The 57,671-nt window shown below is 68.0% G+C and carries 35 protein-coding genes and 2 pseudogenes (1 of these 37 running past the window's edge); 18 read left to right on the top strand and 19 right to left on the bottom strand.

The features are described from left to right. From ACFVW8_RS08505 to ACFVW8_RS08490, 4 genes are all read right to left on the bottom strand, one after another. Positions 1-192: the start of a glycoside hydrolase family 71/99-like protein gene (locus tag ACFVW8_RS08505; RefSeq protein WP_389687441.1), read on the bottom strand. It extends 1,140 nt beyond the left edge of the window; 192 of the gene's 1,332 nt are visible here — the first part of the coding sequence; it begins with the start codon at positions 190-192; its stop codon lies beyond the left edge, outside the window. 82 nt (positions 193-274) lie between these two features. Then, on the bottom strand, positions 275-1,015 hold the full coding sequence (locus tag ACFVW8_RS08500) for an SGNH/GDSL hydrolase family protein (RefSeq protein ID WP_389687439.1): 741 nt from the start codon (positions 1,013-1,015) through the stop codon (positions 275-277). A 432-nt stretch (positions 1,016-1,447) separates the two neighbouring features. Then, a complete protein-coding gene (locus ACFVW8_RS08495) occupies positions 1,448-3,166 on the bottom strand; it encodes a heparinase II/III family protein (protein ID WP_389687437.1) in 1,719 nt (572 codons plus the stop codon). 331 nt (positions 3,167-3,497) lie between these two features. Beyond that, positions 3,498-5,705 carry an ROK family protein gene (locus ACFVW8_RS08490; protein ID WP_389687435.1) on the bottom strand — a complete coding sequence of 736 codons (2,208 nt, stop codon included), beginning with the start codon at positions 5,703-5,705 and terminating at the stop codon, positions 3,498-3,500. 303 nt (positions 5,706-6,008) lie between these two features. On the opposite strand from ACFVW8_RS08490, the gene ACFVW8_RS08485 reads away from it, so the two are divergent. From ACFVW8_RS08485 to ACFVW8_RS08455, 7 genes are all read left to right on the top strand, one after another. Further along, complete coding sequence (locus ACFVW8_RS08485; RefSeq protein ID WP_389687433.1) at positions 6,009-6,977, top strand: ABC transporter permease; 969 nt, start codon at positions 6,009-6,011, stop codon at positions 6,975-6,977. Beyond that, a complete protein-coding gene (locus ACFVW8_RS08480; protein WP_389687432.1) occupies positions 6,974-7,903 on the top strand; it encodes a carbohydrate ABC transporter permease in 930 nt (309 codons plus the stop codon). The genes ACFVW8_RS08485 and ACFVW8_RS08480 overlap by 4 nt, the downstream gene beginning before the upstream one ends. An 88-nt stretch (positions 7,904-7,991) precedes the next feature. Beyond that, positions 7,992-9,617, top strand: coding sequence for an ABC transporter substrate-binding protein (locus ACFVW8_RS08475; RefSeq protein WP_389687429.1), 1,626 nt, complete (start codon positions 7,992-7,994; stop codon positions 9,615-9,617). Between the two features lie 69 nt (positions 9,618-9,686). Next, entirely contained in the window at positions 9,687-12,794 is a 3,108-nt protein-coding gene (locus ACFVW8_RS08470) for an alpha-mannosidase (RefSeq protein WP_389687427.1), read from the top strand. Between the two features lie 68 nt (positions 12,795-12,862). Then, a complete protein-coding gene (locus ACFVW8_RS08465; RefSeq protein ID WP_389687425.1) occupies positions 12,863-15,892 on the top strand; it encodes an alpha-mannosidase in 3,030 nt (1,009 codons plus the stop codon). A gap of 104 nt (positions 15,893-15,996) precedes the next feature. Further along, positions 15,997-16,965, top strand: coding sequence for a hydroxyacid dehydrogenase (locus ACFVW8_RS08460; protein WP_389687423.1), 969 nt, complete (start codon positions 15,997-15,999; stop codon positions 16,963-16,965). A 119-nt stretch (positions 16,966-17,084) separates the two neighbouring features. Further along, positions 17,085-19,043, top strand: a complete 1,959-nt coding sequence (locus tag ACFVW8_RS08455; RefSeq protein ID WP_389687421.1) for a DUF2264 domain-containing protein — start codon at positions 17,085-17,087, stop codon at positions 19,041-19,043. A 50-nt stretch (positions 19,044-19,093) separates the two neighbouring features. On the opposite strand, the gene ACFVW8_RS08450 is transcribed toward ACFVW8_RS08455, so the two are convergent. Next, on the bottom strand, positions 19,094-19,507 hold the full coding sequence (locus ACFVW8_RS08450; RefSeq protein ID WP_389687419.1) for a TetR family transcriptional regulator: 414 nt from the start codon (positions 19,505-19,507) through the stop codon (positions 19,094-19,096). A gap of 44 nt (positions 19,508-19,551) precedes the next feature. Here ACFVW8_RS08450 and ACFVW8_RS08445 point away from each other — a divergent pair. Next, positions 19,552-20,430, top strand: a pseudogene (locus ACFVW8_RS08445) (NADP-dependent oxidoreductase); the annotation flags it as partial. Between the two features lie 173 nt (positions 20,431-20,603). On the opposite strand, the gene ACFVW8_RS08440 reads toward ACFVW8_RS08445, so the two are convergent. Both ACFVW8_RS08440 and ACFVW8_RS08435 read right to left on the bottom strand, forming a co-directional pair. Next, positions 20,604-21,125, bottom strand: a complete 522-nt coding sequence (locus ACFVW8_RS08440) for a cupin domain-containing protein (RefSeq protein WP_389687491.1) — start codon at positions 21,123-21,125, stop codon at positions 20,604-20,606. 447 nt (positions 21,126-21,572) lie between these two features. Beyond that, positions 21,573-22,436, bottom strand: a complete 864-nt coding sequence (locus tag ACFVW8_RS08435; RefSeq protein ID WP_389687417.1) for a helix-turn-helix transcriptional regulator — start codon at positions 22,434-22,436, stop codon at positions 21,573-21,575. A gap of 149 nt (positions 22,437-22,585) precedes the next feature. On the opposite strand from ACFVW8_RS08435, the gene ACFVW8_RS08430 reads away from it, so the two are divergent. Both ACFVW8_RS08430 and ACFVW8_RS08425 read left to right on the top strand, forming a co-directional pair. Next, positions 22,586-23,632, top strand: coding sequence for an NAD(P)-dependent alcohol dehydrogenase (locus tag ACFVW8_RS08430; protein WP_389687415.1), 1,047 nt, complete (start codon positions 22,586-22,588; stop codon positions 23,630-23,632). Between the two features lie 101 nt (positions 23,633-23,733). Next, a complete protein-coding gene (locus ACFVW8_RS08425) occupies positions 23,734-23,877 on the top strand; it encodes a hypothetical protein (protein WP_389687413.1) in 144 nt (47 codons plus the stop codon). Between the two features lie 150 nt (positions 23,878-24,027). Here ACFVW8_RS08425 and ACFVW8_RS08420 read toward each other — a convergent pair whose 3' ends face one another. Together ACFVW8_RS08420 and ACFVW8_RS08415 are read right to left on the bottom strand one after the other, a co-directional pair. Further along, positions 24,028-24,423, bottom strand: coding sequence for a molybdopterin-binding protein (locus ACFVW8_RS08420; RefSeq protein ID WP_389687490.1), 396 nt, complete (start codon positions 24,421-24,423; stop codon positions 24,028-24,030). A 354-nt stretch (positions 24,424-24,777) separates the two neighbouring features. Further along, complete coding sequence (locus tag ACFVW8_RS08415; protein WP_389687411.1) at positions 24,778-25,407, bottom strand: TetR/AcrR family transcriptional regulator; 630 nt, start codon at positions 25,405-25,407, stop codon at positions 24,778-24,780. 70 nt (positions 25,408-25,477) lie between these two features. Between ACFVW8_RS08415 and ACFVW8_RS08410 the strand changes: the two genes are divergently transcribed. After that, positions 25,478-26,350, top strand: a complete 873-nt coding sequence (locus tag ACFVW8_RS08410) for a ketopantoate reductase family protein (protein ID WP_389687409.1) — start codon at positions 25,478-25,480, stop codon at positions 26,348-26,350. A 187-nt stretch (positions 26,351-26,537) separates the two neighbouring features. Beyond that, positions 26,538-27,932 (top strand): Mucin-2, encoded by a 1,395-nt coding sequence (locus ACFVW8_RS08405; RefSeq protein WP_389687407.1) that lies wholly within the window; start codon positions 26,538-26,540, stop codon positions 27,930-27,932. A gap of 623 nt (positions 27,933-28,555) precedes the next feature. Here the strand turns inward: ACFVW8_RS08405 and ACFVW8_RS08400 are convergent. Continuing rightward, positions 28,556-28,861, bottom strand: a complete 306-nt coding sequence (locus ACFVW8_RS08400; protein ID WP_389687495.1) for a hypothetical protein — start codon at positions 28,859-28,861, stop codon at positions 28,556-28,558. Here ACFVW8_RS08400 and ACFVW8_RS08395 point away from each other — a divergent pair. Next, positions 28,805-29,062: pseudogene (locus ACFVW8_RS08395) on the top strand (IS5/IS1182 family transposase); the annotation flags it as partial. The gene ACFVW8_RS08400 and the pseudogene ACFVW8_RS08395 sit on opposite strands and share 57 nt — an antisense overlap. Then, on the top strand, positions 28,996-29,346 hold the full coding sequence (locus tag ACFVW8_RS08390; RefSeq protein WP_389687405.1) for a hypothetical protein: 351 nt from the start codon (positions 28,996-28,998) through the stop codon (positions 29,344-29,346). The pseudogene ACFVW8_RS08395 and the gene ACFVW8_RS08390, both read left to right, overlap by 67 nt. A gap of 196 nt (positions 29,347-29,542) precedes the next feature. Here ACFVW8_RS08390 and ACFVW8_RS08385 read toward each other — a convergent pair whose 3' ends face one another. Next, on the bottom strand, positions 29,543-30,787 hold the full coding sequence (locus ACFVW8_RS08385) for an MFS transporter (RefSeq protein ID WP_389687403.1): 1,245 nt from the start codon (positions 30,785-30,787) through the stop codon (positions 29,543-29,545). A gap of 2,780 nt (positions 30,788-33,567) precedes the next feature. Between ACFVW8_RS08385 and ACFVW8_RS08380 the strand changes: the two genes are divergently transcribed. The 3 genes from ACFVW8_RS08380 (at position 33,568) to ACFVW8_RS08370 (ending at position 37,904) form a co-directional block, all read left to right on the top strand. Next, positions 33,568-35,685, top strand: a complete 2,118-nt coding sequence (locus ACFVW8_RS08380; RefSeq protein ID WP_389687488.1) for a SpoIIE family protein phosphatase — start codon at positions 33,568-33,570, stop codon at positions 35,683-35,685. 225 nt (positions 35,686-35,910) lie between these two features. Continuing rightward, entirely contained in the window at positions 35,911-36,273 is a 363-nt protein-coding gene (locus ACFVW8_RS08375) for a hypothetical protein (protein ID WP_389687401.1), read from the top strand. Further along, positions 36,270-37,904, top strand: a complete 1,635-nt coding sequence (locus ACFVW8_RS08370; RefSeq protein WP_389687399.1) for a cation acetate symporter — start codon at positions 36,270-36,272, stop codon at positions 37,902-37,904. The genes ACFVW8_RS08375 and ACFVW8_RS08370 overlap by 4 nt, the downstream gene beginning before the upstream one ends. 34 nt (positions 37,905-37,938) lie before the next feature. Here ACFVW8_RS08370 and ACFVW8_RS08365 read toward each other — a convergent pair whose 3' ends face one another. The 8 genes from ACFVW8_RS08365 to ACFVW8_RS08330 form a co-directional block, all read right to left on the bottom strand. Continuing rightward, positions 37,939-39,390: a glycoside hydrolase family 76 protein gene (locus ACFVW8_RS08365; protein WP_389687397.1), complete on the bottom strand. Its 1,452-nt coding sequence runs from the start codon at positions 39,388-39,390 to the stop codon at positions 37,939-37,941. A gap of 206 nt (positions 39,391-39,596) precedes the next feature. Further along, positions 39,597-41,069: an RICIN domain-containing protein gene (locus tag ACFVW8_RS08360; protein ID WP_389687395.1), complete on the bottom strand. Its 1,473-nt coding sequence runs from the start codon at positions 41,067-41,069 to the stop codon at positions 39,597-39,599. 126 nt (positions 41,070-41,195) lie between these two features. Then, entirely contained in the window at positions 41,196-44,237 is a 3,042-nt protein-coding gene (locus ACFVW8_RS08355; protein ID WP_389687393.1) for a TIM-barrel domain-containing protein, read from the bottom strand. Between the two features lie 58 nt (positions 44,238-44,295). After that, positions 44,296-45,966: a glycoside hydrolase family 27 protein gene (locus ACFVW8_RS08350; RefSeq protein ID WP_389687391.1), complete on the bottom strand. Its 1,671-nt coding sequence runs from the start codon at positions 45,964-45,966 to the stop codon at positions 44,296-44,298. A 19-nt stretch (positions 45,967-45,985) separates the two neighbouring features. Beyond that, positions 45,986-47,569 carry a glycosyl hydrolase family 28 protein gene (locus ACFVW8_RS08345; protein ID WP_389687388.1) on the bottom strand — a complete coding sequence of 528 codons (1,584 nt, stop codon included), beginning with the start codon at positions 47,567-47,569 and terminating at the stop codon, positions 45,986-45,988. A 179-nt stretch (positions 47,570-47,748) separates the two neighbouring features. Further along, entirely contained in the window at positions 47,749-50,388 is a 2,640-nt protein-coding gene (locus tag ACFVW8_RS08340) for a glycoside hydrolase family 97 catalytic domain-containing protein (protein WP_389687386.1), read from the bottom strand. Between the two features lie 172 nt (positions 50,389-50,560). Then, on the bottom strand, positions 50,561-51,508 hold the full coding sequence (locus ACFVW8_RS08335; protein WP_389687384.1) for a PmoA family protein: 948 nt from the start codon (positions 51,506-51,508) through the stop codon (positions 50,561-50,563). Between the two features lie 47 nt (positions 51,509-51,555). Next, positions 51,556-53,673 carry a glycoside hydrolase family 2 TIM barrel-domain containing protein gene (locus tag ACFVW8_RS08330; RefSeq protein ID WP_389687382.1) on the bottom strand — a complete coding sequence of 706 codons (2,118 nt, stop codon included), beginning with the start codon at positions 53,671-53,673 and terminating at the stop codon, positions 51,556-51,558. A 589-nt stretch (positions 53,674-54,262) separates the two neighbouring features. On the opposite strand from ACFVW8_RS08330, the gene ACFVW8_RS08325 reads away from it, so the two are divergent. Then, complete coding sequence (locus ACFVW8_RS08325; RefSeq protein WP_389687380.1) at positions 54,263-57,454, top strand: glycoside hydrolase family 3 C-terminal domain-containing protein; 3,192 nt, start codon at positions 54,263-54,265, stop codon at positions 57,452-57,454. Positions 57,455-57,671: the final 217 nt, after the last annotated feature.

Below are 57,671 nucleotides of genomic sequence, written 5' to 3'. Positions count from 1 at the left end.
CACCTTGCCCTTGACCCCGGGGGCCGCGGCGGCCTTCGGCCGGGCAGGTTCCGTCCGGGAGCCCGAACCGGTGCCCGTGGTCTCCCCGCTGGCCGAGGCCAGGTTGGCGGCCCCGATCAGTCCCGCCGCGCCTATGCCGACGGCGCCGGCGCCACGCAGGAATTTCCGTCGGGAATGCTTGTGCTCGGCCATGCTGATCCTCCGCTTGAATTTGAGTGGTTCCGGAAAAGGGCATGCCAGAAGTCGCCTGAACATTTCTGGGTGTGCCGGTCGTTCAGCGTGCTGCCGCTTGTCCCGCTCCGAGCGGGACGAGCGAGGAAGGCACAGAGCGCAGGGCGTTGAACCAAACGGCGGCCATCTTCTCGTAGCCAGCCCTGGTGGGGTGAATTCCGTCCGCGAGATCCGAAGTGGTCAGCGCTTCGTACATCTTCACCAGGTGGACACGTGACCCCTTGGACGCGACGACTGCGGGAATCGCGGAGTTGTATGCCTTGACGCGGCCTTCGAGGGTGGCGTTGGACTGCGGCGGGACGGTCGCTACGAACAATTCGCTCTGCGGTTCCCCTGCGCGAATACGGTCGATCAGTCCGGAGAGGCGCGCGGGGGCGTTCGCGATGTCGTAGTTCTGGTTGAGGTCGTTCGTCCCGATGAGCAGCATGATGGTGCGCGGGTCGCTCTGGCCGAGCCAGGTGTCGATGTTCGCGTAGAGCTGGTCGATGCGCCAGCCGGGGTGGCCCTCATGGTCGCGGTCGCCCAGTTCGGCGGGGCCGTTGGTCTGGGTTCCGACGAAGTCGACGGTGTAGCCGCCGACGGCCAGCAGGTGCCACAGTTTGACGCGATACCCGCCCGGATAGGGCGTGTATCCGTCGGTGATGGAATCCCCGAGCGGCATGATGCGCACGCCGCCGTTGGATTGGCCGGGAACGGCCGCCGAGGCCGGAGCGCGGCCCAGTGCCACGCCGGCGACGGCGAGCACGCCGCTGACAATGGCCGTGCGTCTGGACAGCTGTTGCATGGGAACTCCTCTGGGGAATGGAGTTGGCGAACCGGGCTGGGGAGAGCCGGGCAGCCCACAGGACCGGCGCGCTGTGGGGGGCGGCGCGGGGTTCTTGTGTGCCCGGGGATGCCGCGCCGTTCCGGGGCGGCCGAGAGCAAGGAAATTCAATGGATTGCGTTACGTCAATACTTCCGGCCGGCAAGGCCTGGGAGAACTCAGGCGTGGAAACCTTGTTGCCTTCCGGCAGGGTTTCACGTCTGCCGGGTGTGAACTGGCGATGTTGGGCGCATAACGCGCTCCGGACGCTTGCCCCCGGGGTTCTCTCCGGGGCCCGAGGAGGATCGAAACTACTTTTACATTCGGGGAGGTTCCGCCGTCCGGACACCCGCCGGCAGGCGAGGTGCCGGGCCGCCGGGTGCCGCACAGGGTGAACCGACGCACAGGGAAATATCAGGGATTCAGCGGGCGTGCCACCAGCGTGTGGCTGCCCTCGGCCCCGGGCCGTCGGGCTGTGAGGACGAGCCGGTGGACCGACGCACCCCACACTCCGGTGAACGCCGCGTCGCTGAGGGGGATATCCTCCACATCCGCTTCGAACTCATCGCCATTCCAGGTGAGTTGGAGACCACGACCATCCGGCCGGCTGACGCGTCCTGCGCCGTCCGACTCGATCGTCAGCACGCCGCTGACAAGCAGATGCAGGGCCAGGGAACCGGGCGGGGTCCCGCACGTCCAGGCGTCATCGACCTCGACGCGCTCGTCGGATCCGCGAACGAGGCGGACGGTCCTGAACCAGCTCTCCACATCTGCCTGGGACGGATAGGCGGGTGCCAGATCACAGGTCAGCTCGTCCGTGTCCGTGCTGCGGTGAGCGGCCACGGCCCCTGCCCGGAACCGCGCCCCAGGTGGCTGGCCGAAGCCGTTGACGTGGGGCACGTTGTGGTACTCGCTCGTCATCGACCAGATCCCGTAGCGCTCTTCGTTGAACGTCTCCTTGCGGTAAGTGCCCACACCGGCATCGATGACCAGCGGGTGGGCGTCGAGGGCGATGATGAACGTACCGACGTCGTTGTGGTTGTGACTCTCGTCGTTGTGCCCGCCCTTGGCCGCCACGAGCAGCCCCCGCACGGTGCCGGGTTCCGCGCGGGCCACCAGGACCTGAGTGTCGGGCAGCCATGTGTGCTCGGGCAGCGGAAGGGCCGCGGGCGGCGCCGTGCGCCACTCCGTGTCGAGCAGGACGTCCACGGCGCGGCGGAGGTCGAACGCACCGTCGGCCGCCGGGAGTGCCGCATCTGCGTTCCCGCGCAGGGCCCGGGCATGGGCACTCACCTCCGGCTGGCCGGTGCGACGGCCGAATCTGTGGAGGAGCGCAGGCTCGGCCTCGCGCGGCCGGGCCGGGCCGTCGGCGAAGTTGACGGCCCACCCGTCGCCGATCCAGGTGGAGACGGGGTAGCGGGCCATGGCACGGATCAGCGGATGGCTGAAGACGCCCGCGTCGGTGCCCAGCAGCGAGGAGACGGTCTCCAGACATTCGAAGAGGCTGGCCCCGGCCCGCCACCAGTAGTGCGGCCCTTCGTCGCAGCCGCCGTCGCGCGGATGGGCGCGGAGGTAGTTCTCCAGCCCCTGGAGGATGCGGCACACCAGCGCGGCGCGACGGTCGTCGGATTCCTCGGTCAGAGCCGTGGCCAGCAGCAACTCCGAGTGGATCCACGGATTCCAGTTATTGAGCTTGGCTGTCGTGCCGTCGTACCACCCCCACTCGTTCCGCTCCAGATAGGGCCGCAGGACACGGGCGGACACCTCGGCGCGCAGCCGTCGGCGTACCAGCGGATCGCACCGGTCCAGTTCGTCGCCCACGATCGCGTCGGTGAGGGCCAGCAGAACGGCCGTCCCCGAGGCGCCGAGGTCCAGAGTGGGGTGATGCGGATCGGGCAGGAGGCCGTGCCGGGGGCCGAGGACCCTGAAGTCGTGGGCCGGCCATGCCCAGGTCGTCTCCTCGCACAGGTTCCACACGCCGTCCATGACCTCGTCGACGAACGCGGCTCTGCGGCTCGTCTTCTCCGGGGTCATCGCCGTCGCCAGGACGGCGCGGGCGAGCCGGGCCCGCCGTGCGAAGACGGGTGTCTGGTAGCCGGCGCGGTCGCCGTCGCGTGCGAAGCGGGCAAACAACGAGGCAGGCAGGCCGGGCCATGGCAGACCGAGCGAGGCCGACGCCGCCTCCAGGACATGCTTGCGTGTGCCGTCTCCGATCGTCTGCCACCTGGGGTCCGTCAGAGACGGTGCGCCTTCCCAACTGCCTATCCCGGGCATGCGCGCGGCTACCAACGAGGGTGGGAACAACTGCGTCAGCCGCGGATGGCCGTGCCGGTCCCCGGAGTCCGCCGGGTGGGTGCCTGGTGTTGCGGATTCCGGCTTCGCCGAAGTCATCGTCTCGTTCCCCTCACAGAGTCGGTCAGGTGATACCGGCGGACGGTGCGGCCGGCATGTCCGGTTTCCGGATTCAGACGCTCGCGCCGCTGTGGGTGCGCAGGCGTGGCGCGAAGGCCATGTGGAACACGCCGGCCGCGGCCCCCACCGCGGCCGCGGAGGCGCTCAGCGTCGAATACGTGACGCGTACCGTGCGGACCCGGCGGGCCATCGGGAAGCGGTTCACCGCCGCGGAGATCTCCGCCAGGTACAGTTCGGCGACCTCGGGCGGGACCGCGGGCCCACCGACGATCATCAAGTCGGTGTCGTAGAGGTCGGTCATGGCGACGGCGCCCTGTGCCAGGACCCGTGCCACGTCGCGGATCGCGTCGACCGCGCGGGGGTCGCCGTTCGCCGCGGCGACGCACACCGCGTCGTACTTGACCTCACCGTCCGCCGCATTCAGTCCCGCGCTCGCGGCCCGGGCGACCACGGCGGACATCGGGGCGCATTCGGGCACCATCTCGGGCCCGCCCTCGGGCGTCATCCGGTCGAGGGCGTACGCGGTCAGCTCACCGAACTCGCCGGCGTTGCCCGACGCACCGCGGTAGACGTCCCCGTTGAGGAACGCTCCGCTGCCGGCCCCCGCTCCGAGATACAGGTAGACGAAGTCGGTGCTGCTCTCACCCGCGCCGAGCCACTGCTCGCCGATGGCGGCAGCCGTCGCGTCCTTCTCCAGGAGCACCGGGAGGTTCAGTATGCGGCTCAGCTCGGCACGCAACGGAACCTCGCCCCAGCCGGCCCAGAGCGGAGGGTTGAGGAGAACCCCCTCGTGCACGTCCAGCGGGCCCGGCGCGGCCACGCCGACACCGAGAAGTTTCGCTCCGAGCGGGCCCGCCGCTTCGATGGCCTGTGCCGTCGTCGCGGCCATCCACTCCATGCACGACTGCGGGTCGCTCTGCGCGGTCACGGCAAGGGATTCCCTGAAGCGCACGTTGCCGCACAGGTCGACCAGGACGTGGGTGATCTTCTCGGGATCGACATGGATGCCGATGGCGCAGGCCGCGTCCGGACGGAGTTTGAGCGGCACCCGTGGCTTGCCCTTGCCCGTCGAGCGGCGCTCCTCCTCCACGAGGAACCCGGTGGTGAGCAGGTTGCGGGTGATCCTTGAGACCGCTTGCGGGGTCAGCCCGGTGCGCTCGGCGATCTCGACCCGGCTGAGGGAGCCCCTGACCCTGATGGACTCGATCACCAGCTTCTCGTTGTAGGAGCCCAGAGCCAGCTGGTCGAACGCCCGGTGCACGGTACGCCGGCGTACCGCTGCCTCCTGGCGGGCCTCGCGGAGCCACCAGAACGGACTGCCCTGTGACGACTTGGACAGGCCGCGTGCCGCGTCGGCCAGTGAGTCCAGGGCCACGCGTGCCGACTGCGGCTGGTGCTGCAGTTCGAGTTGGGCCAGCAGGCAGACGGTCGCCGCCCAGCTCATGGCGGCAGGCGCGGTGTGCTGCCTCGTGGTGCCCGGCAGTCCGGCGGGGACGGCGGTGTCTCCCCAGGTGATGACGTGGAGCCGGCGCGCGGACCATCGGACGGCGAACGAGGGCGGCAGAGCCGGGACGGACATCCCCGGCACCGACCCCCGCCCATCAGGGCCCCAAGTCGGCTGGTTCAGCGAGCGCTTGGCCCCGGGCACCGGTACCTGGTCCGCGTCACCCGGCTGTGTCCGGCGCATCACGGCGGTCAGTGCCGCGTAGCGCATCCGCCGTTCCTCGGCCGTCGCCGCGCCGATCCGCGGATGGCTGGAGGGGCCGGCCTCGCAGATCACCATGAAGGCCGTGCCCTCCGCCGAGGATCCCGCGGCAAGCAGTTGCGGGCGGTGGCAGGCCAGCGGCGGATCGACCGGCAGCACGAGGGGCGCGTCCGTGGCGGTGGGCCGCACCTGCCACCGCTGCCACACCTTGCCGAGCGCGGTGTGGGACAGCCCCAGATGGTCGGCGAGCGCCCGGGCCGACCACAGTTGCTGGGGCGGCGGGGGGCCGGCCAGCGTGGCAGCGACGACGTCGGCTTCGTCGATGCGGGCCGGGCGCCCGCTGCGCGGCCGGTGTTCGAGTCCGGCCAGGCCATGTGCCGCGTATCGCTGCCGCCACGCCGTCACCGTGGGGCGTGAGACACCCAGGACGCGTGCGCTCTCGGAAACGGACAGGCCCACTGCCGCGTCCTGCAGGATTCTGAGCCGGACGGTCCGGTCGTCCCTGTCCTGGGCCCAGGCGCTGAGTTCGGCCAGATCCCGGTCCGAAAATGACAATTCACCTGGCTTGTGCATGATTTCTCGGGACCCCAACTGTAAAAGTACTTAGTGGCCATTCGGCCTGTATCAGCCATGCTCAGGAAGTCGCCTCTGCGGTGCCGATCAAGAGGCCTGCCACCTGGAAGAACGAGTTCGGTGCCGCTCTATCTCTACACCTCTCGAAATCGCCCTGCAACACTCAGGCAACGAGTCTTCCCAGCCCAGAGCATTGACGTCGAGCAATCCATGGGATTTATATGGCCCTCGCCAGTCCGGATGCGGACGGGGCCGCCCGCATCTCGGGGAAAGGGAGCACACGACATGACCACAGTCGACCGGCCGCTTCACAGGCCGGACACAGGGGAGGGGCCGCCCGGTGATGGCGCTTCCACGCCGCCACGCCGACGCAACACGGGGCTCTTCTGGTTCACGGTTCCCGGCACCGTCGTGCTGCTGCTCTTCCACTACGTGCCGCTGCTCGGCAACGTCATCGCGTTCCAGGACTACCAGCCCTTCACCGGCATCGCGCACAGCAGGTGGATCGGCTTCGACAACTTCAAGATCCTCTTCAACGGTGACCCCGCCTTCCTGCACGCACTGGTCAATACGCTCGAACTGACAGTCATCCAGGTGGTGTTCGTCTTCCCGCTGCCTATTCTGCTGGCGCTGTTGCTGAACAGCCTGGTCAGTGAACGGGTCAAGCGGGCGGTACAGAACGTGCTCTACCTGCCGCACTTCCTGTCATGGGTGGTCGTGGTGGCCGTCTTCCAGCAGATGCTGGGCAACGGCGGGCTGCTGAACGTCTTCCTCCAGGCGCACAGCATGGGGACCTGGAACATCATCGGCAATCCCGACCTGTTCAAGGAACTGCTGACCTCGCAGGTGATCTGGAAGGACACCGGGTGGGCCACCATCCTGTTCCTCGCGGCACTCTCCCGAGTCGACACCGATCTGTACGAGGCCGCCGCCGTCGACGGGGCCAGCCGGCTGCGGCAGACCTGGCACGTGACCCTGCCGGCCCTGCGCGGACTCGTGATCCTGCTGCTGATCCTTCGCCTCGGCGACGCCCTGAGTGTGGGATTCGAACAGATCGTTCTGCAGCAGACGGGTCTGGACAAGAACACCACCGAGGTGCTGGACACCTACGTCTACAACAACGGTCTCGTCGCCGGGCAGTGGGGCATCAGCGCGGCCGTCGGCCTGGTGAAGGGCATGGTCGGGGTGGCGCTGGTACTGGGGGCGAACAAGATCGCCCATCTTCTCGGCGAGGAAGGCATCTACCGCAAATGAGCACTCTTTCCGCAGCGGGCCGCCGGCCCGCTCGCTCCTACAGCGCGATCCCTGGACAGTCGGGCGGTTCCCCGTGGTGGCGGTCGGTCAAGTTCCTCATCGTGCTCGTCTGTCTGGCCCTGGTGGCCATCCCCTTCCTGGCGGTGCTCTCGACATCGCTCGCCGACACGGTCCAGATCAACAAGACCGGCGGGTTCGTCCTGTGGCCCAACCACCCCACCCTGGACTCCTACCGCGCCCTGCTGGGCGGCGGCCTCGTCTCCCGGGCCATGCTGGTCAGCATCGGGATCACCCTCGTCGGCACGCTGGTCAGCCTGGCCGCGTCCATCTCGCTCGCCTACGGCCTGAGCCGGCCCGGTTCCTACGGCCAGAAGCCGATCCTGCTGCTCCTGGTGTTCTCGCTGCTGTTCGTGCCCGGACTGATCCCGAGCTACCTGCTCGTCAAACAGCTCGGCCTGATCAACAGCTACTGGTCACTCATCCTGCCCACCGCTGTGAACGCCTTCAACGTCATCGTCCTGCGCTCCTTCTTCACCGGCCTGCCCAGTGAACTGATCGATGCCGCCCGGATCGACGGCGCGAACGAATGGCGCATTCTGACCCGGATCGTCCTGCCGCTGTCGAAGGCGGCAATCGCGGTGGTCGGCCTCTTCTACGCGGTCTCCTACTGGAACGCGTTCTTCAACGCCCTGGTCTACATCAACCAGTCGGCCAAGTGGCCTCTCCAACTCGTCCTTCAGACCTATGTGGTCAACAACGCCGCCATCGGTCAGGGACAGACGTCCGACCCCGCCGCCGCGCTGCCGCCGTCGGTGGCGTTGCAGGCGGCCATCCTCATCCTGTCCATCGTCCCGATCATCGTCATCTACCCCTTCCTGCAGAGGCATCTGACCAAGGGCGTGATGATCGGCGCGGTCAAGGGATGACCGGCCCGGACGCCCACCGCTCCTGATCCGGCTGCCATGTGCGGGGCTGTCACCCCCCGCGCCGACCGCACAGACGAAGGGATTCCCCATGGGTGCGCACCTCACCCGCAGAAACGTCCTCCTCGCGGGACTCGCCACCGCAGCCGTGCCCGCCCTCGCGGCCTGCGGTGACGGAGGCGCCGAACCGGCGCTCTCGGACAACGCCGACGTGCGGTTGCCGGACTACGTCCCCTACCGGGATGTGCAGCCGGATCTGCCGGGGACGAAGGCCGGCGTACTCAGCGGCTACTACCACTACCCGAAGCACCCGGTTGCGGCAGCGCCCGACGGGCCGCCGGCCACGGGGCCGTCCATCGACGTCATGACCCTGACGTTCAGCCCCGTACCGCCACCGGCTTCGAAGAACCCGATGTGGCGCAAGCTGAACGACACCCTCGGCACCACGCTGAACTATGAGGTCGTACCAGTAGCGAACTACCCGGTGAAATTCGCTCTGACCGTGGCCGGCGGCGATCTCCCCGATGGCATGCTGGTCCTGCCCACGGCGCCCCGGCAGCCCGCCATGCTCAACGCCCTGTTCGAGGACCTGTCGCCGTACCTGTCCGGCAGCGGAGTACGTCGCTACCCCTACCTGGCGAACATACCGAGCAGTTCATGGAGCCCCATGGTGCTCGCGGGCGGTCTGTACGGGCTGCCGATGCCTCGCGCGAACAGTGGATCCGCCATGTTCTACCGGGCCGACATCATGAAGCAGAAGGACCTGGACCCGCATCCCACGTCGTTCGAGGAATTCCTCAAGCTGTCCAGGGACCTCTCCGACCCGAGGCACGCCAAGTACGCCAACGGCGACCCCACCGTCACGCTCTACTTCGTCCTGGAGATGCTGCACGGCGCGAACGAGTGGCGGGAGAAGAACGGCAGGTTCACCTGGTGGCTGGAGGAGAGCGACATCCTCCATCAGGCCCTCGACGCCATGCGCCGGCTCGTCAAGGCGCAGACGTTCCACCCCGACGGCTTCACCACCGTCGGCAAGTTCAAGGACTGGTTCGGCAACGGTCAGGTAGCCATGAACTACGACGGTCTGTCCGCCTGGAACCAGTACCTCCTCCAGTACGGCGCCACGGATCCGAAGTTCGATGTCGACGCCATGGTCGCGCCCGGGTTCGACGGCGGTCGGGGATCCCACTGGGCCGGTCCGTCAAACTTCGCGATGCTCGCCCTGAAGAAGGCTCCCAAGGAGCGCATCGAGCAGCTGCTGCGAGCGTTCAACCTGCTCGCCTCGCCCTTCGGCACCGACCACTACCTGCTGCGCAAGTACGGCGTGGAGGGACACGACTTCGCCTACAAGGGTCCCGACCCCGTCATGAGCCCGGTCGGCGCCACCGATGTGGCTGTTCCCACCACGTTCACCACGGACGCACCGCAGAGCGTCTACTACCCGCAGGACGCCGAGCCCGTCCGGCGCCAGTACGAGTTCCAGAAACGCGCTGTGGAGGTCCTCGTGCCCAATGCGGCCTACGGCCTGTACTCGGAAACCAACGTCACATACGGCGACAAGGCCAAACAGGACATCATCGAGGGTCCGTTGAAGGGCTACATGCGGGGTGACGCCGACTGGGGCGACGTCCAGGGCGCGGTGAAGAGCTGGCGCCGGAGCATCGGGGACACGATGCGGGGCGAGTTCGAGACGTACCAGGCGAGTCTGAACACATGAACCGGACCGTTTCCGGTCCCCCACCCACCTCACCGATCCACCCTGCACCTCACGAAATGGACCCGCACTGTGCATGACGACCGCCGGACCACCGAAGCCCGCATCCGCAAGCTCCTCGAACGGGTCGTCCGCCCCGCCCTGTACCCGGCTGTGCGCCCACTCGGCCTCAGCGCCTGGCACGTCGACGGTGAGCCCGTGCCGTTCGCCGAGGCGCAGGGCGCGTCCTACGAGCCGATGGCGCAGGGCGACACGTGGGGCGGGCCGTGGGCGACCACCTGGCTCAGGGCGACCGCCGAGGTCCCGGCCGAGTGGGCCGGCCGGCGCGTCGAGGCCGTGTTCGATCTGGGCTTCGACCTGACCCGCGGTCCCGGTGGGCAGGCGGAGGGCCTGGTCTACAGCGCGGGCTCCCCCGTGCAGGGCCTGCACCCCCACAGTCGCAGTGTCCTGCTCACGACGGCCGCGACGGGCGGTGAGTCCGTCGACCTGATGGTGGAGATGGCCGCCAACCCCAACATCTCGGGGAGCCAGGCGAGGGGGACCCACTTCGGCTCCCGTGAGACCGCGGGTGACGAACACCTGTACCGGCTCAGGCAGGCCGAGATCGCCGTACGCGACGAAAACGTGTGGCACCTCATCCACGACATCGAAGTCCTGGACGAGCTGATGCACGAGCTGCCCGACGGCTCGTCGCGCCGCCACGAGATCATGTACGCACTGCGCCGGGCGGCGGACGCCCTCGACCCGCACGACATCGCGGGTACCGCACGCGCCGGCCGCGACCTCCTCGCCGACGCCCTCTCCCGGCCGGCGCACGCCTCCGCGCACACGATCGCCGCGGTCGGCCACGCCCACATCGACTCCGCGTGGCTGTGGCCGGTGCGGGAGACCGTACGCAAGTGCGCGCGGACCTTCACCAACATGACGACCATGGCGGCGGAGTACCCCGAACTCGTCTTCGCCTGCTCCTCCGCGCAGCAGTACGCCTGGACGAAGGAGCAGCACCCCGAAGTCTTCGACCGGATCAAGAAGGCCGTTGCCGCCGGCACCTGGGCACCGGTCGGCGGCATGTGGGTGGAGGCCGACGGAAATCTGCCCGGCGGCGAGGCGCTGGCGCGTCAGCTCGTCTATGGACGACGCTTCTTCGCGGACGAATTCGGCATCGGACAGGACGGGGTGTGGCTGCCGGACTCCTTCGGATACACCGCTGCCTATCCGCAGCTCGCCAAGCTGGCGGGCGCCCGCTGGTTCCTCACCCAGAAGCTGTCCTGGAACGAGACCAACAAGCTCCCGCACCACACCTTCGCCTGGGAAGGCATCGACGGGACCCGGATCTTCACCCACTTCCCGCCCGTCGACAGCTACTGCGCAGAGCTCAAGGGATCGGAAGTCGCGCACGCCGAGCGGAACTTCGCCGACAAGGGGCCGGCGACGCGCTCGCTCGTCCCCTTCGGCTTCGGAGACGGCGGCGGTGGCCCCACCCGCTCCATGATGGAAAAGGCCCGGCGGCTGCGCGACCTGGAGGGCTCGCCCCGGGTGGAGGTCGGAGACCCGAACGCCTTCTTCGAAGCGGCCCGCGCCGAATACGGACAGCTTCCCGTCTGGCGCGGCGAGCTGTACCTGGAGAACCATCGCGGCACCTACACCAGCCAGGCCCGCACCAAGCGGGGCAACCGGCGTTCCGAAGCGCTGCTGCGCGAGGCCGAGCTGTGGGCCGCCACGGCAGCGGTGCGGGCCGACGCCCCTTATCCGTACGAGCAGTTGGAATCGGTCTGGCGGAGGGTTCTGCTCAACCAGTTCCACGACATCCTGCCCGGCACCTCCATCGCCTGGGTCCACCAGCAGGCCGAGCAGGTGTACGGCGAACTGCGTGTGGACATCGAGGCGGTCATCGACGAGGCGGTCAGCCATCTGAGGGACACGCCGTCCGACGCATTCCTCAACGCCGGCCCCTACCACCGCCGTGAGGTGACCACTCTCCCTGCCGCGTCCGGCACCACCGTGTCCGGTGGCCAGCGCCTGTCCGACGGACGGCTGGCCGTCCTGGCCGACGTTCCCGCGCTGGGCTCCGGCGGCACCCTGCAGGCGCCCGCCGCACCTGTCACCGCCGGCCCCGAATCCGGCGGATTCGTCCTGGACAACGGTGTTCTCACCGTGCGGATCGACGGCCAGGGCCTGATCACGTCGGTGTACGACCACACGGCCGACCGCGATGCCATCGCCCCGGGAGCCGCCGGTAACCTTCTCCAGCTGCACCCGGACGACCCGAACGTCTGGTCCGCCTGGAACATCGACTCCTATTACCGCGACACCGTGAAGGATCTGCGCGAAGCCCACTCGGTCACCCTGGCCGAGAGCGGTCCGTTGCTGGCGTCCGTACGCGTGGAACGCAGGTTCGGATCCTCGGTCCTGGTCCAGCATCTGGAGCTTGCTGCGGAGAGCAAGCAGCTCACCGTGCGCACGGACGTCGACTGGCAGGAGCGCGACACCGTCCTCAAGGCCGCTTGGCCGCTCGATGTGCACGCCGAACAGGAGAGCGCGGAGATCCAGTTCGGTCACGTGCGGCGGCCCACGCACGAGAACACGAGCTGGGACGCGGCCCGCTTCGAACTGTGGGCCCACCGCTGGGTGCACGTCGGCGAACGCCGCTGGGGAGCCGCCGTGCTCAACGACTCGACCTACGGACACGACATCGCCCGTGACACCCGGGAGGACGGCGGCACCACCACGACCCTGCGCCTCTCCCTGCTGCGTGCACCGCACAGCCCCGACCCGCAGGCTGACCGGGGCCGGCACACCTTCACCTACGCACTGCTGGTGGGAGCCGGGATCGAGGAGGCCATCGCGGGCGGCTACGCGCTGAACCTGCCGCTGCGGCCCGCTCCCGCATCGGCGACTCCGCTGATCCTCGTGGACAGTTCCGATGTCGTGGTGGAGTCGGTGAAGCTGGCCGACGACCGCAGCGGCGATGTGGTGGTCCGCCTGTACGAGGCGTGCGGCGGCACGGTATCCGCCACGCTCACGGCAGGCTTCCCCCTCGTCCGCGTCAGCGACTGCGACCTTCTGGAGCACCCGGAGCGTGAACTGCCGCTGACCGCGGGCACCGCCTCCGCAGCCTTCCGGATGCGCCCCTTCCAGATTCGCACCCTGCGGCTGCACCGGACACCGGAGACGCCCTAGGCCTGCGCGGGCCACACGAAAGCCCACGGCTCTGTCCGCACCCCCCGCAGCAACAGGAGACCTCTTTCATGCACGACGACCGGAACCTGGTCGAAGCACGCCTGGACCGCGTCCTCAGGGAACGCATCCGACCCGCCGTATACCCCGCCTCCACCCCCCTGGCCGTGGAGATCTGGTCGGCCCCGGGCGAACCCGTGCCCGTGGCCGAAGGACTGGCGGCGCCCACCCGGCCCGTCGCCCCCGGCACACCGTGGGGCACCCCGTGGGGAACCAGCTGGTTCAAGGTCACCGGCACCGTTCCGGCCGCATGGTCGGGACGTACCGTCGAGGCCGTGCTCGACCTCGGCTTCACCCCCCGCACCCCAGGATTCCAGTGCGAGGGTCTTGTCCACCGGCCGGACGGCACACCGGTCAAGGGAATCCACCCGCGTCATGCATACGTGCGCGTCGGATCTCCCGTAGCAGGCGGTGAGCAGGTCCACTGGCACATCGAAGCCGCTTCCAACCCTGATCTCGAAGCGTCCGGCGTCCCCTTCCGGCCGACCCGGATGGGTGACAGGACGACCTCCGGGGACGCGCCCCAGTACGTGCTGGGCGAGATGCGGCTGGCCGTCTTCGACGAGACGGTCTGGAACCTCGTCATGGACCTTGAGGTCCTGGGCGAGCTGATGGCGGAGCTACCCGTCGACGGGGCGCGCCGCTGGGAGATCCTGCGTGCGGTCGGCCGTGCCCTGGACGCACTGAACCTCCAGGACGTGCCCGGGACAGCTCCGGCCGCACGGAGCGAACTGACCGACGTGCTCGCCGCGCCCGCCGTCCCCGCGGCGCATCGCATCAGCGCCGTCGGCCATGCCCACATCGACTCGGCATGGCTGTGGCCGCTGCGTGAGACGGTCCGCAAAGTCGCCCGGACCTCCTCCAACATGGTCGCCCTGCTCGATGACGAGCCCGACTTCGTGTTCGCCATGTCGCAGGCCCAGCACTACGCGTGGATCAAGGAGCACCGGCCCGAGGTGTACGCGCGGGTCAAGAAGGCGGTGGCAGACGGCAGGTTCGTGCCCGTCGGCGGGATGTGGGTGGAGTCCGACACGAACATGCCGGGTTCCGAGGCGATGGCCCGCCAGTTCGTGCACGGCAAGCGGTTCTTCCTTGAGGAGTTCGGACGGGAGGACCACGAGGTCTGGCTCCCCGACACCTTCGGCTTCGCGGCCGGCCTGCCGCAGATCATCAAGGCGGCCGGCTCCACACGGCTGCTCACGCAGAAGATCTCCTGGAGCCGGACCAACGCCTTCCCGCACCACACCTTCTGGTGGGAGGGCATCGACGGCACCCGGATCTTCACCCACTTCCCGCCCGTCGACACCTACAACTGCGAAGTGACCGGACAGCAGATCGCCCACGCGGCACGCAACTTCAAGGAGAAGGGCGCCGCTTCCCGCTCTCTCGCACCGGTCGGATACGGCGACGGCGGAGGCGGCACCACGCGCGAGATGGTCGCCAAGGCGGCCCGGCTGCGCAGTCTGGAAGGCTCGGCGACCGTCGAGTGGGCCAGCCCTGTCGACTTCTTCGACAAGGCCCAGGCCGAGTACCCCGACCCGCCCGTATGGGTCGGCGAGCTGTACCTCGAACTGCACCGAGCCACCCTCACCAGCCAGGCGCAGACCAAACGCGGCAACCGACGCAGTGAGTCCCTGCTGACCGAGGCCGAACTGTGGGCCGCCACCGCCTCGGTGCGCGCAGGGGCGCCCTACCCCTACGAGCAGTTCGACCGCATCTGGAAGACCGTGCTGCTTCATCAGTTCCACGACATCCTGCCCGGCTCCTCCATCGCCTGGGTGCATCGCGAGGCACGTCAGACCTATGCGCGCCTGGCCCAGGAGCTGGAGTCCGTCATCGCGGAGGCCCAGCGCGCGCTCGCCGGTGACGCCTCGGGCGGCAGCGACCTGGTGTTCAACTCCGCACCGCACGCGCGCGGCGGTGTCGCCGCCGGCGGCGCCTCGTTTCGGACGACGTCCGGCAACTCGGTCACACCCGTCCCGCGCGAGGAGGGCGGCTACGTCCTGGACAACGGTCTGCTGCGGGTGGTGGTCGACGGACGCGGTCTCGTGGTGTCCGCCCATGACCATGCGGCGGGCCGGGAGTCGATCGCGCCGGGGCAGGCAGCCAACCTTCTCCAGCTCCACCCCGACCTTCCCAACGAGTGGGACGCATGGGACGTCGACGCCTTCTACCGGAACGTCACCAGCGATCTCACCGATGTGTCCGAGCTGCGGGTCGAGGGCACCTCGGTACGCGTCGAGCGGGCCTTCGGCGCCTCGCGGGTCACTCAGCTCCTGTCCGTTCCGGTGGACGCGAACCGTCTCGACATCGCGACCGAGGTGGACTGGCACGAGACCGAGCGCTTCCTGAAGCTGGCCTTCCCGCTGGATGTGAAGGCCGACCGGTACGCCTCGGAGACACAGTTCGGCCATGTGTACCGGCCCACCCACCAGAACACGAGCTGGGAATGGGCCAGGTTCGAGGCGTGCAACCACCGCTTCGTCCACGTCGACGAGCCGGGCTGGGGCGTCGCGGTGGTCAACGACGCCACCTACGGCCACGACGTGACCCGGGCGGTACGCGACGCCGACGCGGGTACGACCACCACGGTGCGCGCCTCGCTGCTGCGTGCCCCCCGGTATCCCGACCCTGAGACGGATCAGGGCGTGCACCGCTTCCGGCACGCCCTGGTGCCGGGTGCGACGATCGGCGACGCGGTCCGCGAGGGCTACCGGGCCAATCTGACCGAGCGGCGGGTCACGGGTACGGCCGCCGGTGTCGCGCCTCTGGTGGGCGTCGACCACGATGCCGTGGTGGTGAGCGCGGTGAAGCTGGCCGACGACCGCAGCGGTGACCTGATCGTCCGTCTCTACGAGGCGCACGGCGGCCGGGCACAGGTGACTGTGTCCGTCGACGGCGCCTTCACCGGCAGGGCCGTCCTGGCGGATCTGCTGGAACGCCCGCTCGCGGACGCCGAGCCGCCGCTGCGTACCGAGGACGGCGTCGTACTCGGCCTGCGGCCCTTCCAGATAGTGACGCTGCGGATGCCACGCGGCTGACCGGGCGCGATGCAGAGGAAGCCCCGCACGGTTCGTGACGAAGGAGGACCCTTCCCGTGACAGTCCGACGGCCACGCCACCGGCGTCCCCAGGCCGTATGTGTGATGGACCCCGATATCGTCGGCCAGGTGCTTGCACCGGAGCTGCGCGCGCAGCTCTCCGAGTCCGTCCTGCTCGCCCCTGATCCGCCGCGCCCTGATCCCCACCGCTGGTTCCCGGACGCCCTTGCCGACGCGGAGATCCTGATCAGCGGCTGGGGCTGCCCCAGGCTCACGGCCGACGTCCTGGCGCGGGCGCCCCGGCTGCGTGCCGTCATGCACGCGGCCGGCAGTGTCAGGTCGCTGGTGAGCGAGGCAGTATGGGAACGCGGCATCGTCGTGTCGTCGGCAGCGGATGCCAACGCGGCCCCCGTCGCCGCGTACACCGTTGCACTGATCACGCTCGCAGCCCGGCGGACACTGACCATGACGGCGGGCCACCTCGACGGCTGGCCCGCGTTCGACAGCCGTTCGGGCTCCGACGGACACACCGTCGGCATCATCGGCGCCTCACGCATCGGCCGCCGGGTGATCGCCGAACTGGACCGCTCCGACGCGGATTTCGAGGTGCTCCTGAGCGATCCCCACGTCACGGACGAGGAGGCGCTGCGACTCGGTGCGATGCGGGTCGAACTCCCGGAGCTGTGCCGCCGGTCCGGGGTGGTGAGTGTCCACGCACCGCTCCTGCCGGAGACCACCGGCCTGCTCGACGCCGAGATGCTCGCCCTCATCCCCGACGGAGGCGCGCTGATCAACACCGCCCGCGGTGCGCTCGTCGACACCGAGGCCCTGACCGATGCGTGCTCCGCCGGCCGCCTGGAGGCCTATCTGGACGTGACGTTCCCCGAACCCCTGCCTCCTGGCCATCCCCTGCTGCGACTCCCCAACGTGCTGGTCACCCCGCACATCGCCGGCGCGCAGGGCAGCGAGGTGCGCCGGCTCGGCCGGTACGCGGTCGCCGAGGTCGAGCGGTGGCTGGCGGGCGATCCCCTGCTGGGCGAGGTCACCCGCGAGACGCTCCGCCGCCTGGCCTGAGAGACGAAGGAGTAGCCGCCCTCTCCCTTCCGGGCACGCCCGATCACTGCGCCACGCGGGGCCGCCTCCGCGCAGCCGAACACAGGACACGCACGAACAGGCACAGGAGACCCCGTCCGATGAACCACACCCCCGCCGAGGACCGAGCTCATTGGGAGCGGACCGCCGACCGGCTGCTGCTCGCGGTGCGGCCTCACGCCAACGAGCAGCGATCCCTGATCCAGCTGCCCGGCACCCCTAGTATCAACGGCCGCCGCAGCGACGGGCTCGAAGGCTTCGCGCGCACCTTTCTGCTCGCCGGCTTCCGCCTCGCCGGAGCGGCCGGTGCCGACCCGCACGGCCTGGCCGACTGGTACGCGCAGGGCCTGGCGGCCGGCACCGACCCGAAGAATCCGCAGCGCTGGCCCACCTTCGCCGAGTGCAACCAGGCAAAGGTGGAAGCCGCGTCCGTCGCCCTCGCGCTGCACGAGACCCGGCCCTGGATCTGGGACCGCCTGGACGACCGCGTCAGGCAGCGGATGCTGGACTGGCTGGCCCCGATGACCGGCGACACGATGCCGGGCAACAACTGGATCTGGTTCCAGGGCGTCACCGAGGCATTCGCCCGTACGGCAGGCGGCGACTGGTGCCAGGAGGACCTGGACCGTGTCATCGCCCTCACCGATGACTGGTACGCGGGCGACGGCTGGTACTCCGACGGGCTCACCGGTGGCGAGCACCGCAACTTCGACCACTACAACGGCTGGGCCATGCACCTCTACCCCTTGTGGTTCTGCCGCATCCTCGGCGACGCCGCACCCGAGGGCCTGCTCCACCGCTATCGCTCGCGGCTGCGGCGCTTCCTCGCGGACCAGCGGCTCCTGATCGGCGCCAACGGCTCGCCACTCGTCCAGGGCCGCTCGCTCACCTACCGGCACGCCGCGCTCGCATCACTGTGGACCGGCGCCCTGTTCGACGCGACTCCCCTGGCACCGGGCGAGACCCGGGCGGTCGCCAACCGCATGCTCGGCCACTTCACCCGGCACGGTTCCACCGACGCGCAGGGCCTGCTCACCCTCGGCTGGCACCGGCCCTTCCGCGGACTGCTCCAGGTCTACTCGGGGCCGGCGTCGCCGTACTGGGCCGCGAAGGGCTTCATCGGCCTCGCCCTGCCTCCGGACCACCCGGTGTGGACCGATGAGGAGACCCCACTCCCTGTCGAACGGGCCGACTTCACCCGCGCCCTCCCGGCCCCTGGCTGGCTCGTCTCCGGCACCGCCGCCGACGGGGTCGTACGGGTCGTGAACCACGGCGGCGACCACGCCGATCCGAACCGCCCGCACGCGGACGACCCCTGCTACGCACGGTTCGCGTACTCGACGCACACGGCACCCGAAACACCGGGTGACCCCACAGCGGGCCCCGGCGCCTGCGCGGACGCCGATCCGCTCGACAATTCGGTCGTCCTGCTGGACGCCGCCGGCCGTGCCTCCCACAGGCGTCCGACGACGAGAATCTCCCTGGCCGCCGCCACCGCCGTCTCGCGTTCCCGGGCGCACTGGCCCGAGGACGCGACGTGGGACCCCTTCGGCGGCCCGGACACCCCGCACGCCCTCGGCCCCTGGATCACGGTCGGTTCCGCGTTGCGGGGGTCGGTCGAGGTGCGCGCCGTGCGCGTCGACCCCGGTTCGCAGGACGATGCGGCCGGGTCCGGCTACGTCCTGCGCGTGGGCGGCTGGGCCCTGGCCGTCGATCCGCGGGCCGGGCAGGTTCCCGGTCCCGTGGACCGCGACACCGCCATGGTTCCGGGCTCCGACGGACTGGTCTCGCGCATCCTCGGTGTGCGGGGGCTACCACATGCCACCGTGGTGTCCAGCACTGACAGCAATGCTCTCGGGGGCGCGTCGGCCACCCCTGTCGTGCAGACCGATGGCCCCGTCCCCTACGGCACCGTGCATGTCGCCATCGTCCACCTCGGCGGCACCGACAGCACCGAGCTGCCTCTCGTCACCACCGACGCCCTGGGTTCCACCCTGACCGTGAACGTGGCCTGGCCTACCGGCGCGCGGGATACCGTCCGGCTGCCGTCTCCGGGCTGAGGGCCGTCCCCGGCCCGGTCCGAAGCCGCTGCTCCGGCACGCCTCCCTGCTCAAACCGCGCCGAGGGTGCGGAGGCCCTCGGCAATCTCCGTTCCCGACGGTGCATGGTCCGGGTCCACCAGCCACTGGAGCATCAGTCCCCCGAGCAGGGCGGGCGGCACGGAGCCGCCCAGTCCCTCGCGGGCTTGGCGCTGGCCCTCGGCGAGGTGCTCGCGCACGGTCTCGGAGCGCTGGACCTGCACGACTGCCTCCAATTGCGCCACCCACAGCTCACGGTGGGTGGTGAAGGAGTCGATCAGCGCCTGCCACCGCTCCGGGCCTTCCAGCGCGCCGTGCCCGTCCAGCGCCGCGTCGAGTTCGTCGACCGATTCCACCAGGGCCTGCGTCAGCAGGGCCTCGCGAGAGCCGAAGTGGTAGCCGATGGCCGCGTGGCTCACGTTGGCTGCGGCGGCGATGTCGCGCACGGTCGTGTGCGCCCAACCCCGTTCGTCTCGAGCCGTCGGAGCCTCTGGGTGAGCATCCCGAGCCCCACCCCCTCCCGACCGAGGTCCTCGTCCGCGTCAAGGCGATCGGGCTGAACCCGATAGAGGCGCTCCTGCGCGCCGGCGAGTTCCCCCCGATGCTCGGCCGGCCGCCGTTCGTCCTCGGCCGGGACATCAGCGGTGTGGTGGAGGGGTCGCTGACCTATCGGTTCAGGCCCGGCGACGAGGTGTTCGGGATGCCTCTGTTCCCGCGGGCGGCGAGCGCGTACGCCGAGGTCGTGTCGGCGCCGGCGTTGCACCTGGTACGCAAGCCGGCGGCGCTCGCGCACGTCGAGGCGGCGGCGCTGCCGGTCGTGGGGCTGACGGCGTGGCAGGGCCTGGTCGACCTCGCAGGAGTGACCGAGGGCGACCGTGTGCTGGTCCACGGCGGTGGTGGCGGGGTCGGCCACGTCGCGATCCAGATCGCGAAGGCGCTCGGCGCGCACGTCATCGCGACCGCCGGCGGGAGCAAGCGGACCTTCGTCGAGGAGCTCGGCGCCGACGAGGTGATCGGCTACACGGCCGTCGACTTCACCGACGCGGTCGGCCACATCGACGTCGTGCTCGACACGATCGGCGGCGACACCGCCGAGCGGTCGCTCGACGTGCTCCGACCGGGCGGTCACCTGGTGACGGCGGTCGCCGAGGGGAATCCGGAGCTCGTCGCCACGTACGAGGCGGCCGGCATGCGCTTCTCCGGCATCGCGGTCGACCCCGATCCGGTCGCCCTGCGCGGTCTCGTCGGCCTCGTAGAACAGGGCAAACTCCGCGTCCACGTACAGGAGACGTTCCCCTTCGAGCGCGTCGCCGACGCCCACCGTCTGCTCGACGGCGGCCACCTCCGGGGCAAGGCTGTCCTCACCGTCTGGTCCCCTCAGGGGCCCCGCGCGAGCGAGGCCCCACCGAGACCCGTGGGGAAAGAAGGCCGCATGCCGGAAGGCTCGGTATGCGTAGTGACTCTGTTCACGAGGCACAGACCATGGCCCGGGTGGAGAAGGAGGCCCGGAAGCCGGTGGCGATCGGGTGTGCCCGTGCTCCGCTACACCGGACCCGGCCCGAAGTCCTCCTCGAAGTAACTGTCGTGCCGCACACGGAACTCCTTGAGCTCCTCGGTGCCGCGCTGCGACATCTCCGCGACCTTTTCGAAGTACTCCTCGCGCGGTGCGCCCGGGGAGAAGAGCATGAGCATCGACATGGGCTCGTCCGTCACGTTCTTGAATCCATGCAGGCCACCCACCGGCACGTACAGGAAGTCACCGGCCCGGCCCGTCACCCACTTCTCGCCGTTGAAGAGCTCCAGTTCCCCGGACAGAACGTAGAAGGACTCCGACATCGCCTTGTGGAAGTGGGTCTTGGCGCCTGCCGACCGCGCTGCCAGATCCACCTTGTACAGGCCGAACTCGCCGCCGGTCGACTCATGCGTGGCCAGGTAGTGAGTAGCGCCGCCGCCGGGCGAGGTGAGGTCCGGCGGGGTGTCGGCTGTACGGAAGGACGCGTTCACCTCGCCGCTGTCTCCGTGGTAGCGCGGCTCGGGGTACTGCAGGTGCTCCTGGTACGACATCGTGCACTCCCTGTTGTCGAGGTTCACCAGCATCCTGGCCTTCACCCACGGGCCCTGGCATCGGACGCAAGCATGAACATGGGTACCCCCGTGGCCGGGGCCTTGGACCTAGGCCCGGCGATGTAGCCCGTATCGCCTTGTCGGAAGCAGACCGTCCAGCTGTGAGACGGGCACGGTCGGGCGGGCTGGGCGTCCAACCGCCGCTCCGGGAAGGCCCGCAAGGACCCGGCCGGCTGAGCGAGCCCCATGCCGAGCCGGCAACCGGCCATGCAGGAACGAGCGTCCGCGAGCGATGAGGGGCAGGCCTGAGCACATGTTCGACGAAGCGAGGCCAGGCACAGGGAGGCACGATGCCGCCGAGTCCCGCGCAGCCGTCATCACCGAACGGGCTCCGTCCCGAGGGGCAGTTCTGGGCAGCTCGTGCGACGGGCGGCGCGAGGGAGCCGGTCAGCGGTTCACTGCCCGGGGCTCCGTGTCCAGGCCCCAGCTGCCCAGCAGGCGCATCGACTCCTCGGACGCCGAGCCCGGCGCCGCGTGGAAGGTGATCAGGGACATGTCCTGATCGGCGGGCAGCTTCAGCGTCTCGTACGACAGGGTGAGATCGCCCACCAGCGGATGGTGCAGCCGCTTGGTGCCGTACCCCTTCTCCTGAACCGTGTGCGCGGCCCACAGGGTCCGGAACTCCTCGCTCTTCACGGAGAGCTCTCCCACCAGCGCGGAGAGCTGTTGGTCATCCGGCCAGCAGCCCGCGCAGAGCCTCAGCGCGCTCACCAGCTCGACGGCCTTGCACTCCCAGTCCACGTACAGATCCCGCGCGTCCGGGTCGAGGAACACGATCCTGGCCATGTTCCGCTCCTCGGGCGGCAGTGCCGTCTCGTCACCGAGCAGCGCCCGCGCCATCCGGTTCGACGCCAGGATCTCCATCCGCATCCCCAGGACGTACGCCGGCACACTGTCCATGGCGTCGATCAGATGCTGGAGCTCTGCCCGCAGCCGCTGGGGGCGTGCGGCCGCGGCCCGCCTCTTCTTCGTCTTCGGGTTCGCCAGATGTGTGAGGTGGGCGTGCTCGGTGTCGGACAGGCGCAGTGCCCGGGCGATTGCGTCCAGCACCTCACCGGAGACGTTCCCGCTGTTTCCCTGCTCCAGGCGCGTGTAGTACGCCACGGACACCCCGGCGAGCTGCGCCAGCTCCTCACGGCGCAGCCCCGGGACCCGGCGGGCGCGCCCCACGTCCGGCAGGCCGACGTCCCCGGGCTTGAGCCGGGCCCGGCGGATGCGGAGAAATTCGCTGAGTTCGGCGCGCTGGTCCATGCCTCCCAGTATCCCGGTACGGCGCGACGGCCAGCGTGACCCTGCCAGTGGTACGCACAGCAGACGTAGGCCCAGCCGGGACCTGGGTGTTTGCCGGGGAACGAGGCACAGTGGAAGAACCACCCCACCTTTGAGGAGATCATTTCCGGATGACTGTCACCACCGTCGCCGCATACGCCGCCCCCGCCCCCAAGGCCCCGCTGGAGCGCACGACCGTGCCGCGCCGCCCGGTCGGCGAGCACGACGTCCTGATCGACATCAAGTACGCCGGGATCTGCCACTCGGACATCCACCAGGCACGCAACGGCTGGGGCGAGGGCATCTTCCCGATGGTGCCCGGCCACGAGATCGCCGGCGTCGTCGCCGAGGTCGGTCCGGGCGTGACGAAGTTCGAGGTCGGCGACCGCGTCGGCGTCGGCTGCATGGTCGACTCGTGCCGCACGTGCGAGAACTGCCTGGCCGGTCTGGAGCAGTACTGCTCCGAGGGCAACGTCGGCACGTACAACGCCGTCGGCAAGGACGGCGAGCCCACCTACGGCGGGTACTCCACCCACGTCGTGGTCGACGAGAACTACACCCTGCGCATCCCCGAGGGCATCGCCCTGGACGAGGCGGCACCGCTGCTCTGCGCCGGCATCACCACGTACTCGCCGCTCGCCCACTGGAACGCCGGTCCCGGCAAGAAGGTCGCGATCGTCGGCCTCGGCGGCCTCGGACACATGGGCGTCAAGATCGCGCACGCGCTCGGCGCCGAGGTGACCGTGCTCAGCCAGACGCTGCGCAAGGAGGCCGACGGACTGAAGCTGGGCGCCGACCACTACTTCGCGACCAGCGATCCCGAGACGTTCGAGCAGCTCAAGGGCTCGTTCGACCTGATCGTCTCCACCGTCTCGGCGCCGCTGCCACTGGACGCGTACCTCGCGCTGCTCAAAACGGACGGCGCGATGGTGAACGTCGGAGCGCCGGAGGAGCCGGTCTCGCTGAACCTGTTCTCCGTCATCGGCGGCCGGAAGACCCTCGCGGGTTCCGGGATCGGCGGGATCCGCGAGACGCAGGAGATGCTCGACTTCTGCGCTCGGCACTCTCTCGGCGCCGAGATCGAACTGATCCGGGCGGACCAGATCAACGAGGCGTACGAGCGGGTGCTCGCCAGCGACGTGCGCTACCGCTTCGTGATCGACACCGCCACCATCTGAGCCCCGGGCCCGGAACCCCGGTCCGCGCCCCGTCCCCGGTGAACCGCCGGGGACGGGGCGCGGATGTCCGGCCGCGCCTGGTCCGTCCGACCATCCACGAGGTGCTGAGCCTCGGTACGGGCAAGGTCATCTTCGACATCGGCAGCCCCTTCGATTCCACGCTCAGCGGTCTGGCTCACCGCGAGGTCACCGCAATCGCGCAGGAAGTCGCCACGGTGGCCCGACCGAACCAACCTACGACCTGACGTCCATCGAGGCCGGCCACCTCAACCACCGCTCTGTGGGGAGGAGGCCGTGCCCCGGGCCAGGTCAGGCGGAGCGATCTTGATCGCCAACGTCTCCCACCACGCCCGGGTCATCGATCCGGCCGACACCGCGGTGACCGTGCGCGCGGATCAGGCGGTGGCGAGGGAGACCTCGGTCGACTTGATCAGCGCGACGACCGAGGAGCCGGCGGCCAGCTTCAGGTCGGCGACGGCGTCCTTGGTGATGGCCGCGGTGAGCGCGCCGCCTACGACGTCGACCTTGACGGAGGCCATGGCGCCGCCGGCGGCGATGTCGGTGACCGTGCCGGCGATCTGGTTGCGGATCGAGACGCCGGCGACCGGGCCGGTGGCGAGGGAGACCTCGGTGGACTTCACCAGGATCTTCACCTCGGAGCCCTCGGCGAGACCCAGGTCCTTGACGGACTCGGTGGTGATCGCGGCGGTGACGTCCTGGCCGCCCGCGAGACGGACCTTCACGGTCGCCATGGCCTCACCGGCGGTGACGGAGGCGACGGTGCCGGGGATCTGGTTGCGTCAGCCGCGAAGGTGACACCTGAACCCGGAGTAGTTGTCACAGACGATCGCGATGCGTACGTCCGCCGGGCGCAGCGCACGCAGGCGTGGGCGGCGGCCGATAACGCCGAGATCGCCCACGCCCCGGTCAACAGCTCCTGGCCGAACAGGATCGAGGCCCCGTTCACCGCCCTCCGCCACATCGCCCTCGACGGCGCTGGCCATCCGACCCACAAGGGGCCCAGGGCAGCATGATTCGCCGATGCGTCAGCCGGCGGAACACGAACGCCGCCGGCAAGCACCTCAAGGCCCTCGTCCACAGGCGAACGCCGCCTGACCCGCGCCGCCGGCGCCCGTCCTGGGCCGTCAGGTCCGGGTCGGTGCCGCACTCATCGCTGCCGTCAGGAACGTGGTCGCCCATCGCCGGGCCGCCTCGCCCGCTACCGGGGACACGCAGCCAGGGGAGGGCTGCTGATGGACCTCAAGACGGTCGACGGCCGTTACGGCGAGGATCCCTCGCATCCGGAACCACAGCTCCTCCGGGGAAAGGCCGGGCAGTACGCGCGCGAAGGCTGCGAGGTAGCACTCGCGGACCGAGTCCTCGGCCGGGCCGGTCCAGCTGCGTACCTCCTCGGCCGGGTCGCTGAGGATCGTCACGATCAGCCGGGACGTCCGGGCGCCGCCCTCGTCACCGGCCGGCATCTCGTCGAACAGCGGCCCGACGAATGCCTCCACCAGTTCGCTGACCGGTGGGTCCGGGGTCCTGGCGAGCAATTTGTCGAGCCCGGCGCACTGGGCGGCGTTGATGGGCTCGACCACGCGGCGGGCGACTGCGGCCATCAGCTCCGCCTTCGAGCCGAAGTGGTAGCCGACGGCGGCCAGGTTCGCGCCTGCGAGTTTTGTGATCGCGCGGACGGATGTGCCGCGGTATCCGTGCTCGGCGAAGAGGTGCTCGGCCGCGTCGATGATCTGGGTGCGGGTGTCTGGGGTCGCCACACGAGGGACTCTACATATGCTTCAATGAAACGAACGTATGAATCAAACGAACGTGTGAAAGAGGGATGTCATGAAGCTGCTCGTGTACGGCGCAGGGGTTTGCGGCAGCCTGTTCGCCGCCCGCATGCATGAGGCCGGCCACGACGTCTCGCTCCACGCCCGGGGCGAGCGCCTGACCGCCCTGCGCCGGCACGGAGTGCAACTCGCCGAGGAGGGCGGCCCGGCTGTCAAGCGGGTGCCGGTACCGGTGGTCGAGCACCCGGACGGCGGGTACGACCTGATCACCGTCTTCGTCCGCACCCACCAGGTAGATGCAGTGCTGAAATCGCTCGCCGACGTCCAAGGTGACGTGCTGTTCCTTCTCAACTGGGCAGCCGGCCCGGAGACGCTGGGTGCGGTGATCGGCCACGAGCGGGTGCTGCTCGGCTTCCCCACTACTGGCGGCACGATGGACGGCGACGTGGTCCGCTACCGCAAGAGCAATCTCATCACCCGCCGGGTGGCGATGCCGATCGGCGAGCCCGACGGCCGTACCACCCCGCGACTGGAACGGATCGTGGAGACGTTCCGTACCGCCGGGATCAACGCCAAGGCCGAGCCGCAGATTGACGCCTGGCTCCGGACGCACGCCGCGTTCGAGGTCCCGCTCGGTCAGGCGGTACACGCGGCGGGCGGCCCGGTAGCGCTGGCCGACGCCCCGGACGCGGTCCGCGGCATGCTGCACGTCATGCGGCAGAACCTCGCCGCGATGGGGACCCCGCCGGTCCCTCGCGCGTTCGCGGCGTTGCGGGCTCTGCCGCAAGGACTCCTCGTCGCCGTGCTCCGGCGCTTCCTGAAGAGCCCGACGGCCGTGCACAGCGGACTCAACGACCCCTCGCCTGCCACGGCGGCCGAACTCGAGCGGCTGTCCGAACAGCTCCGCGCCCCTGTGGGAGCCCCCTAACTTGATCTTTAACCTCGGGGTCCGGACGGTTCGTCGTACTTGATACCTGGAGCCCTTCTTCCCTCGGTAGGCATCTGTGCTGGTCAAAGTCTCAAGGACCTGAGCAACGGTGGTCGACAGATGTCGTGCATGGCATACGAGATCATGGGCGCGGACCAGTCGGGGAAGACACAGGGGTAGGGGAATCATGGTGGCGTTCCACGCATCCGCGCTGGACGGATTGGCCCGAAATCCGGCGCTGCCGACGCCGCTGCTGCTGCGCCTGCTCGCCTTCGGGGCAGACGGTGACCGCCCGCCCCGTGACGTTCTTCACCGGGCCGGACTCCCCGAGTCGGCCGTCACGCTGATCCTGGCCCACCCGAACCCGGGGGTCCGGATCGATTTCGCCATGAGTGCCGGCGCGGAGCCCGCACAGCGGGCTCGGCTCGCGGACGATCCTTCTCCCAAGGTGCGGACGGCTCTCGCATATGGACCCGAGGTGTACGATCCGCGCGCAAAGGTCGCGCCGCTCCCGGATGCCGTGTGCGCCCGCCTGCTCGACGACCCCGATCATTCCGTATGCGCGGCCCTGCTGGAGTCGCCCCATCTGGCGCCATCGTTCGTGGCATCGATGGCCACTCATCACCGTGCGGCAGCGCGCCGGGAAGCGGTGCGTGCATGGGAGGGCCTGTCGCCAGGCGAGCGGTCGGCACTGCTGGCCGACCCCGACACCGAGGTACGGCGGGCCGCCGAGCTACAGGAGTGCCGGCGGGACGGCCACGTGACCGCCGAACTCCTCCGCGACCCGAAGTCCGCCGCCGAGGCGCTGCGCCGCGGGCTCCTCGACCGTGCCGACGCCGAGCGGTGCGTCGCCGAGCGGACGCACCTGACCTCCCTCGCCGAGAACCCGTCGCTGCCCGCCGACCTCGTAGAGCGGCTCGCCGTGGACCCCGACGAGGCCGTACGGCTCGCCGTGTCCCTGCGGCCCGAGCTGGACGAGACACGGCGTATGGCCATCGACTTCCCGGCCGGGGACCTCGACAGGGGCGACGGCGTGTGGTGGGTACAAGACGGGCTCGCCGACCCCGAGGTAATGCGCCGGGCCGCGACCTCCACCCACCCGCTGCTCCAGCGCGCCGCCGCCCGGATCCCCCATCTGCCGCCTGACCTGCTGCGCCTGCTCGCACGCGTCGAGGACCCGGTGGTGGAGAACCTCCTGGGCATTCACCACCCCGACGCTCCGGAGGAGGTCCTGATGCGGGTATTTGCGCGGCTGGGTGGGACGTTCTCCGCCTGGATGGCGCAGACGCACCCTCGGTTTCCCCGCGAGGGCCTCGCCACCCGCTACGCGAACCATCCCGACGGGAACTACCGCCGGCTGGCCGTACGGGATTCGGCCGCCACGCCGGAGCTGATCGAACGGCTCAGCCACGACCCCGTCGTCAGGACGCGTCAGGCGGCGGTCCGCGACCCGCGTCTCCCGCTCCACCGGCTCCGCGAGGCCCTCCTCGTCCTCGAACTGGCATCCAGCGCGGGTGCCAACCCGGCGCTCCCCGAGGACGAGATGACCGCGGTCCTGGACCGGGCTGGCGTTCCCGCCTGACCGCCGGGCGGAACCGATGTGCTCGCACCCCAAAGTGAAGGCTGCGGTCCACCGACCAGCGGTTGGTATCCCGGTTCGCATGTCAGCGGGGCAGTGGGGGGTGCTGTTGAGCTGGGCCGTCAACTCGCGGTTCTTGGCTCGGGATGCCTGGAGGTCTTCTTCGCGTTCGGAGAGCTGGTCGCGGAGCTCGGCGACTTGTTGTTCAAGGTGGTCGATCCTCTGCTGGAGGGCGTCGGAGTCGGTGGGAAGGCCGAGGCCAGTGGCGCGCCAGGCGTCTTGGCCAAGGGCTTCGGACAGACGTTGTTCGAGGCGGGCCACATGGCCCGCAAGGCGGGTGTTGCGTTCGGTGAGGTTGGCCAGATCGCTCAGCAGGGAGTTCCGGCTGACCTGAGGCCCGTTGGTGTTGTTGGGTGGTTGGGCGGCCTTGGCTGCCACGGCTGCGTGGAGGTCGCCGTGGCGGTAGATCAGGCTGCGGTGGACGCCGGCCAGGCGGGCGACGGCGGAGAAGTTGATCGGTCGGCCGTCGCGGGTCAGGTCGTCGAGCACGGCCGGCACTCGCCTGCGGCGGCGGGTGGAGTCATCGGTTCAAGCTTGGGCGAGCCGGTCCGCCGGAGAGGTTGGCTTCATGCTTCCCGTTCGAGTGGAAGGCCACCGGCAGCTGGCCGGAGGGTTGGCATGCCGAGCTGTACGGCGCGGGACCGGCGCAGGGCCGAGGTGGCCTGACGGATCTCGTCGCGTTCTTCGTCGGTGAGGGCGTCGAGGTTGCTCTCGACCCTGCCGTCCACTCCACCGTCGACGACCACTCCCGCCCGGCCCACAGCGAGATCCACCCCGACGAGAAGGTCACGACCTGCGCGGACTTCCTCACCCGCACCCTGGTGCCCACCCGGGACCACAAGGTCGCCGAGCAGTCGAAGAACTATCGCCATTCCACCAACCATCAGGTGGTCATCGACGCCGACACCCGCCTGGTCGTGGCGGTCGGCCGGCCGCTGCCGGGCAATCGCAACGACTGCCTGGTCTGGGCTGAGTCCGGTGTGAAGGCCGCAGTCGGCAACACGATGTGTGCTGCAGTTCCTGCTCGGCCTGTCGGACCGGCAGGCCGCCGAGGCGGTCCGCTGCCGCATCGACTTCAAGAGGCATCTCCGACACCCTCCGCGCCGGCTGGGCCTCGGGCGCCATCGCGACACCGGCCACCCGGGCACGGCTCAGTGCCGCAATCGCCCTGATCCTCGACGCCGGGGCACAGGCCGGTTCACTACGGGCCGACGTCGAGCCGGACGAGGTCACCATGATGCTCCTCGGGGTATTCCTGTCCACGACGGCCGTCAGCAGCCCGGAGCTGACGGGACGACTGCTGGACCTCGTGGTGGACGCCCTGCGACCGGTATCGAAAGGCCGGCCGCGGGCCTGACATTCGCCTTGACCGGCCCCCTCGGCGGCAGTCACGCCCGCACTGGCCGAATCCGCCCTCGGCGGGGTCCGTCACCGCATCCCGCTCGCCTGACGAGCGCTCACCTCACCACCGGCTACGAAACAGATCCCAGGTCAGGACAGCCCCGCCCATGCCGAGGCACGAGTTGCGCCGGACTCCTGCCCTCCGACCCAGCTCACCCGTGGTCCGCGTCGTACCGGTACGGGCCGAGGTACATGAACAGACCCGCGCAGACCACGCACACGACGGCCAGTGTGAGCATGGCCGGGGTGTAGGACCCATAGCTCTCCCGGCTCGCACTCACAGCGGACGAAGCGATCGCCCCGCCGATCTGGAATGCCGAGAACGCGATGCCGTAGATCTTGCCGTAAGCCACACGTCCGAAATGCCGGGGAACAAGATAGCTGAGCACGTCGAACTCCGAACCGATCAACAAGCCGGCCAGGGCGGCAGCGATGAGCCCCGTCACCACATTCGGTCCGGACGCGAACAGCAGCACCGACACGAGGCCGCCCGCGAGGTTGAAGGACATGACCACGAACGCCTTGAAGCGGTCCAGGAGCCAGCCGGTGGCGACCCTGGCCACGATGAGCGCGACCCCGAGCGCGACCGGCACCAGGTTGGCGATGCTCTCCGGGACGCCGGCGTCGAGCAGCAGAGGAATCTGATAGACCGTTATGGAGGAACCGACCAGCCCCAGCAGGAGGAACGCCCCCAGGATGAGCCAGAACGGTCGCCTCCTCGCTGAGGCCTTCAGCGGGTCACCGCCCGTCTGGACATCCGTCTTGCGCGGGCTCGGCTCTGTGATGAGGAAGAACGCGACCGGGAAGGCGAGGAGCGCCACCGCCCCCAGCCCGACGAAAGCAGCCCGCCAGCCGAACGCCCCGATCAGCCAAGCCGTGAGAATAGGGACGAGTACCGTGCCGACTCCGATGCCGGAGTTGGCAATCCCCAGTGCGAACCCCAGCTTGCGCTCGAACCACCCTGCTGTGAGCCGGAGGTAGGACACCGGCCACAGGCCCAGACCGCAGACCGGGATGAGGGCCCAGGCCAGGTAGAACACGGACAGGTTGTCGGGCAGGAAATACATCGCCATCAGAGAGAGCCCAAAGACCGGCGAGCTGCACAGGATGAGGCGGCGACCGCCGTACCGGTCGACCAGGTAGCCCTGCAGGGGCGAGATGATCATGACTGTGACGCTGAGGAGGGAAGCGGCGAGACCGATGGCCGAAACGCTCCAGCCGAACTCTCGGTGGAGCGGGGTGATGAACGCCCCGAACGACATGACGGTGAGAACGCTGGGGCCAACGGTGAGCCCGAGTGTGGATGCTATGGCCGTACGCCATCCCGTCGACTCTCCGTCGGTGTCGGACGGTTCTTCGCCTGCCCGTACGAGCGTTGCGGACTTGTCCATGGTCATGCGGAATCCTCCTTGGTTCCCTGCGGAAGCGCCTCCCACGAGCGTTCGACCTACGGGAATCCAGCTCAGCGGAACTATCGGCAACTGCACGTAACTTGTTCGGGCCAGGTCCTGTATGGATCGTGTTCGTCGACCGAAGTGATAGGTATCGTCATGGGCGCGCGGGCAGCCCGGACGCCGAGTAGGGATGAACGTCGATTCGGACCGGCAGCCCTTGCGATTCCTCGCGTTGTTCGGATCAGCCCGCCCCGGACCGCTAAGGTCTTCGGCACGCTCAAGCGGCCCGTGGCCCGCCCCGGAATGCGCGTGGCCTGACCACAGCTCCGCCTACCTGCCCTTATCGATCTTGCGATGCAACGCCTTCAGCCGTCCGCACCCCACCCGGATGCGCCAAGGCTCAGCTCTTCGGCAGCCGTGCCGGCGACGAGTGTCGAACTCGCACTCTCTTATGTCGCCGTTGCATCAGAACGGGGTGTGAACAACCTTGCTCCTGTGCCCATCGGCTCGCCGGGACACAGAGAGCAGGCTCCCCGGATGGATCGCACCCAAAGGCCCGCCTCAGGCGATCCGGAGGCCGTCACCGACTCGGCGCCTTCTCTCACTGCTACCTCCACTCTTCCGCTCCGTTCCCCGGCCGTCCGGGCTGGGGCAGACGTTCTTGCTCAGGCGTCATCCGGTGTAGCGCTGCGTGGCGTTGAGTCGCCCAAGCCGTCACTGGACCGACTCGCCTCTGTGCTCCGGCGCTTCCGCATGGAGCGACAAACAGCGCGCCGCGTCGAGCGTCGGCAGTTCAGTTCTTGAGCTGGCCGGCCTTATTGAGGTTCAAGTCGTCCGCCTTCTGCGCTCGGGCCGGGGCATTTCCAGACATGCTCAGAGACCCTCTCTAAAATGTCAACACTTTTTTCCGAACACCGAACTTGACCACTCGACAGATAGGCCAAAGCGTCCACTAGGCGACGTTAAAACCGCTATGTACACGGCGAAGTGGCACCTGATACTGCCAAGCTGTCTACATATACCGCCATGAGTGACGGTCGCATCGATTCACAGAACGACCCGTCCGGCCGGCGCGAACACGTTCCCGCGATGCCGCCGACACCTCGGCCCGGCGTCACCCCGACAGGCCTCGCGCACCGGCAAGCGCCGAACCTCTGCCTGTCGGCGCCCATGAACCCCTACAGTGTCAACATTAAGGCGCATGGACTGGACCCACTCCTGCAGGGAGGCGTCACGCCGTACCGAATGCCTCCATCGATGCCCTACGCCAAAATTTCCTGTGACGCGGGCCATATACAGCCACCGGATGACCTACCGGGCGCAACCCTGCCGGCGCCCATCGGGCTACGAGTGGTGCCACCCTGAAGCAAAGTGTTGACACTATTGCCATAGCTCCCAATGATGGTGACCACGTCAGCCCCGCCCCGTCGGCTCCGTGCCGTAGGCAGCCAGGAGGGACGGAAGCCGATCTCGAACACCGGACGATCGAGGTCGGCCGCCGGCCGCCCCGGAGGCCGGGCCGCCCAATCTTGGTCGATGGCGCATACACACACCCGATCACGCCTGCCGCCGCAGCGCGCGGAGTCGAAGAGTGCGCTCCGTCAACCAGACGAGGCGGTGTTCTCGCGTAGCACCGCCGGCCTCGAAGTCCGGCGCGTCGGCGCTACGTCGAGCGCCTGAATACAGCATGCCGACGCACTGGATGAATGCGTCCGACACAGGCGAAACCCCGCCCCTCGGGGACGACAAGGACTAGGAGTGCCAACATGGTTGAACACGACAAGGTGGCCATTACAGAAGTTCTCAACCTCTACGGGTTGGCGCCGGACGCTCACCAATGGGACCGATCACGTCCTCGCCGAGGACGTGACGGCCGGGTTCGGACCAGCCGGTCCGGCCTGGTCAGGACTCGCCGATTTCATGCGCCCCTCGAGCATTGCGAGGCGGGGAGGATCGGGTTCCTCGAGGCGATCCGACCGAAGCAGGCACAACAGCGCTGAGCGCGTCCGTGACAGTTTCCCTACGTGAGCGGCGAGGACCTCATCAGACGCTCGCCCCGGCGCGCCCCGGCGCTCAGGCCATGCACCGAGAGAGCTTGGCGCGGTGGACCGCAGCAGATCACTCCGAATGGTCACCGACTGGCGTGGAATGCGGCTATTGCGTACATTAATATGTATGTCAGGAATCATCCGAGTCGCCAGGGCGTCTGGCTCGGCAGGGAGTCATCACGAGCCTCGGGGAATCCGTCCGGACCCTCGGCGCTCCACTCAAGCGCGGCAGACGTCGCCCACCTGGCCTCTATGCGCGACCGAAACGGCCCGTCGAGGGAACAGGCATGGCACCGAAGCCCACGAGTGCCTCGGCGACCATCCGTTGAACCTCCCGCGCACCACCTCATTCGCTGGTCGATCGAAACCAGCACACATCACGGGAATACGCACATTTGGGATGTAGTAGGTATCGATGTTTGTGAGGCTGGCATGGATCCCCGCACCGGTCACGACGATGACGGCTACGACACTCTGGCGGGCGTAGTGGCCGCCCTCATCGATGACCGCGGCATTGTCAGGCAGTGGTCCCCGGCTGCCTCAGAATTGCTGGGCAGGTCCGCCGAGGAGGTGTGTGGCCACCCTGTATCCAGACTGTTCACTGATTCGGCGGGGGGCGATGCTCCACCGCTGTGGCCCTCAACCGCCAAGGGCGCGCTCTTGCGTCACTCCCGCGGGCACACCGTGGGTGTCCACTGGCGCCTTCTGCCTCTGGAGCACACTGCGTACCAAGTGATGCTCGCTGTTCCGGTGGACCGTGCGGAGGAATCCGAGCAGGGGGCCGTACTACTGCGCGCTTTGCTCGCTCAGGAGCAAGTCGGAGTCATCATGCGGGATACCGATCTCTCCGTCGTAAGGACCAACTTCACGTCACCCGGCCTGTCACCCCCGCCGTTGGGCAGCACCCTGGCGGACGTGATGGAGCCGCCCCATGCCGACACCATCGAGGCGGAGCTGCGCACCGTACTCAAAACAGGGGTGCCGTTGGTCGACCACGCAGTGCGCGGACGCTCCCGTTCCAAACCTGCCCGTGAATACTCGTTCTCGGTGACTGCAGTGCGAACCACAGACCGCCGCGGCCGGCCCACCGGCGTCACGGTGCTGGTCACGGATGCTACAGCGCAGTGGCTCGCCGGTCGCCGACTGCAGTTGCGCCATCAGGCCGCTGCCCGCATCGGCCGTTCCCTGGACGTCCGCAGGACCGCCCAGGACATCGCCGAGGTCCTCGTACCCGACTTCGCGGACCTGGTGGCTGTCGACCTCGCCGACAAGGTCCTGGCGGGCGACGAGCCACCCAGGACGTTCGGCGGCGGCGATCTTCATCTACGGCGCATGGCGGTTCGGGCGACCCATGGCTGGCCCAAAGCGCTACTGCAACTCGGCGACAGCTTTCCTCGTCTGCCGGACCAGCCGGCTGTTCGCGACCTCCAGGAGGGACACACGGTTCTCTTCGATCGGCAGTCGATCGCACAGGCGACAGTCGACAACGGGCTGAGTGGATTGCTCATCCCGGACAACGGTCAGTCCTTGGCCATGGCCCCGCTGTTCGCCCGCGGCCTGGTCCTCGGGCTCATCAGCGCTTGGCGCACCAGTGACGACAACCCTTTCGACCAGCAGGACGCCGATATGTTGGCGGAGATCGCCGCGCACGCGGCGCTCAGTATCGACAACGCGCGCCGGTACACCCGGGAGCACCGTGCCGCCGTAGCCCTGCAACAACGCCTGCTGCCGGCTGCCACGACGCTCACCCCGGCGGTGGAGGCCGTAGGAGAGTACCTGCCCGCCGCAGGCGGCGCGGAGATCGGAGGTGATTGGTTCGACGTGATCCCGCTCCCCTCTCTGAGGGTCGCCCTGGTCGTCGGCGATGTGATCGGGCACGGGCTGCACGCCGCGGCCACCATGGGACGGCTGCGTACCGCCGTGCAGACACTGGCCGACCTGGAACTTCCTCCGGACGAACTCCTCAGCCGCCTGGACGAATTGGTTGCACGGCTCGCTGCCGAGGCCGACCCGGCTGAACGCGACACCGTGGGTGCCACGTGTCTGGTCGCGCTCTACGATCCGGTCACGCAACTGTGCACGGTGGCCAGCGCCGGACACCCCCCGCCCATCGTGGCCGAGCCGGACGGCACCACTCGTCCCCTCCCCGTTCGGCCCGGCCCACCGCTGGGCGTGGGCGGCCTGCCGTTCGAGGCGACCACCATCCACCTTGCTCCGGACAGCTGGCTGGCTCTCTACAGTGACGGGCTGATCGGTCAGTCGACCGACGGTATCGACGCTGCGGTGAACCGGCTCGCCGACCGCATTGCCGACCTGCATCGTGACCAGCGCTCTCTCAAGGCAGCCAGCCAGGAACTGACCGCCGAGCAAGCCGACCATCCAGCGGCCGACGACACGGCTTTGCTGCTCGCCGCGGTCCGTCCGCTGCGGCACGACACCATCGCCGAGTGGGAGTTCCCAGCCGATCCGGCCACGGTCGCCGACGCCAGGGCCGCGGTCGCGGGCAAGGTCGGCGAGTGGGGCCTGGCGGATATCGACTTCACTGTCGAGCTGATCGTGAGCGAACTGATCACCAACGCCGTCCGGTACGCGGGAGGCCCTGTCGGCCTTCGACTCATCCACGACGACGTCCTCGTCTGCGAGGTCAGCGATCCCAGCAACACCCAACCCAGACTGCGCCGAGCATCCTCGACCGATGAGGGTGGCCGCGGGTTGTTCCTCGTCGCCCAGCTGAGTAACCGCTGGGGCAGCAGGTACAGGCAGTCGGGGAAGACTATCTGGGCGGAGCTGGCATTGCCGGACCGAGTGCTCGGACCGCAGCCGGGCAGCGGCCCGGCGACCCGGCTTTCCTGACACCACTGCCGCAGCTCAGCACCGCCGTCGGTCGGGACACGGTCGTGCCCTGCCCTGGCCGGCGTCCCGTCGATACACCGTCTGCCCGCCCACGCCGCTCACGTCGTGTTCGGGCGCGCTCCGGCGATCGGCGTCCTCTTCGGCGCCGGTCGCCGCTGTCTGCCACTGCCCGGGCTGGGTCACCCGGTCGGCCGGCTTCCCCCTTGGGCCCGATCAGGAGACATCGTGGAGACACCCCAGCACTCGTTCTTCGAGCCGAGGCGGCACGGCGCGCCACCCTTGGGAACCGAGCGCGGTGAGGACGGCCTGGACACACTACGCACTGCCGTTTCCCGTTCACGCAAGCGTTTCGCCGTCGTCAACGCCGTCGGCTGGGCGGCGATCGTGGGCCTTCCGACGCTCACCGGGATACCCGTAGGGGCCACGGTTGCAGGCGAACTCACCGTCGGCATGCTGCTGTTCGCCGCACAGGGATGTCTGCTGCTCGCGACAGCGGTCCAATTCGACCGCAACCACCAAGGGGCATACCGGGAATGGAACGGTGGAGACCTCGCGCTGTCCCCCGTGGGCGGGGATGACAGACGATGACGGACCGAACCGACCAGCTCCTCGCCGCAGGACCGACGAGCGCCATACCTCTGGTGGCCTTCCTCCTGGTGGTCTGCTGCGTGGTCCTCATGTACCTCATGTACGGAGCGGACTCCGACGGGCCGGCGGACGTGTATGTGGCCGGACGCTCCGTAAGGCCGGTGACCAACGCTCTCGCTCTGGCAGGGGATCACATCTCCGTCATCACCCTGATGACTACCACGGGCCTGGTGACACTCTCCGGCTATGACGGCATGGCCCTGGCCGTCAGCACAGCGGGTTCCCTGGGGGTGCTCCTACTTCTCGCTCAACCGCTGCGCAATGTCGGTGAGTTCACTCTCGGCGATACCTTGGGGGCGCGCTTCCCTGGCTCCTCCGCGCGTATCGCGGGGACCGTTGCGACCCTGTGTTTCTGTCTGCCCCTGATCGTCGTTCAGCTGGTGGTCGCCGGCGCCGCTGTGACGTTTCTGATGGGTCTCTCCGATACCGGCGCCGCCGCGCAGGTCTGTACGGCCCTCATCGGAGCAGTCATGATCTGCGCGGCTTCCCTCAGCGGGATGCGGGGCAACAGCATCCTCCAGACCATCAAGACGGTCGTCCTGCTCGTCGCCATGGCAGTGCTCGCCTACCAGGTGCTGGATGCGTTCGGCTGGAACGTGAACCAGCTGCTCCACGCAGCAGCACGCAACAGCACGGACCCGGCGCACTACTACGAACGGAGCCCGCTCCACGGCGCCGGAGCCACCGACGCCTGGTCCCAGCTCTCCATGCTGATCACCATGATCCTCGGAGCCGCTGTGGGCCCCCACATGCTGATGCGTCTCAACGCAGCCGACCGAGGTGACTCCGCCCGCCGTACGGTCACATACGCCGTCGGGCCGGTCGCCGTCTTCTGCGGACTGGCGATCCTCCTGGGTTTCGGGGCGACAGCGGTCGTCGGGACCGAAACCGTCCGCGCCGCAGACCCCGACGGGCTCGCGGCCCTGCCGCTTCTTGCCATACAGCTGGCCTCCGACGGAACCGCCGGAGGCCTGACGATCGCGCTCACCGTATCCATGATCTTCCTGACCAGCCTCACTGTGGTGGCAGCGCTGACCCTTTCGTCTGCGGCCTCTCTGGCACACGACGTCTTCGCCCGCGGAGGCGGACGCGACCGACGGGCAACGACTGAGATGCGTACCCTGCGCTGGTCTGCAATCGCCGTCGGCGCGCCGGCTGTGGTGCTCGCGGTCGCGCTGGAGGGCAAGGAAGTCACCTTCCTCGCCCAGTTCGCCATCACGGCCGCGGCAGCCGCCATCCTGCCCACACTTGTATTCGAACTCTTCTGGTCGGGCTACACACGGGCGGGCATGCTCTGGAGCGTCTACGGAGGACTCGCCTCCTGTGTGGTGCTGCAAATGTTCGGTCCGGCCGTCTCGGGTTCAGCTACCTCCGTCCTGCCCGGAGCCGACTTCGCCTGGTTCCCCCTGGAGGCAACGGGCCTCGTGTCCGTGCCGGTGGGCTTCCTCGCCGGGTGGGCTGCGAGCCTGATGACGGCGTCCAGGTCGAAGGCCCGGGGCCGGTACAAGGACCTGGAAAAACGAGCCTTGACAGGGGCAGGAGCTGCAGACCCACCCGGTCGAGTGCGGTGACCTCGACGAGTGGCGGGCGGTGGTTCCGGTCTTCTCAGCTCGTGGCGGCGTTGAGGAGGTCGAGAACGCTCTGCTGGCAGCCGTAGTCGCTGGTGCCGTTGCCGCCGCTCCAGTGCGGGCCGTACTGGTCCAAGTCGTTGCGGTCGTGGTCGTATGCGCTGTCCGCCCAGCGGGTGAGGGCCGGGGCGTAGGGATGGTCGGACAGCTGGCGGTTGAGCGCGCCAAGGCCGCGTACGTAGGCGCCCTTGAAGCTGGGCCCGTCCCCCGTGCAGCTGTCGCCCTCACCCGGTTCGCGCAGTACGCCGTCCGTCTCGAGTCGAGTGGTGGAGGCGTCGGCCAGTTCGCGTGCCGTCGCCAGGAGACCGTCGTCACCGGTGGCTTTGTGGAACTCGGTCAACGCACCCAGGACGACGCCTTGGTTGTAGGTCCAGGTGGGCTGGCCGTTGTTGGCGCACGCGTCGGTGAGACCGTCGTTGATCATGTGGTCCCCGTTGATCATGCCGCTTCCCTGGAACCAGTTCCATTCGCTCTTCGCCCGGTCCAGGTAGCTGGTGTCGCCGGGGATCCGGTTGTGCAGGGCCGAGTTGAGCTGGAGGAACAGCTCGTTGGTGATGGCGTTCTTGTAGTTGCCGTCCGTGCTCCAGCGGACTCCGCCACCGCAAGTGTCGTTCCAGTTCTCGTTCATGTGGTCGGCGTCGGCCCGCGCGGTGTCGAGGTACCGGGTGTCGCCGGTCACGTCGTAGGCATCGATCCACGCCAGACCCCACCACCCGGTGTCGTCGAGGTACCCGTTACGGAACTGCCCACCCTGCGCGTTGATGTTCTTGTCGTACGTCTCGGCGATGGCGTAGGTGTAGCTGCCCATTCCGCTGATCCGGCTGCTGTCGATGACCGCGGTCAGGGCGTTGGCGGACGTCCACCACCCGTCGCCGCCGAAGAGTTTGCTGCCCCGGTCGAACGACATCATCAGCGCGGTGGCCGCCGCGGCACTGCGGCTGCCCGCGTTCCAGGTGGTGCGCGCCCAGGGCGTACACGCGACGGCTCCCCCGGCCGGCTGCCCGCAGGCCCTCAGGGCCCCGACGCCCTGGGTGTTCCACTCGTCGACGTTGTACATCTGGGTGCGCCAGCCCTGTCCTCCGGCCGGCACGGCGGTGTCCCCGAGACGGCTGCCCGAGTCCCAGGTCCGGCCGCCGTCCATGGACCGGTCAAGCCACACACGGTCGTCGGCTCCGCCGTTGTCGATGGACGCCCAGCCCATCGCGGCGGCATCGTCGAAGTGCAGCTCGATCGACCGCTCGGAAACCGTGGCGCCGACCGCGACGCGGTCCTCGGTGCTCAGCGCCGGGTCCCGCGCGTCACAGTACGTGTTGCACACGGCCGCCGAGGCCGACGCCGCAGTCGCGGTCGGTGCGCCGGCGGCAACGAGAGGGGATAACGTTGTCAGCGCGGCGAGCGCCGCGACCTGAATGGTTCGCAATGGCTTCATGGAGGAGACTCCCGAAACGTTGGGTCACGGTGGGGGATGCTGCTCTGCGGACTTCAGGAGAGTGTTTTCTGAAGTTAGCCAGGCTGCATGATCACGTCAACGACTCGGCCACATCCGCGACAAAGCCGGGCTTTCCGATCTGATTCGGCAGCGGGGCCGCGGTCACGGCCCCGCTGACCGGGCCGTGATGTACTCGACCGCGTCATTCAGCTCAGGGTCCAGATCTGGTTCGTCCCGCCGGTGGCGGCCCACTGCTGGAGCGCCGCGCCGGGGGCGGTGGATTCCTTGGCCACGTCGATCACCCAGCCGCTGCTGAGATTGACCAGGACGTAGGAGACGTCGGAGGACGAGGAGTAGGTGCCGGCGGCCTGCAGCGCCCACTGCTGGTTGGTGCCGTTGTCACATGTCCACACGTCGAGGCGGGTGCCTTGGTCTGCGGAACTGCCGGGTACCTCCAGACATTTGCCACTCTCGGCGCCGATGAGGGTGTAGACGTTGGCGCGGACCCGATGCAGCGCCCATTTCTGGTTCGGTCCTCCGGTGGACGGCCATTGGATGACCCCCGATCCATTGGCGGTGGCCCCGTCGCTCACGTCCATCAGGTGTCCGCTCGCGGCGCTGGTGAGGTGGCGGGTCGCCTCGGACGGGTTGGAGGTGCCCGTCCAGGTGCCGGCCCCCATGTCGAGTGTCCAGGAATTCTGCCAGCTGACTGCCATTGTGGTCTCGCTGATGGTCAGGGGCAGCCATACCAGGGGGGACGAGCCGAGATCGCTGGTGTTCCAGCGGTCGCCCGCGTAGATGAAGGTGGTGGCCGCCGTCCCCTGCACCGGGATGATGTTGGCGGTCTGCGAGTTGTACGTCATGGTGCCTGGGGGTGCGAAGGTGCGGAAGGAGGACCAGGGGCCGGAGAGCGAGGTGGCGGTCGCGTACACGTTGTCGTTGGTCCTCCAGCCCGTCAGGTTGGATGCGAGCAGGTAGTAGCGGCCACCTGTCTTGACCATCGCGGGTGACTCGTAGTCGGGGAAGGTCCGGACCGTGCTCGTGACGGTGAGATAGTCGCTCGAGAGCTTTTCGATGCGCAGGCCGTGGTCGGGGTCCCTGCGCATCAGGTACCCGGATCCATCGGTGTCCTGGAAGACCCCGATGTCTTTGCTCTGAGCGCCGAGCGGTCTCGAACTCCCCCGGTAGTCGTAGGCACCGCACGGTGTCTTGCTGGTGGCCACACCGACCTTCGCCTCGCCGTAGGAGGGGCTGTCGATGTGCAGGTACATCACATATGTATCCGTGGAGGCGTTATGGAGGACCTTGGGGCGCTCCACCACGCGGCCCGGGCCCAGGTCGCCGTCGGCCTGCCGGCTCAGCGCGGCGCCTTGGTAGGACCAGTGCGACAGATCGGTGGACCGGTAGCAGTCGATGGACTGGAAGCTCGTGTCCGCCGAGTCCTCGCCGGTCTTGTTCTCGCCGAAGGCGTACCAGACGGAACCGACTTCGACGATGCCGAGGCCGTGCATCTGAAGAGTGCGGCCCGAGTCGTCGGTCCAGGCCTTCCCGGGTGTGAACGTGCTGGTCGAGCCGGCGTCCGCGGCCGGTGCCGCCACCAGCACCATGGCTGCGGCGGCGAGGAGCGCGACTGCGCCCGCGGACAGGCGCCGAAAGGACATCAGGATGCGTGCGCGCATGGCGTACCTCATGGCCGTGGAGGGTGTGGGGGTCGAGCGAACCGGCCCGCACCGTGGCCGTCGAGACGATGGACCGTGAACGACAGCTGCGGTGCGGGCGGCGGCACGCCTGACGGCGCGGCCTTGCTACCGCAGGATCAGGCTGTCGATGTTGGCGCCTTGCGACAGCGAGAGGACGGCTCGAACGGTGATGTCGTCCCCCTTCGGGAGGTCCGCCGTGACGGAAACTGTCGCCCAGGTGTCCCAGCTGCCGGTCGGCTGCATGGCCAGGGTGCCGGCCTTCTTGCCGTTGACGTCGAGCACCAGGGGGCGGTCCTTGTCGCTTCCGTTGGCATAGCGGACGAAAAGTTGCTTCGTGCCCGCCGTCGCCACGGAGACCGTCCACGCGATGGTGGAGCCTGCGGACGTGCCGTTGAAGTCGGCGAACCCGGTGCCGGTGTAGCCGGGGTGGCTCGTGTCGATGGCGAAGGTGCTGTCGAGCCGTGCGTTTTCGGCCTGGTAGACCGTGGCGCCGCCGACGGCCGGGAAGGAGCCGCCGCTGGGTTCGACGGTGGCGGCGTTCCCGCCGTCCTTCACCACGGAGATCTCCGGTGTGATGACACTCAGGATCTTCGTCTTCGCGTCCCAGACACTGCCGGACCCGTTCTCGCTGAGCAGAGCTGCGGCCTCACTGGTGAAGGCGGGCAGAGTGCCACCCCCGTTCACCCGCATTCCCACGGGCGCGTCCAGGCCGTGCATGCGGACCACATAGCGCCTTTTGCCGGGTGCGCCATCGTACGTCCCCTTCGGATGGGCGATGACGACACGCTTGGAGGCGTTGGTGTGGGTGAGACGGGTGACGCTCGTCTTCTCGCTGTTCCGGTATGCCTCGGTCAGCCCGTCGTCCTCGACGACCTCGAAGACTCCGTCGGCCCCCGCGTACACGTCCAGTTCGAGCTGGCCCCTGGCCATGTAGGCGGTGCTCTGCGCGTACGGGTACTTGGGCAGGATCGCCCCCGCCTTGACGAACAGCGGTGTTTCGCCGGTACGCGTGGTGTACGGGAAGTCCGCGGTGTCGGATCCGGTGTGCTTGATGTCCGCCCAGAAGTTGTACCAGGTGGTTCCGGCCGGCAGCCAGATCTGCTGGACGCTCCCCCCGTCGGAGGTGACCGGGGCAACGAGAAGCGAAGGTCCCCACATGTACTGGAGGTCGTGGGTGTAGGACTGCGGCCGGTCCTGGTAGTCGATCACCATGGCCCTCGCCATGGGCATGCCGGTGGCGTTGGCCTGGTGGGCGAGCGTGTAGATGTACGGCATGAGGCTGTACCGGAGCTGACCGTACTTCATGAAGTCCGCCCGCGCTTGGGCGCTTTGGTCGAGCGGCCAGCGCGATGCCAGCTTCCCCCGGTCTTTGGTCGAGGCCGTCCCGTGAGGGCGCCAGATCGGTGCGAGGCTGGACCAGCCCGCGGGCCAGTTGCGGTAGAAGGCGTCGGAGATCAGATTGCCGTCGCCGAAGCCGCCGCCGTCGATGTTGGCGAACGGGAAGCCGCCGAGACCGGCCGTCTGCATGCCCCGGATCTGGTTCCGCATCTCGTCGTAGGTCGAGCTGATGTCACCCGACCAGTAGTGCCCGAAGCGCTGCTGACCCGCGGTGGCACCGCGGCTCCAGGTCCACGGGCGCTTGGCCGCCCCGATGTGCCCGTTCCCTTCGGGGTCCCAGCCCTCCTCACCGACCGCCTTGTGCACGTTCAGGAAGTAGGCGTTTCGCGCTTCGGCCCACCTGCGGCCGTCCGCCATCTTCGCCGTGTACGGGATCCCTCCGAGATCGTCGACCTCGTCGATCCACAGTGCGTCGCCGGGATAGTTGAGCTCGGGATTGAGGGCCTTGTCCCAGAAGACCTTCCATACCCAGGCGCGTGTGTCGGGATTGCTCCAGTCGGGGACGGCGTTGTTCTCCTTCACGTTCTTGAGGTCGTCCGCCGGGAGGCTGTAGCCGGGCGGCGGGCCGCCCTTCCATCCCGCCATCTCGTTGGTGTTGTTGCGGTTGTAGTCCAGGGTCACGGTGACGCCGTTGGTGGCGGCCCACTTCTGGTACCCGGCGGGGTCGGGCCAGCGATCGTGACTGAACTCGAACCACGACCCGGACCAGGAGCCCGAACCCTCGCGCCAGCGGTTGTCGTTGACCTGGTGGTCGAAGGGCAGCCCCGCGGCGCGGTGCTGGGTGATCTTCTCTCGCCACCAGTTCTGGTCGCTCACGTTCGAGAAGTTCTTGTCAGAGAGCTGAAGCCCGAAGACGGACCGCTGGGGAAGTCGCGGCCGTCCGGTCAACTCCGTGTAGCGATCGAGCAGTTGCCCGAACTTTGGACCGTTGATCAGGAAGTAGTCCAGCTGGGGGTCCACGCCGCCGGAGTCGTGCCCGTCGGCGAAGAATCCGTACCCGTTCGCGCCGCCGAAGTTGAAGGTGGTGTCGAAGGTGGTGTTGAAGAAGACGCCGTATCCCTTGTTGGACAGGTAGAACGGCACGATGGCCGGCGCCTGGTCGTTGGGGTTGTCGGCGGCGGCGGCCGCGTCGGCGTAGTTGTGGGAGACCTTGTCACCGGTACGGTCCAGACGCGGTGTGCGGCCGAGTACGCCGTGTCCGCCCTTCAGGAAGCGTTCACCGGAGGTCGGCGGGACGAATGTCTGCGTGACGATGGTGCTGTTCGCGCCGCCCCAGGATATGCCGTGTGTGGCGTCCTCCTTCGCAAGCAAGGCATCGGTGCCCAGGGAGTAGAACTCCAGCCGCAGCGGCTTCTTGTGCACAACGATGCGCAGGCCGTCAGCCGCGGCGGTGCGCAACTCCAGGGTGTCGTTGGTCTCCGTGACCTTAAGGCTGCCGCCCAGATCGCTGTGGGCCTCCGGCCGCACCATCTCGTAACGGGTGTCGGAGAAGAAGTCCTCCTGGTAGCGGGCCGCGCTCACCCTGACTATCTGGTCTCCGTACGCGGTGAGCCGGAGTCGCTGCCCGCTCGCGCTCGTGACCGTGACACTCCGGCTGCCTGCGGCGCTGTGTTCGGCGTAGTCGCCGAGTTGTTCCGGTTCACCAGCGGCTGCGAGGGCGCGGTGCGGAAGGGCGGTAATGGTGCCTGCGGCAAGAACGCCGGCGGCCGAAGCGAGCAGGGTCCTGCGTTTGATCTGTTCGTGCTTCATCGTCTCTCCCATGCGTGTGGCAGCTCGACGGGCCCGATGCCGGCCGGATCAGAAGCGATCAGCCGAGGCTCCACTGCTGATTCGCTCCCCCGTTGCAGTTCCACAGCTCCAGCGCGGTGCCGTTCACATTGCCTCCGGGTTCGTCGCCGTCCGTGACATCCAGGCACAGTCCGGACTGGTTGCCGGTGACCGTCCCGTTGGGGTTGAGCTTCCATTGCTGGTTGACTCCCCCGTTACAGGTCCACAGTTGCACCGCGGTGCCCGGGTCGGTCTGCTTGTCGTAGGCGTCGAGGCACATCGAACCGTCGTACAGCCGCAGTTCACCTGCGGCTGTGAGCGTGACGGCCTGGTTGGCCTTGCCGTGGCAGTCCCAGATCCCGATCTTGGTGCCGGGCTCCGTACTGCCGCCCTGCGCGTCCAGGCAGCGCTGGGATGAGGCACTGACCAGCGGATGGGTCGTACCTGTGCTGCTGCCGGTGCCGTCCGACACCCGGTACATCACCGTCCCGTGCGCGGGCACCGACGCGCTGATCGTGCCACTCGTCGACGACACCGCCTTGGACCACAGATTGGTGAGCCTGTACGAGGACGCGTTGGGCAGCCCGACGGCGTCGGCCGTGGTGCTGACCGTGGCGGCGGAACCGTTCTCGTTGGTGAGGGTGACCGAACGGTCGCCGTTGGCCAACTCCTTGGACATCACCACCTGTCCCCCCGAGGAGGAGACGACCGTGCCCTGCTTGCCCAGGGAGTCCTGGTCGACGGCGATGACGTCGGAGTTCTTCAGGATGGTCAGCGTCGCGGGGCTCGCGGTGCGGATGTCGCTGCCGATGAGCAGGGGGGCGGCCATCTGCGCCCAGAGGCTGAAGTGCGTGCGGTATTCGGTGTCACTCATACCGCCGTTGCCGACTTCCAGCATGTCGGGGTCGTTCCACGCACCAGGTTTGGCGTACTGCGCGCGAGGCTGGTTCTTGTGGGCGATCTCGATCATCTTGGACCAGGTGTCGTTGATGTCGCCGGTGCTCCGCCAGGAGTTGCCGATGGCCGGCGCCCAGTTCCAGGGCGAGTTGGAGCCCCATTCGCAGATGCCGTAGAGGATCGGCCGTCCGGTGGCCTTGAGCGCGTCACCCATCGTCTTGTACCTGGTCTCGGCGTCGGCGCCGGTGTTGTTGCAGTTGTCGTACTTCAGGTAGTCCACACCCCAGGAGGCCCACAGGTTGGCGTCCTGCTTCTCGTGCCCGAGGGCGCCGGGGAATCCGTTGTCGGCGCAGGTCTTGGTGCCCGCGCTGGAGTAGAGGCCGAATTTGAGCCCCTTGGAGTGCACATAGTCCGCGACGGCCTTGATGCCGTTGGGGAAGCGCACCGGGTCGGCGACGAGATCGCCGTCCGCGTTCCGCGAGGGCAGTGCCCAGCAGTCATCGAGGTTGACGTAGGTGTAACCGGCGGACTTGAGGCCCTCGGATACGAAGAGGTCGGCGATTCCCTTGACCATCGCCTCGTTGAACTGCGATCCGCAGCCCGTGGTGTTCCAGTTATTGAAACCCATCTGCGGAGTCCGGGCCAGGCCGTTCTCCACCGCGGAAGCCTCCGGCGCGGCGGCTACGGCGGCGATCTGCACACCGACAGCGGCGGCCGAGGTCACCGCGGCCGCGCCCGCCAGACCGCCGGCGGTAAGCGTCAGTGCGGCGGCCGCAGCCGTGAAGCGCCGTTTGAAGTGCCGTTCCTGCAACATATACGGCTCCTATACTTCGTCAGGAGGTGACGAATTCGATGTCGGATGTGTGATCCTTGATGTCGATCAAGGCATCAGAAGCCTTCTCGATCAATGTGCCGTTCACCCTCAGATCCGTGATGGTCACGTCAGTGACCTTGCTCGAATCGTCATGTCCCTGAATGATCGAGTGGAAGCCCTCTATGTCCTCGAAGGTGCAGCGAGTCAGTTCCACCTTGCTGACGGGACCCACCCCGTCCTTTTCCTCGGTCCAGATGAGGATCGGGGAGGTCCTGAATTGCCCCTGGGTCCCGTTGTCATAGATCTTCTGGGTCCGAATGTCGATGAAATGAAGGTCCGACCAGGTACCGGACCCCTGATCGTGGTCAACGCTCACGCCCCGGTATCCCTGGATCACGTCGATGTTCCTGAACCAGATGTCATTTATGTCGGAGGCTCCCTGCATTCCCACTTTGACGCCTGCAGACCTGGTGAAGGCGACCGAGTTCTGGAACACGACGTCCGTCATCGTGTCGTCGGCCGATCCCTTTGCGCAGAACGCATCGTCCCCGGTGTAGGCGAAGCACTGGTCGACCACCGCATGTGATGTCGTGACGAGATCGAATCCGTCCCCATGGATCCAGGTGTCGTTGTTGAATATCTTGACGTGATGGATCTGCACGTTGATCGAGCTCTGGAGATTGAAGTTCCAGGTCGTCCCATCCCTCAGCGTGATCCCTTCGAACGTCAGCCCATCCGGCTTCGTCCCGCTGGAACCCTTGTACGACGAGACGATGTTCTCGCGATTCGACCCGCTGTCTCCTGATGTCAGAGCACTCCCGTTGGAATCGATGATCCCCCTTCCCGTGATGGCGACATTGGACGCTCCATTGATACGGATGTTCGCTGCGCGAAAGTGGTCACCGGACCAGTCGTAGTCACTCAGCTTCTCCGATCCGCGGAGCACGGCACCGGCCGCCAGATACAGCGTGACATCGCTCTTGAGCTCGATCTGGGAGAACTTGTACACGCCGTTCGGGAAGTAGACCGTGCCGCCGCCGTCGCGGGCGCTCGCGTCGTCAACGGCATCCTGGATGATCGAGGTCATCAGCTTGCCGCCCGTGTTGTCGACGCCCGAGTAGTCGTTGATGCTCTTCACATCGCGACCGTTCGGCGACGGCCTCCCTGTTTCCAACGGGTCGGCCGAGATGGCGAGGTTCTCCAGATCATTGATCTTGATGACCAGGTACCGTGACTCTTCCTGGGAAAGCGAGAAGGTGAGCTCCCTGCCATTCACGGTTGCCTTGACCCCGTAGCTGTGAGGGCTTATGTCATACGAATCAATGTCCTCCTTCGCGGTTACGGTGAACTCAGCCGTGCCTGAGTACGAGAACCGCGCCCAGGAGTAGCCGAAGTTCTTGACGACGTCGATCTCGTCCGACTCCACCTTCAGCGAATAGGAGGCACTCTCGTTGAAGTAGGAAGGGGTGGGATACGTCGTGACGGTCGCAGCGGCCGCCGGCTCGGCGGCGTCTGCGCTGCCCTTGCTGATCCGGTCGATCAGCGGCACACCGAGAACCACTGCCGCCGCTCCGAGACCGAACTGACGTCGTGAGATGGTCATGGTGTCCTGAACCTCCGTGGGGGGAAGCGAGTCGTGCCGTTTCCGGCCTACTCGCGGGCCTGACTGTTTGGTTGACCGGAGCGCGGCAACGGCTGCGCGCATCCCACAGGTGCCCCTGCACACCCCGGGAAGGGGTGCCGGTCGGTGCGCCGTCCTGTTCCAGGTGGTGACAGGAGAGGTCAGCCGCGGTTCCACTTCTGGTTGGCGGCCCCGCTGCACGGCCAGATGATCGCCTGCGTGCCGTTGGCCGTGCCTCGGTCGTACGCGTCCAGGCACTTGCCGGACGCCACGTTGACGATCGAGCCGCTGGACATGACACGCCAGCTCTGACTCGTCGCGTTGTCGCAGTCCGTGATGACGACGGCGCTTCCGTCGGCGCTCGCTCCGTCACGGACGTCCAGGCACTCGGTGGGGTAGACCCGGAGCTGGTTGGAGGCCGTGGACGTCCAGGTCTGGTTGGCCCCGCTGTTGCAGTCCCACAACGCCGGGCGGGTTCCGTTGTCCGTCGCACTGTTGGGCACATCCAGGCAGCGACCGGACTCCTGCCCCTTTATGGCTCCGGCCGCGGCGCCGCGCGCCCACTTCTGCTGGGCTCCGCCGTCGCAGCCACGGATCGCCAGCCCGGTGCCGGCACCCGTGCCGTGGTCACGCGCCTCCAGGCACTTGCCCGAGGCGGGGTTGAGCACGGAGCCGTCGTCTTTCACGGTCCACTTCTGGGCGCCGCTGTTGTTGCAGTCCCAGATCTGGACCGCTGTACCGTCGGTGGTCACTCCGCCGTCGACGTCCAGGCATGTGCCCGGGAACACACGGAGCTGTCCGGCCGGGTTCTGCGTCCAGAGCTGATTGCTGTCGCCGTTGCAGTCCGCGAGCCCGACGTCGGTGCCGTTGGTCTGCGTGCTGTTGGGTACATCGACGCACAGGCCGGATTCGTGGCCCTTGAGTACGCCGTCGGTGTCGGAGGAACCGCAGGTTGTCATCCCCTCCGTATAGGGACACAGGACAGAGGCGAAGCCGCCGTTGCGCGCCATCGGCACCGAAAGCGCGTCTCCGCTGGAGACCACCCGGGTCTCCCGAAGCAGGGGTCCTGAGCTGTCGCGGACCGTCTCCAGCAGCCACTGGCCGTCGCCGAGGAAGGTCAGGGGCGACTGGAACGTCTTCGCGGCGAGGGCCGATATGCCTCCGACGTACCATTTCCCGCCCGCCCGGCGGGCCATGTACGCCTCCTCACCAGGTGCGCCGGCGAGCAGGTGCGTCTCGTCCCACGTCGTCGGGAGCTGGTCGAGGATGCGCAGCGCCTCGGGCCGGGACCGGTAGCTCTCGGGGTTGTCCGCGTAGTGCTGCCAGCCCGATTCAAAGACCACCGCGGTCGCCAGTTCGTGGGCATCAGTGGTGTCCCGGTTGTTCATGCTGAAGACGACGGGCGTGAAGTCCATGCTGGAGATGGCGTTGCGGGTGAAGGGGAGCAGGGTGTTGTAGGACGCGCGGTTGCGCTGCTGTTCCGCGCCATAGACCGCTTCGCCCGACATGACGTGCGGCCAGGTGCGCTGCATTCCTCGCGGGGTGCCGGAGCCGTGGAAGTTGACCAACAACTTGAGCTCGGCGGTCTGGGCGAGCACGGCGTCGTACCACTTGAGGGTGGGCTGGGTGTACTCGTAGCTGAAGTCGATCTTCGTTCCGGCTACTCCCCAGCTCTTGACGAGGGGAAGCCACTTGTCGCGCTGCTCGGCCGTCTGCAGGTCGGCGGAATTGAACCAGACGATCACCTTGACGCCTCGTGCCTCGGCGTACTTCACGAGGTCCGGCATCCAGCTCGACTGCCAGCCCTCGTCGACCAGGACATAGTCCCAGCCTTGGTGCTGTGCGAAGTCGATGTACTTGCGCTGGCGAGCGGGATCCGAGGGGCTCGAGTGCTCGGTCAGCCAGGACCAGGCCGACGCACCCGGCTTGATCCAGGACGTGTCGCTCACCTTGGACGGCTGGGCGAGGTCGTCGACGATCGTCGATTCGGTGACGGTCTCCAGGTCGCCGACGGCTGCGGTGCGCCAGGGTGTGGCCAGCGGAAGCGTCGCGGTGACGGGAGCATCCGTGATCGAGGTGCCGTAGTTCCCGGACCCTTCCTGGTGTGTCAGCCGGCTGCCGGCGTAACGGCCGTCGATGGCCGTCTCGGCCAGCAGCGCGTACGTCGAACCGACCTGGAACAGTGCGGGGACGGCGTAGTCATTCGCCGGGGCTCCGCCCGCAGTCGTACGGAACCACTGCCCCTGATCCTCACGGCCTGCCGGGACCAGCCAGGCGTTGGACGACGTCGGCACCTCCCAGGACGATGCCTCCCGCTCGACCGTCACGCTCCCCGAGCCGGGCAGGACGTACCGGTACGCGACGCCGGTGCTCGACACCCGCACCAGGACATCCAGTCGTGCGCCTCCGGAGCCGGTGAAGGACAAGGCCGTCTCGGTGTAGTCCGTCTGCCGCGAGCGCTTCTTCCCGGTCGTCATGGTGTAGGACTCGGTGACCGTCCGGTCCGTGCGCCCGGTGAAGGTCAGGCCCTTCGTCAAGTCGGCGGCGGTGGTCTCGACCCCGATCGGGGCAGGGTCGAGTACGGCTGTTCCCTGGCGGGACGCCGAGAACCGCAACGCTCCATCGTCGCCGTCAAGGCTGACCTGCGCGGAGACCGGCGCGTCGGCGGAGGGGCCTGTGACCGTCCATGTGGTGGCCGCGGCCGCGCGGGCGGGAGCTGCGGGAAGGAAAACGGCGGCCAGGGCGACCGCGAGCACGTACATGGCTAAGAGACGCGGACTTCTGAACTTGCTCTCATACACGGCGAGCTCCTTCCGTGGGGGCAGTGCGGCACAGTGTGTAGACCTGTTGGATTAGGCGTCAACGGTCCGCACAAAAATGAACAGAATTCCAACTGAGCTTGTTAATCAGCCCAACTGGGCGGCGCACAGCGTCACTTGGACACTGCTGCTGCACCGGACGGGCCGTCGGCGCTCACCACTGGTGGGTACCGAGGTAGGCCTCGGCACGGTCGCGATCCCAGGCGCCGTCCGCGACCAAAACCCGGTAGCGGTAGCCGAAGCTCTCCCCCGGAGGCAGCTCGAACTCCTCGAAGAACGCCCAGGAAAGCGCCACTGAGGGGAACGGCTCCGAACGCACGAACCAGTGCGAGGCATGGATCGACTCGGCGTTCTCCGGGGCATGGCAGAAGAGCACGGTGGAATGTGCGTCGTCATGGTCGCGCTCGGCAGTGAACGCGATCCAGGAGACCTCCGAAGCCGGGGCGCCCATCAGCTGTGCGGCGCCTGCCTGCCCCTCTCCCCCCATGGAGCCCGGACCGAACACGTTGCCATCCGTGAAGTCGCGCGGGCCGCGCCAGTTGAGACCTGTATAACCGGCCAGCTCACGGCCGGCCGTGGTCGGCGAGCCGAAGCGCAGAGGTTCGTCACGCACGTTGATCAGGTGCAGGGACCAGTCCAGCGCCCAGGTACCCTCCGCCGGTTCCACCGAGTGCAACTCGATGGTGCGACGTTCCGCGGCCCACTCCTGGCCTCCGAATTCCAACCAGGTCAGCCGCTCCACGAAGCGCAGCCGGTCCTCGGTGACCTCGAAGTCACTGAAGCCGTCGTGCCGCATGGACCCGACCCGGTCGTCGACCCGCCTGTAGCCCTTTTCGGGCCCCAGGTAGGAGTCGCCGCCCCAGAAGTTCTGACCGGAGAGCTGGCTGGCGGCCATCTGAAGGCCCTTGTGCCAGCGGTGGTCGTTGGGCCGGTAGCCGGAGACGAGACCGCCCGCCAGCGTGCGCAGCGGATGGACATAGGGCTTACGGGCTTCGAAAGGATCGGGGTCCGGCGCGTAGACGTAGGTCAACAGCTCGACGCCGCCGGAGGTGACCAGGATGCGTTCGCCGAGCGTATGGGTGACGGTGATGGGCTGACTCATGCCGGCTTCAGATCTCCTTCAGACCCTACGGGGCCGAGTCGGGGTTTTCAGCCACCGGATGACACACCGGGCTCCAGGTTCCAGGTAACGGTGTCGGTCTGCGGCACGCCGTCGACGGAGGCCGTCACGGTGACGGTGTTGGATCCCGGCCTCAGCGTCACATCGGTCCACTTGAAGATGTGATCGGCGCTGTTCCGCTTGCCCAGCGACGTGCCGTTGAGCGCGGCGGTGACCTCCGACGCGTTGGAGTAGACCTTCAGCTCGGTCGCGGCCTCGGTGCGCGAGGTCCAGCGACGGCTGGTGATATATAGGGTCGGCGCGGTGGACCAGTTGGCCTTGTACCAGTAGAAGGCGTCCTTGCGGGTCATCCGATCGCGGGTCACCAGTCCCTTGTCGTTGATTCCGGGCTGCTCGCCCTCGTTACGCCCGTCGGAGGCGAAGTCGAACATGTTCCAGACGAAGGAGCCCCAGACGAAAGGCCGGTCGGCGAGCTGCTTCCAGGACGCCTCGTGCAACAGCGCCTGATACTCCTCCGGGTGGAAGGAGCCTCCTGAACTGGGCACTGAAGGGTTGAGCGCGTGTTGGGCGGGATTGGCCCCCGCGCCGAACTCGGAGACGGCGAAGGTGCGTTCCGGCTCGTCCTTGTGCAGGCTGTCGGCCCAGCCGCCCAAGTCGTTGTACGAACCTCCGTACCAGCCGAAGTACTTGTTGTACGCCGTGGTCTCCGCATGGCCGGCCACCCCGGCGTCGTTGCCGAGGTTGTTCGCGTAGGTGCTGATGCGCTCCGCGTCCTCACTTTCGACGAGCGCGGCGAGTTGGGTCAGCAGCTTGTTGGTGGGGGTGTTGTCACTGCGCTGCTCGTTCCCGATCCCCCAGAAGACGATCGACGGATGGTTGTAGTTCTGCCGGATCAGTTCACGCAACTGGGTCTGGGTGCTCGCCGTGAACGCGGCCGAGTCCGTGATGGCGTCCACCAGGGGTATCTCCGCCCACACCACCACACCCGTGGCGTCCGCGAGGTCGTAGTCCTTCTGGTCGTGCTGGTAGTGCGCCATCCGCACCGCGGTGGCACCGATCTCCTTGATGAGGGCGAAGTCCTGCTCGTGGTCGGCATCGGTGACGGCCCAGCCATCGCCCGCACGGTCCTGGTGCAGGTTGACTCCGTGGAGGTTCAGGTGGCTGCCGTTGAGCTTGAAGCCATTGGTGGCGTCGAGGCTGAAACTCCGCAGGCCGAGCGGCTCGGTGACCACGTCCGTGACGGTGTCGGCGTCGGCGTCCCGGATCTCGACGTGGGCGCTGTACAGATACGGGTCGGCCAAGCCGTTCCACCGGCGCGGATCGGCGATCGTGAGCGTCTGCACGATGTCCGTGCCGCTATTGGCCTTGAGTGTCTGAGGCGCGGTGCTGTGGTCGGCCACGACCGTGCCGTTGGCATGGGTGACAACGGCACGCACCACCACGGAGCGGCTGGTGGTGTTGTTGTTGAACAGGGTCGCCTTCACATCGACCGTCGCCGAGGAATCCGTGACACTGCGCTGGCGCAGATAGACGCCGGGCCCCGAGTAGTCGAGCATCCGCACCGCAAGTCTGTCGATCGCGTGCAGGCTGACGTTGCGGTAGATGCCCCCCTGGAAGGTGTAGTCCGCGCCCAGCGGTGCGATGCCGGCGTTCGGCGCGTTCGTCACCCTGACCGCCAGAACACCGCTCTTCCCCGGCCTGAAGGCGTCCGTGACGCCGAACCGGAAGCGTGAGTAGCCGCCTCGGTGCGAACCGAGGTGGACTCCGTCGACCCAGACGTCCGCGACCTGGTTGACCCCGGCGAACTGGAGGAAGAGCATCATTCCCGAGAGCGTCTCCGGAACCGTGACGCGTTTGCGGTACCAGCCGACGCCCCGGTAGTAACTGCCACCGTCGGCACCGTCCAGCGCGTTCCACGTGTGCGGGACGCTCATGGAGTCCCAAGTGCTGTCATCGAAGCCGGGACCTTCGGCTCCGGCGACGTCACCCTTGTGGAAGAGCCATCCGGAGTTGAGGCCGAGCCGGACTCGCCGGACGGGTGGGCTGTAGCTCTCCAACGCGGCCGACACACCGCCCGAGGCGAACGCGGCAAGAGCTCCGCCCACCATGGTTCCCAATACGAGTCGTCGACTTGGAAGTTCGTTCATGACGTGCCTCCGTGGAAGGTGTGGGGCTCCCGGGTGGCGCCTGCCTTACACACAAGACGGAAGCATCTGAGCCCGACCCAGTAGGTTCATGTAGATGAACAATTATCTACAGCATGAACACCGCAGGACGTGACGGTAGGCCCGGCCAACTCGGCGGTCAACCCTGCCGGACGAGGCGATGACATCGATCTCGGGTGGCTCAAATCCGGCACCACGGTTCACATCGATGAACACGGCCCGCGAAATGCACCCCTACCTGCGGCTGGCCGCCAGACCGGTGAATGTTGAAAACTGTTTCTTTGTCTTCCACCTTGACCTTAAAAGAGACACAACTGCACACTGTGCAACGCCCGTTCTCTGAGTGAAGAGCATCTTCATGCAGCGGGCCAGTACGGCCGGGCTCGGCCGGCTCCCCCGACGACCGGGTCCACGATCGCCTCAGGCAAGGCAGCGGGGGCCGACCGATCAGGCTCTCATCACCATCACGCCGTGACCGCAACGGCATTCCCGCCCGCCAGCCGTCCTGACCTGCGGACGGCCACGTCATCAGTGCGTTGAACGGAGAAACCTCATGTTAAGGAACCGTTGGTTGAGTGCCGCTGTCGGCGGCACTCTGTTGATGGTCGGACTCGCCGGCCAGACGGACACCGCACCGTCGGCCGTCGCTGCGAGCGCGGGGTGTCCCTGGGTCGGTTCGGGCGCGCCGGTCGCCGACCGCGTGTCGCAGCTGCTCGGCGCGATGTCCCAGGATCAGAAGCTGTCCATGATCGCCGGGACCGGCAGCAATACGTATGCCGGAGTGGTTCGGGCCATTCCCGAGCTGTGCGTTCCCGAACTGGATCTGGAGGACGGGCCGTCCGGAGTGGGCCAGAAGCTCACCGGGGTGACGCAACTGCCGTCCGCTGTCAGCGCGGCCGCCACCTGGGACACCGACGCCGCCAAGGAGTACGGAGCGGTGGTCGGTGCCGAGCAGGCGGGCAAGGGGTCGGAGGTCGACCTCGGACCAACAGTGAACCTGGTCCGCGATCCCCGCTTCGGGCGAGCCTTCGAGACGATGGGTGAGGACCCGCATCTGGCCGGAGCGATGGGCACGTCGGTCATCCACGGCGTACAGGGCCAGGGCGTGATGGCTCAGCTCAAGCACCTGGCGGTGTACAACCAGGAGACCTACCGCAACAGTCCGAGCGACGCCGTCACCATCGACGAGCGGACGCTGCAGGAGCTCTACCTGCCGGCCTTCGAAACTGCGGTGCAAAAGGGTGCACCATCGTCCGTGATGTGCTCCTACAGCACGGTCAACGGCGACTACGCGTGCCAGAACAAGAACCTGCTCTCCACCGTCCTGCGCGACCAGTTCGAGTTCCAGGGCTTCGTCACCGCTGACTGGGGTGCCACCCACGCGGCCGCGGGGTCGGCCAACGCCGGCATGGACATGGAGATGGGCAACCGGAACTACTTCGGCGACCCGCTGAAGAACGCCTTGGCCGATGGCACGGTCAAGCAGTCGACGCTGGATTCGATGGTGGGACGCATCCTCACGGAGATGTTCACCTTCGGCGTGTTCGACAAGGCCCCCTCCGGATCGACCGGCGCACACGTGAGCACGGCGGAGCACGTCAGCACGGGCACGCAGGTCGCCGAGAAGGGCACGGTCCTGCTGAAGAACGACGGTGTCCTTCCGCTCAGCGCCACCAAGGGGTCGTCGGTCGCGGTCCTGGGAAGTTGGCAGAATTCCGGCGGTGGCAGTGCCTCCGTGCACGCCGACTCCGTGGTCAGCCCTCAGCAGGGCATCGCCGCACGGGCGGGTTCGGATGTGGACGTTCAGTACGCACAGGGGTCCACGGCCAAATCGACGCTGGCCGGCATACCGGCGGAAGCACTCAAGCCGGCCTCCGGCAGCGGTAACGGCCTGACCGGACAGTTCTACAACAACACGGATCTGTCCGGCTCGCCGGTGCTCACCAAGAACACCACCAGCCTGGACTACAACTGGGACGGCGCCAGCCCGGGCGATGGCGTCAACTCCAGTAACTGGTCGGCGAAGTGGACCGGCACGCTGAAGGCACCGGCAACCGGTGTCTACACATTCGCCACCAACAGCGACGACGGCAGTCGGCTGGTTCTGGACGGCAAGAAGCTGATCGACCAGTGGGGCGACCAGGCCGAGACGACCCGCTCCGCCAGTGTCAACCTCACCGCCGGGCAGTCCGTCCCGATCGAGGTCGACTACTACAACAAGTCCCAGGACAGCCGGCTCAGCCTGTCCTGGACACCGGCCGACTACAGCGACAGCGCGATCAGCGAGGCGGTCTCGCTGGCCAAGAAGTCCTCCGTCGCGGTGGTCTTCGCGAAGACCGACACCTCAGAGGGCTCGGACCTCAAGGACATCGAACTTCCCGGTAACCAGAACCAGTTGATCGCACAGGTGGCCGCGGCCAACCCGCACACCGTCGTCGTGCTCAACACAGGCTCGGCCGTCACCATGCCGTGGCTCGACAAGGTGTCCGGAGTCCTCGAAGGCTGGTACTCCGGACAGAGCGAGGGCACCGCGATCGCCTCGCTGCTCTTCGGCGACGTCAATCCGTCCGGCAAGCTCCCGGTGTCCTTCCCCAAGTCACTGAACGACGTACCGGCCAACACTGCGGCTCAGTGGCCGGGGCAGAAGGACCAGGTGCAGTACAGCGAGGGCCTGGCCATGGGGTATCGCTGGTACCGGAGCAAGGGCATCGAACCGCTCTTCCCGTTCGGCTACGGCCTTTCCTACACCGAGTTCGGGTACAGCGGCCTGGGCATCAGCGGGCCGGACGCACACGGCAACTCCACCGTGAAGGCCACCGTCACCAACACCGGCAGTCGCACGGGCGCGGAGGTTGCTCAGCTCTACGTCACCTCGCCCGCCGCCGGCGAGCCCGGCAAGCAGCTCAAGGGCTTCCAGCGGGTGGACCTGAAGCCCGGCGAGAGCAAGCAGGTCACCTTCCCCGTCTCCATGCGCGACCTGTCCCACTGGGACAGCCAGGGCCACACATGGGTAGCCGACAAGGGAGAACACGGCATTTCCGTGGGTGACTCCTCAGCGAGCAGCAAGCTCGACGGCACGCTGAAGGTCACCTCTACATCGACCGGCAACTCCGTCACCGTGGACAACCCAGCTGGGATGAGCAGCCTGGCGGGCAGCTCGGCGACGCTCGCCATGCACGCCTCCGACTCGGCCTCCGGCCAGAAGCTCACCTACAGCGCCTCCGCGCTGCCGGCCGGTCTCTCCATCGACTCCGGCACCGGGGTGATCTCCGGCAAGGCCACGTCCGCGGGCACGAGCACGGTCACGGTCACCGCCGCCGACGGGACCGGGGCGAAGGGCAGCACGACCTTCGTTTGGTCGGTCGTCAAGCCCGGCAGGACCGGGCCGATCGTCTCCGGGTTGTCGCCCTCCCTCTGCCTGGACGACCGCGCGGCCGACACCACCAACTCCAACCCGGTGCAGAGCTACACCTGCAACGACAGCCAGGCACAGCAGTGGACTGTGGGCTCGGACAACACGCTCCGTGTCCTCGGCAAATGCCTGGACGTCAAGGCCGCCGGCACGGCCGACAAAACCCCTGTCGGCATCTACGACTGCAACAGTTCCGGAGCTCAGGCCTGGACTCCGCAGCCCAACGGCGCGCTGCTCAACGAGGGTTCGGGCAAATGCCTCGACATTCCGGGCGCCTCCGCCGAAGGAGGCGCCCAGGTGCAGATCTACGACTGCAATGGCACCAAGGCTCAGAAGTGGACCCTGCCCTGACCGGTATCCACCCGGCGCCGGCTGACGCGGGCGGACCGATCAGCCCGGTCTGACGACGCCGGGCCGGGCGCAGTACATGACCTCCCGTCCCGCTCCCCGCACCACCTCCCGCGTAGATCACGCAGGGTGCGGAGAGCGGGATCGGCTCTGCCGACGCTCCTGAGGCCCGGTTCCGGGGCAGGGGGGGGGGGGGGTGGCGCACCACCCCCAGGTGGCC

Source organism: Streptomyces sp. NPDC058221 (assembly GCF_042882365.1).
Classification (GTDB): Bacteria; Actinomycetota; Actinomycetes; order Streptomycetales; family Streptomycetaceae; genus Streptomyces.
This window is presented reverse-complemented; position numbering and strand designations above follow the sequence as displayed.

What these genes read in the sequence shown, in the direction of transcription:
- ACFVW8_RS08440 (WP_389687491.1), bottom strand. Translation starts at nt 21,125, where the DNA reads ATGTCGTACCAGGAGCACCTGCAGTACCCCGAGCCGCGCTACCACGGA.
- ACFVW8_RS08480 (WP_389687432.1), top strand. Translation starts at nt 6,974, where the DNA reads ATGAGCACTCTTTCCGCAGCGGGCCGCCGGCCCGCTCGCTCCTACAGC.
- ACFVW8_RS08380 (WP_389687488.1), top strand. Translation starts at nt 33,568, where the DNA reads ATGCTCGCTGTTCCGGTGGACCGTGCGGAGGAATCCGAGCAGGGGGCC.
- ACFVW8_RS08360 (WP_389687395.1), bottom strand. Translation starts at nt 41,069, where the DNA reads ATGCGCGCACGCATCCTGATGTCCTTTCGGCGCCTGTCCGCGGGCGCA.
- ACFVW8_RS08455 (WP_389687421.1), top strand. Translation starts at nt 17,085, where the DNA reads ATGAACCACACCCCCGCCGAGGACCGAGCTCATTGGGAGCGGACCGCC.
- ACFVW8_RS08350 (WP_389687391.1), bottom strand. Translation starts at nt 45,966, where the DNA reads ATGTTGCAGGAACGGCACTTCAAACGGCGCTTCACGGCTGCGGCCGCC.
- ACFVW8_RS08405 (WP_389687407.1), top strand. Translation starts at nt 26,538, where the DNA reads ATGGTGGCGTTCCACGCATCCGCGCTGGACGGATTGGCCCGAAATCCG.
- ACFVW8_RS08385 (WP_389687403.1), bottom strand. Translation starts at nt 30,787, where the DNA reads ATGACCATGGACAAGTCCGCAACGCTCGTACGGGCAGGCGAAGAACCG.
- ACFVW8_RS08410 (WP_389687409.1), top strand. Translation starts at nt 25,478, where the DNA reads ATGAAGCTGCTCGTGTACGGCGCAGGGGTTTGCGGCAGCCTGTTCGCC.
- ACFVW8_RS08475 (WP_389687429.1), top strand. Translation starts at nt 7,992, where the DNA reads ATGGGTGCGCACCTCACCCGCAGAAACGTCCTCCTCGCGGGACTCGCC.
- ACFVW8_RS08335 (WP_389687384.1), bottom strand. Translation starts at nt 51,508, where the DNA reads ATGAGTCAGCCCATCACCGTCACCCATACGCTCGGCGAACGCATCCTG.
- ACFVW8_RS08485 (WP_389687433.1), top strand. Translation starts at nt 6,009, where the DNA reads ATGACCACAGTCGACCGGCCGCTTCACAGGCCGGACACAGGGGAGGGG.
- ACFVW8_RS08355 (WP_389687393.1), bottom strand. Translation starts at nt 44,237, where the DNA reads ATGAAGCACGAACAGATCAAACGCAGGACCCTGCTCGCTTCGGCCGCC.
- ACFVW8_RS08365 (WP_389687397.1), bottom strand. Translation starts at nt 39,390, where the DNA reads ATGAAGCCATTGCGAACCATTCAGGTCGCGGCGCTCGCCGCGCTGACA.
- ACFVW8_RS08430 (WP_389687415.1), top strand. Translation starts at nt 22,586, where the DNA reads ATGACTGTCACCACCGTCGCCGCATACGCCGCCCCCGCCCCCAAGGCC.
- ACFVW8_RS08435 (WP_389687417.1), bottom strand. Translation starts at nt 22,436, where the DNA reads ATGGACCAGCGCGCCGAACTCAGCGAATTTCTCCGCATCCGCCGGGCC.
- ACFVW8_RS08465 (WP_389687425.1), top strand. Translation starts at nt 12,863, where the DNA reads ATGCACGACGACCGGAACCTGGTCGAAGCACGCCTGGACCGCGTCCTC.
- ACFVW8_RS08345 (WP_389687388.1), bottom strand. Translation starts at nt 47,569, where the DNA reads ATGACCATCTCACGACGTCAGTTCGGTCTCGGAGCGGCGGCAGTGGTT.
- ACFVW8_RS08460 (WP_389687423.1), top strand. Translation starts at nt 15,997, where the DNA reads ATGGACCCCGATATCGTCGGCCAGGTGCTTGCACCGGAGCTGCGCGCG.
- ACFVW8_RS08370 (WP_389687399.1), top strand. Translation starts at nt 36,270, where the DNA reads ATGACGGACCGAACCGACCAGCTCCTCGCCGCAGGACCGACGAGCGCC.
- ACFVW8_RS08400 (WP_389687495.1), bottom strand. Translation starts at nt 28,861, where the DNA reads ATGGCGATAGTTCTTCGACTGCTCGGCGACCTTGTGGTCCCGGGTGGG.
- ACFVW8_RS08330 (WP_389687382.1), bottom strand. Translation starts at nt 53,673, where the DNA reads ATGAACGAACTTCCAAGTCGACGACTCGTATTGGGAACCATGGTGGGC.
- ACFVW8_RS08500 (WP_389687439.1), bottom strand. Translation starts at nt 1,015, where the DNA reads ATGCAACAGCTGTCCAGACGCACGGCCATTGTCAGCGGCGTGCTCGCC.